This window comes from Streptococcus sp. P25B114 (assembly GCF_053010325.1).
This window is the reverse complement of record NZ_JBRKNW010000006.1, coordinates 57,672-113,159: the sequence shown is the minus strand read 5'-3', so window position 1 is coordinate 113,159 and position 55,488 is coordinate 57,672. Positions and strand designations below refer to the sequence as shown.

Genomic DNA, 55,488 nt, shown 5'->3' with positions numbered 1-55,488 from the left:
AGGCGCGACTCAGATTCAGATTGTGATTGAAGAAGCGGGGCTCAAGGCCATTCAAATTACGGACAACGGCGAGGGCATTGCGCATGATGAGGTGCGCTTGGCCCTTCGCCGTCATGCGACTAGCAAGATAAAAAATCAAGCGGACCTTTTTCGTATTCGGACCTTGGGTTTTCGTGGTGAGGCCCTGCCCTCTATCGCCTCTGTCAGCCAGATGGTGATTGAAACGGCCACTGCGGATCATCCTCACGGCATCTTGCTGGAGGCTAAGGGCGGGGTAGTTGAAAAAGAAGAACCTATCAGCCGTCCAGTCGGGACTCAGATGACGGTTTCGGATTTATTTTACAATACCCCTGCTCGGCTCAAATATGTCCGCAGCCAGCAGGCCGAATTGTCTCACATTATCGACGTTGTCAACCGTCTCAGTCTAGCCCATCCAGAAATCAGCTTTACTCTGATAAATGAAGGTCGGGAATTGCTTGCCACTGCTGGAACAGGCAATCTCCGTCAGGCCATTTCTGGTGTCTACGGTATTGCATCGGCTAAGAAAATGGTTGAAATTGTTGCCGAGGACTTGGATTTTCAGGTGTCAGGCTATGTTTCCTTGCCCGAATTGACCCGGGCCAACCGCAACTACATCAGCATTTTCATCAACGGCCGCTACATCAAGAATTTCCTGCTTAACCGAGCGATTTTGGAAGGATATGGCAGTAAGCTCATGGTCGGACGTTTTCCACTGGTGGTGATTGCCATTGAGATTGACCCTTATCTGGCTGATGTCAATGTCCATCCGACCAAGCAGGAAGTCCGTATTTCCAAGGAAAAGGAGCTGATGCAGCTCATTCGTGAAGCCATTGCTCAAGCCCTCAAGGAGCAAGATTTGATTCCAGATGCTTTGGAAAATCTGGCCAAATCCAGCACGCGGACCAAGGTCAAGGCTGAGCAGACGACGTTACCGCTACGCGAGACCAATCTCTACTACGACACGGTCAAGCAAGATTTCTTCCTCAAGCCAGAGGTTGTGGCGGAGGAGATTGCGCCATTGGAAATGGCAGAGCAGTCGAGTCAGCCTGAGCCTAAGGCTGCAGCTATCAAATTTGCCCAGCGTTTGTCAGCAGACGAGCAGGATGTCGAGCATCCAGCCCTCAGTCAGAAAGAATTAGCCAAGTTGGCCAATCAGCTGGACCAAGAACAGACGTCGACCTTCCCAGAATTAGAATATTTTGGTCAGATGCACGGAACCTATCTCTTCGCTCAAGGTAAGGGCGGTCTCTATATCATCGACCAGCACGCTGCTCAGGAGCGGGTCAAGTACGAATATTACCGGGAGAAAATTGGCGAGGTGGACAATTCTGCCCAGCAACTTTTAGTGCCTTACATTTTTGAATTTCCGCAAAATGATGCCCTGACCCTGTCCAGTAAGTTGGACAGCCTGCGCCAGGTCGGCATCAATCTAGAAGAGTACGGTAGCAACCAATTCATCCTGCGGGAACATCCGATATGGATGCAGGAAGAGGAAATTGAGTCTGGGGTCTATGAGATGTGTGACATGTTGCTCTTGACCGACCAAGTTTCCATCAAGCAGTATCGGGCTGAGTTGGCTATTATGATGTCCTGCAAGCGGTCGATTAAGGCTAACCATGCCTTGGATGACTATTCGGCGCGTGACCTCATTCGCCAGCTGTCCCACACGAAAAATCCTTATAACTGTCCGCACGGTCGCCCAGTTTTAGTCAACTTCAGCAAGTCGGACATGGAAAAAATGTTCCGTCGCATTCAAGAAAATCACACCTCTTTACGAGAATTAGGAAAGTATTAGAAAATCATGTACGACTATATCAAAGGAAAACTTACGAAAATCACTGCTAAATACATCGTCATTGAAGTGACGGGTATTGGCTACATTCTTCATGTGGCCAATCCTTACGCTTTTTCTGGCCATGTCAACCAAGAAGTGACGGTGTACACGCATCAAGTCATTCGAGAAGATGCCCACTTGCTTTACGGATTTATGACAGAAGCTGAAAAGTCTGTCTTTCTCAGCCTGATTTCTGTGTCTGGTATCGGTCCGACAACAGCTCTAGCCATCATTGCCGTGGATGATAATGACGGGCTGGTTCGGGCCATTGAGCAGAAAAATATTACCTACCTGACCAAGTTTCCGAAAATCGGTAAAAAAACAGCCCAGCAAATGGTGCTGGACTTGGAAGGCAGGTTTGTTATGAGCGAAGAAACAGGTCCCGTCGAAACGTCGGCTCCGACCAGTGAAAATCATGCCTTGGAAGAAGCAATGGAGGCAATGGAGGCACTCGGCTACCGACCGGCTGAACTCAAGAAAATCAAGAAATTCTTCGACGGCACGACCGATACCGCTGAGAATTACATCAAGTCCGCCCTCAAGATGTTGATGAAGTGAGGATAGTGATGAGATTAAATTTGATACATGCTGGGACTAGCCATAGACCAAACTATCCTTTGTCAGGAAAAGAATTTTCTATTGATTATCACTATATGCCTCATGAAGAAGTTGTCATCATAGGACGCATAGACCCTAATTACCACTTTTTTGAAGCTCGAGCATCTTTGAAAGACACGGAAAAAATATCGACCATCTATAAGGCCTTGATGGCGGATCAACAGGACTATGTTCGCCTTGGGACACTCCATCATCTCGGCGATACCTATTCTGGTCGTCTAACTGCTTCTCTAATACCGAATTATGTCGGTTATTGGGATACATACACGGGTCTGCAAATTAAGCAGAAAGATGAACATTCTGGCGGGCATTTTGCTTATTTTTTACAAAGACACTATCGTGAACAAGTGAGAAAGGCGGAGCTACGCGATAGGAGTGGTTCGTATGTACCAATCCTGGAAAATTATCAAGCCTATCTAAAAACAGTTGATTATATGGCTTATGAGGGTAAGGTAGAACCTCTGAGGCAAATATTGGAGCAAGAGGCTTATGTGCTTCTGTCTCAAAATGAAGAGCTCGTTCAAGCTTATAAAGCTTGTCTAGATTTGATAGGATCGCTCTATAATGCTTATCAGACTGCCATTCGTTAATGCTAGAAAGGGAAAAAATGAACCGTTGTTCTTGGGTCAATCTCAACAATCCCCTCTATATAGCCTATCATGATCAAGAATGGGGGCGCCCTTTGCATGAGGAGCAGGCTCTCTTTGAATTGCTCTGTTTGGAGACCTATCAAGCAGGTCTGTCTTGGGAAATTGTGCTCAACAAGCGACAGGCTTTCAAGTCTGTCTTTCATGATTATGACTATCATGCGGTTGCTAGCATGACTGACCAGCAGCTGGATGCCCTGCTCGACAATCCAGCTATTATTCGGCACAAGGCTAAGCTCTACGCGACCCGTGCCAATGCCCAAGCCTTTCTCAAGTTACAGGAAGAATGCGGCAGTTTTGACCATTATATCTGGTCTTGGCTAGCAGGTCGCCCACAGGTCAATTCGGTTGGTGACTACCGTCAAGTTCCTGCTAAAACCTCCCTTTCCGAGGCTATTTCCAAGGACTTGAAAAAACGAGGTTTTAAATTTGTCGGTCCTGTCTGCGTCTATTCTTTCCTACAAGCAGCTGGGCTCATTAACGACCATGAAAATACGTGTGACTGGAAAAATATCTAAAACCACCACCCAATTACGAACTAATAGATAGGCAGGTAACTGCATGCTATCAAAAGTAGAAGGAGGATTATGAAAGCAGAACTCATCGCCGTAGGCACTGAAATTTTGACCGGTCAGATTGTCAATACCAACGCGCAATTTCTATCTGAAAAATGTGCTGAATTGGGTATTGACGTCTATTTTCATACAGCAGTAGGCGATAATGAAAAGCGTCTTTTGTCGGTGTTGGAGATTGCCAGTAAGCGAAGTGATATGGTCATTCTCTGTGGCGGTTTGGGACCGACGGAGGACGATTTGACCAAGCAGACCCTGGCTCAGTTTTTAGGACGCGACTTGGTCTTTGACAAGAGGGCCGTGGACAAGCTGAACCGCTTTTTTGCCAGTCGTCCCGGTCGTATTCGCACACCCAATAATGAGCGTCAGGCTCAATTGGTGGCTGGTTCTATTCCCTTGCACAATCCCACAGGGCTGGCTGTAGGGAGTATGATTGAACAAGACGGCGTTACCTATATTGTCTTGCCAGGACCGCCTAGCGAACTCAAAGCCATGTTTGCCCAGAGTTTGCTGCCGCTGTTGACCCAATCCGAGCAACAACTCTATTCGCGGGTCTTGAGGTTCTTTGGTATCGGCGAGAGTCAGTTGGTTACTATCTTGGCAGACTTGATTGACCAACAGACGGACCCGACTCTAGCCCCTTATGCTAAAACAGGGGAAGTCACCCTGCGCCTGTCTACCAAGGCGACCAGTCAGGTAGAGGCAGATGCCAAACTAGCCCAGCTAGAAAAGACGATTCTGGAGCGAGATAATTTAGCAAAATACCTATATGCCTATGGTGAGGACAATAGTCTGGCTAAAACGGTTGCGGATTTGTTGGTTGACAAGCAGCAAACCTTGTCCATTTTGGAGCAGGGAACGGGAGGTCAGTTGCAAGCGGAATTGAGCGCAACCATGACAGACCAGATGTATTTTAGCGGGGGTCAGGTCAGAGGTCAGGGTCCAATCAGCTCGGACAGCTTGGTGACAGAAGCCAGTCAGTTGCGGAAGGAATTGGCGACAGATTTGACTCTGGCTGTTTCGGTGGCTGTCAAACCCCAATCGACTGTTGACAACGTCCTTGCCAAGGTCAGTCTGGTCTTGGTCAGCACCTCTAGGATTGTCCAAAAAGAAGTGGATTTAGGGGGCTATTCATGGCTCTATCTGCGTCAGTTAGCTTGCCTGCAGGCCTTAGACTTTGTACGAAATACTTTGTGAAATAGCAGAACTTTGCTATAATGGTTTGATTAGAAAAAGAGGAGAAAGAAATTGGCTAAGAAACCATCGAAAAAATTAGAAGAAATTACTAAAAAATATGGAGATGAGCGCAAAAAGGCTTTAGATGACGCTCTCAAGTCTATCGAAAAAGACTTTGGTAAGGGGGCAGTGATGCGCCTGGGTGAGCGTGCCGAGCAAAAGGTTCAGGTCATGAGCTCTGGTAGCTTGTCGATTGATATCGCTCTGGGCGCTGGTGGCTATCCGAAGGGGCGTATCGTCGAGATTTACGGTCCAGAATCATCTGGTAAGACGACGGTTGCCCTTCATGCGGTTGCCCAATGTCAAAAAGAAGGCGGTATTGCAGCCTTTATCGATGCCGAGCATGCTTTGGATCCTGCTTATGCAGCGGCTCTAGGTGTTAACATTGATGAATTGCTCTTGTCGCAGCCGGATTCTGGTGAGCAGGGCTTGGAAATCGCTGGTAAATTGATTGACTCTGGTGCTGTTGATTTGGTCGTTGTCGACTCAGTTGCGGCTCTTGTACCGCGTGCGGAGATTGACGGTGACATCGGTGATAGCCACGTTGGTCTGCAGGCGCGTATGATGTCTCAGGCCATGCGCAAATTGGGTGCATCAATCAACAAAACCAAGACCATTGCTATTTTCATCAACCAACTCCGTGAAAAAGTGGGTGTCATGTTTGGTAACCCAGAAACCACGCCGGGTGGTCGTGCCTTGAAGTTCTATGCCTCTGTTCGTTTGGACGTTCGTGGCAATACCCAAATCAAGGGTACGGGTGAGCAGAAAGACCAGAACGTTGGTAAGGAAACCAAGGTCAAGGTCGTGAAAAACAAGGTCGCTCCGCCATTTAAAGAAGTTGTCGTGGAAATCATGTACGGAGAAGGGATTTCGCAGACGGGCGAGTTGATTCAAATCGGTAGCGACTTGGGTATCATCAAAAAAGCAGGTGCTTGGTATTCTTACAACGATGAGAAAATCGGTCAAGGTTCGGAAAATGCTAAGAAGTTCTTGGCTGAAAATCCAGAAATTTTTGCAGAAATCGACCGCAAAATCCGTATTCACTACGGTTTGATTGAAGATGATAACGCACCAGCTGAAACGGCTGATGCAAAGGCGGAAGCTACTGAAGAAGTTCCTGCTACTGAAACAGAAACCAATGTAGAATTGGAAGAAGTAGTACTTGACCTCGATGGCGGCATCGAATTAGAAGAATAATTCCGAAAAAGTCTAGTCTAGCTAGGCTTTTTTCTCATAAAAACCGAATTTTCCCCCTTAAATTTAAAGTTTTTTTGCAAAATAGGTCTGCAGACTGAGGGATTTTGTGGTATAATGGTTTATAATGTGTTTACGAAGATGTAGCAAAGGAGTGACTACATGATTAAAATTTATACTGTATCTAGTTGTACCTCTTGTAAAAAAGCAAAAAATTGGTTAAATGCTCACCAACTTTCATACAACGAGCATAACCTTGCAAAAGAAGCCATTACTAAGGAAGAAATTATGAACATTTTGACCAAGACAGAGAATGGTATTGCAAGTATTGTTTCTTCAAAAAACCGTTATGCTAAGAGCTTGGACTTCGATATTGAGGATTTAAGCGTTAATGAGGTTATTGATTTAATTACCTCAAATCCTCGGATTTTGAAAAGCCCGATTCTGATTGACGAGAAACGTCTTCAGGTAGGCTATAAGGAAGATGACATTCGTGCCTTCCTGCCACGCTCAGTGCGTAATGTAGAAAATGCTCAAGCTCGGATGAGAGCAGCCCTATAAAGTAGATGAAAGAACTCTAGCTCTAGGGTTCTTTTATGCTATATCATTGAGTTTAGGGGCTATATGTGGTATAATAGACTATAAGATAAGGAAAGAAGGTGTAAGTATGGGATTCACAGAAGAAACTGTCCGTTTTCGTCTGGACGATACAGATAAGCAAGAAATCAGCAAAACGCTGACCAGTGTTTATCGGTCGCTTGACGAGAAAGGCTACAATCCAATCAATCAGATTATCGGCTATGTCTTGAGTGGGGACCCTGCTTATATCCCTCGCTACAATGATGCCCGTAATCAGATTCGTAAACATGAGCGCGACGAAATCATTGAAGAATTGGTACGCTACTACTTGAAAGGGAATGGGATTGACCTCTAATGAGAATTATGGGATTAGATGTCGGTTCAAAAACCGTCGGTGTAGCCATTTCGGATCCCTTGGGCTTTACGGCCCAGGGTTTAGAAATTATTCCTATAAATGAAGAAAAAGGTGAGTTCGGTTTTGAAAGGCTGAGCGAACTTGTTTCCCAGTATAAGGTGGACAAGTTTGTTGTTGGCCTACCCAAGAACATGAACAATACTAGCGGTCCGCGTGTTGAGGCCAGTCAAGCCTACGGTGATTTATTGGTGGAACAGTACGGACTGCCTGTTGATTACCAGGATGAGCGCTTGACCACTGTAGCGGCTGAACGTATGTTGATTGAGCAGGCAGACATTAGCCGCGGCAAGCGCAAAAAAGTGATTGATAAATTGGCAGCCCAGCTGATTTTGCAAAATTATTTAGATAGAACATTTTAAAATATAAAGGAGATAAACATGGCACATCATCACGACCATGAACATGACCACAACCACGACGAGCGTGAATTGATTACTTTGGTAGACGACCAAGGTAATGAAACCTTGTTTGAAATTTTATTGACAATTGACGGTCAAGAAGAATTTGGTAAAAACTACGTTCTCTTAATTCCTGCAAGTGCAGAAGAAGATGAGAACGGTGAGGTGGAAATCCAAGCTTACTCGTATATCGAAAACGAGAACGGCACAGAAGGCGATTTGCAACCAATCCCGGAAGATGCAACAGCAGAATGGGATATGATTGAAGAAGTCTTCAACAGCTTTATGGATGAATAAAAAGGTCCGGGGGACCTTTTTATCTTTTGCTTGAAAACAGGAGGGCAAAACTAGGTCCGGGGGACCTTTTTATCATGAGTTTGAAAACCAAAGAACGAATCAAGGTCCAGTGGACCTTTTTATCTTTTGCTTGAAAACAGGAGGGTAAAACTAGGTCCGGGTGGACCTTTTTATCATGAGTTTGAAAACCAAAGAACGAATCAAGGTCCAGTGGACCTTTTTATCTTTTGCTTGAAAACAGGAGGGTAAAACTAGGTCCGGGTGGACCTTTTTATCATGGTACCGAGGCCTTTGGATCATGATAAAAAAGAAAGTGAATAAAGGTCCGGTGAATATTTTATCCCTCTTTCTTTTTCTTTTGGAAGCTAGTAAAAATAACACTAAAATCAATGAACAACTTGAAGGTAGAGGATTGTATGAAAGATGAGTTAGAAAGATATTTGTTAAAAGATCCTGATATCATTAGGATTTTGGGGATTGTAAAGGATTTAGACTTAGCGGACTCGTGGATTTGTGCAGGAACAATTCGTAATTTTATCTGGAATCATTACCGTTTTGATAAAAATACGGATGTTGATCTTATCTTTTACGATGAGCAAGTGTCGTATCAAGCAACAAAAGAATTAGAAGCAAATTTGCGTCAAAGATATCCGGAATATCAGTGGGAAGTTAAGAATCAAGTATTTATGCATATTCATAGCCCGGATACCTCTCCTTATCAATCGTCAAAAGATGCAATAGAAAAATTTCCTGAAAGGTGTACCGCAATTGGTGTTCGTCAGACAGAGAAAGGGGATATAGAACTATTTGCACCTTATGGATTGACTGATATTTATAATTATTTGGTGCGACCAACTCCTCATTTTATTGGCAATTCTAAACGTATGGATGTATATGAGAAGAGAGTAAAAAAGAAAAACTGGAAAGAACAATGGCCTGTAATAACCATAGAATACGATTGATAAACTATCTTCATTAAAAATAGACAAAAATGTCCTGTAGAAAGTTAGCTCTTTTCGATAAACTTAAACCATCAAACAAAGGAGATGGGATGATGAAATTTGAAAAGGTCTATGATGGTGTAAAAGGGATTGTCAACAAGGCTCGAAAAGAGTTTTATATCAAACTGTGGGACAGAGATGACTGGGAGCAGGAAGGCATGATAACCTTGTTTGAATTATTGGAGGATCAACCATGGTTGATTGGGGAAAGAGCCCAGTTGTATTGTTATTTCAAGGTTAAATTCAGAAATCGGATTAAGGACTATGTTCGCAGACAGGAAAGTAAAAAGCGCAAGTTTGACCGAATGTCTCATGAAGACATACATGAACTATCACAAGTAATACAATCGCCAGGTTTAGTCAATGACGAGCTATTGTTGTTGAGAGGTGCCTTGAGAGATTATCGGAAAAATTTGTCTATGGACCAATTGGAAAATTATGAAAAACTAATTAGTGGTCAGAGTTTCAATGGTCGTAAGAATATGCTTAGGGGGTTACAAGAACATTTAAAGGACTTTCGATGATTGTTTTCTACTAATGCTATAAGAATAATGGCGATAGAATACACGAACCGCCTCCCAAAACAGAAGTTTTGGGATTTTTAAAATTTTAAGTAAAAACTCTTGCAATGACGGATAGAATTTGGTAGACTATTCTAGTGCCGTAAAAATTACGGCTGTAGCTTTGATGCAAGAGGTTGCGACACGCTCGGTTGCATTGCCACGCAACTCGTGTTGGTTTTCTTGTGGAGCTAGCCTATTATCTTAAATAGACGCAAAGGAGAAAAAGATGGCAAACAAAAAAATCCGCATCCGCTTGAAAGCGTACGAACACCGTACACTTGATACAGCAGCTGCAAAAATCGTTGAAACTGCAACACGTACAGGTGCTCAAGTAGCAGGTCCAGTTCCACTTCCAACAGAACGTAGCCTCTACACAATCATCCGTGCGACTCACAAGTATAAAGACTCTCGTGAGCAGTTCGAAATGCGTACACACAAACGTTTGGTAGATATCATTAACCCAACTCAAAAAACAGTTGATGCTTTGATGAAATTGGATCTTCCAAGTGGTGTAAACGTAGAAATCAAACTTTAATCAGCTAGATACGACTGAGTAAAGCGAGTGTTCTAATTGAACACAGGCTAAACTCTGTGTGAAAAAAGACAAATCTTCCTGGAAACTACCGTTTCTTCGTCGGATTTCTTATTTTCATCTTGAGTTTGACGCCGTTAGTATCTTGAATTGAGCATGAAAAACGCTCGTTAAAAACTTTTTAACTATAAAATAAGAAAAGGAATATTTTTCTCATGACAAAAGGAATCTTAGGGAAAAAAGTGGGAATGACTCAAATCTTCACTGAATCTGGTGAATTTATCCCTGTTACTGTCATCGAAGCAACTCCAAACGTTGTACTTCAAGTGAAAACAGTTGAAACTGACGGTTATGCGGCAGTTCAAGTTGGTTTTGATGACAAACGTGAAGTATTGAGCAACAAACCTGCCAAAGGCCATGTAGCTAAAGCTAACACAGCTCCTAAGCGCTTCATTCGTGAATTCAAAAACATTGAAGGCTTGGAAGTTGGACAAGAAATTACAGTTGAAACTTTCGCAGCTGGTGATGTTGTTGATGTAACTGGTACATCTAAAGGTAAAGGTTTCCAAGGTGTTATCAAACGCCATGGTCAATCACGTGGTCCTATGGCTCACGGTTCTCGTTACCACCGTCGTCCAGGTTCTATGGGTCCTATTGCACCTAGCCGTGTATTCAAAGGTAAAAACCTTGCAGGTCGCATGGGCGGCAACCGTGTAACAATTCAAAACCTTGAGGTTGTACAAGTTGTTCCAGAAAAGAACGTTATCCTTATCAAAGGTAACGTACCAGGTGCTAAGAAATCTCTTATCACTATCAAGTCAGCAGTTAAAGCTGGTAAATAATAAGGAAAGGGGAAATCAGTCGAAATGGCAAACGTAACATTATTTGACCAAACTGGTAAACAAGCTGGTGAAGTAGTTCTTAACGATGCGATTTTTGGTATCGAGCCAAACCAAGCAGTTGTATTTGATGTGATCATCAGCCAACGTGCTAGCCTTCGTCAAGGTACTCACGCAGTTAAAAACCGTTCAGCAGTCTCAGGTGGCGGACGCAAACCATGGCGTCAAAAAGGAACTGGACGTGCTCGTCAAGGTTCTATCCGTTCACCACAATGGCGTGGCGGTGGCGTAGTCTTCGGACCAACTCCACGTTCATACGCGTACAAACTTCCACAAAAAGTTCGTCGCTTGGCACTTAAATCTGTTTACTCAGAAAAAGTTGCTGAAAACAAATTTGTAGCTGTTAACTCACTTGAATTCACAGCTCCAAAAACTGCTGAATTTGCAAAAGTACTTGCAGCATTGAGCATTGATTCTAAAGTCCTTGTTATTCTTGAAGAAGGCAATGAATTCGCAGCTCTTTCTGCTCGTAACATCCCAGGAGTTAAAGTTGCAACCGCAACAACTGCAAGCGTACTTGACATCGCAAATGCAGACAAACTTCTTGTAACTCAAGCAGCTATCTCTAAAATTGAGGAGGTTCTTGCATAATGAATTTGTATGATGTTATCAAAAAACCTGTCATCACAGAAAGCTCAATGGGCCAACTCGAAGCAGGCAAGTATGTATTTGAAGTTGACACTCGTGCACACAAACTCTTGATCAAACAAGCTGTTGAAGCTGCATTTGAAGGTGTTGAAGTTGCAAATGTTAACACAATCAACGTGAAACCTAAAACAAAACGCGTAGGTCGTTATGTGGGTCGCACAAACAAAGTGAAAAAAGCAATCATCACTTTGACTGCTGATTCAAAAGCGATCGAATTGTTCGCTACAGCTGACGCTGAATAATCAAAGGAGGAATTAACGTGGGTATTAAAGTTTATAAACCAACGACAAATGGCCGTCGTAACATGACTTCTTTGGACTTCGCTGAAATCACAACAAGTACTCCAGAAAAAAGCTTGCTTGTTGCATTGAAAAACAAAGCTGGTCGTAACAACAATGGTCGCATCACTGTTCGTCACCAAGGTGGCGGTCACAAACGTTTCTACCGTTTGGTAGACTTCAAACGTAACAAAGATGGCGTTGAAGCAGTTGTTAAAACAATTGAATACGATCCAAACCGTTCAGCAAACATCGCTCTTGTACACTACACAGACGGTGTGAAAGCATATATCATCGCTCCTAAAGGTCTTGAAGTTGGTCAACGCATCGTTTCAGGTCCAGAAGCGGATATCAAAGTTGGTAATGCACTTCCACTTGCAAACATCCCAGTCGGTACTGTTGTTCACAACATCGAGTTGAAACCAGGTCGCGGTGGTGAGTTGGTTCGTGCTGCTGGTGCATCTGCACAGGTTCTTGGTCAAGAAGGTAAATACGTTCTTGTTCGCCTTCAATCAGGTGAAGTTCGTATGATCCTTGGTACTTGCCGTGCTACTGTTGGTACTGTAGGTAACGAACAACATGGCCTAGTAAACCTTGGTAAAGCAGGTCGTAGCCGTTGGAAAGGTATCCGTCCAACAGTTCGCGGTTCTGTAATGAACCCTAACGATCACCCACACGGTGGTGGTGAAGGTAAAGCACCAGTTGGTCGTAAAGCACCATCTACTCCATGGGGTAAACCAGCTCTTGGTTTGAAAACTCGTAACAAGAAAGCTAAATCAGACAAACTTATTGTTCGTCGTCGCAACCAAAAGTAATTTATACATAGTTGCTTAGCATGCTATATCATCCGCCAACTCGGTAGCCCGCATTGCGGGCAAGCCGCTGTGGTACATATTTTAAAGGAGAAAACACTAAAATGGGACGTAGTCTTAAAAAAGGACCTTTCGTCGATGAGCATTTGATGAAAAAAGTTGAAGCTCAAGCAAATGACGAAAAGAAAAAAGTAATTAAAACTTGGTCACGTCGTTCAACGATTTTCCCAAGTTTCATCGGTTATACAATCGCAGTTTACGATGGACGTAAACACGTACCTGTATACATTCAAGAAGACATGGTAGGTCACAAACTTGGTGAATTCGCACCAACTCGTACTTACAAAGGTCATGCTGCTGACGACAAGAAAACTCGTCGTAAATAATTTAGGAGGAAAACACAATGGCAGAAATTACTTCAGCTAAAGCAACTGCTCGCACAGTACGTGTTTCACCTCGTAAATCACGTCTTGTCTTGGATAACATCCGTGGCAAAAGCGTAGCAGACGCAATCGCAATCTTGAAATTCACACCAAACAAAGCTGCAAGCATTATCGAGGGAGTTTTAAACTCAGCAATCGCTAACGCTGAAAACAACTTTGGTTTGGAAAAAGCTAACTTGGTAGTCAGCGAAGCATTCGCAAACGAAGGACCAACGTTGAAACGTTTCCGTCCACGTGCGAAAGGTTCTGCTTCACCAATCAACAAACGCACAGCTCACATCACTGTAGTTGTGGCAGAGAAATAAGGAGGTAAAAACGTGGGTCAAAAAGTACATCCAATTGGTATGCGTGTTGGCATCATCCGTGATTGGGATGCTAAATGGTATGCTGAAAAAGAATACGCGGATTACCTTCATGAAGATCTTGCAATCCGCAACTTTATCAAAAAAGAATTGGCTGATGCGTCAACATCAACAATCGAAATCGAACGTGCTGTAAACAAAGTAATCGTTTCTATCCACACTGCTAAACCAGGTATGGTTATCGGTAAAGCTGGTAGCAACGTTGATGCACTTCGTGCTCAATTGAACAAATTGACTGGTAAGCAAGTACACATCAACATCATCGAAATCAAACAACCTGATTTGGATGCACACCTTGTTGGTGAGTCAATCGCTCGTCAATTGGAGCAACGTGTGGCATTCCGTCGTGCTCAAAAACAAGCTATCCAACGTGCAATGCGCGCTGGTGCAAAAGGTATCAAAACACAAGTTTCTGGTCGTTTGAACGGTGCTGATATTGCCCGTGCAGAAGGCTACTCAGAAGGAACTGTTCCTCTTCATACACTTCGTGCGGATATCGACTACGCTTGGGAAGAAGCTTTGACAACTTACGGTAAACTTGGTGTTAAAGTATGGATCTACCGTGGTGAAGTTCTTCCAGCTCGTAAAAACACTAAAGGAGGTAAATAACAAATGTTAGTACCTAAACGTGTAAAACACCGTCGTGAATTCCGTGGAAAAATGCGCGGTGAAGCTAAAGGTGGAAAACAAGTAGACTTTGGTCAATACGGTCTTCAAGCAACTACTAGCTCATGGATTACAAACCGCCAAATCGAAGCTGCCCGTATCGCTATGACGCGTTACATGAAACGTGGTGGTAAAGTTTGGATTAAAATCTTCCCACACAAATCATACACTGCTAAAGCTATCGGTGTACGTATGGGTTCTGGTAAAGGTGCTCCTGAAGGCTGGGTAGCTCCAGTTAAACGCGGTAAGGTTATGTTTGAAGTAGCTGGCGTTTCTGAAGAAATTGCACGTGAAGCATTCCGCCTTGCTGGTCACAAATTGCCAGTTAAAGTTAAATTCGTAAAACGTGAAGCAGAATAAGGAGAAGACATGAAACTTCAAGAAATTAAAGATTTTGTAAAAGAACTTCGTGGCCTTTCTCAAGAAGAACTTGCTAAGAAAGAAAACGAATTGAAGAAAGAACTCTTCGAACTTCGTTTCCAAGCTGCTGCTGGTCAACTTGAGCAAACTGCTCGTTTGAACGAAGTGAAGAAACAAATTGCACGTATCAAAACTGTGCAATCTGAAACTAAATAATAGATTGGGAAAGGAGAATTTCAATGGAACGCAATAATCGTAAAGTTCTTGTTGGACGCGTAGTATCTGACAAAATGGACAAAACAATCACAGTTGTAGTTGAAACTAAACGTAACCACCCAGTCTATGGTAAACGTATTAACTACTCTAAAAAGTACAAAGCTCATGATGAAAACAATGTTGCTAAAGAAGGCGATATCGTTCGTATCATGGAAACTCGCCCACTTTCAGCTACAAAACGTTTCCGTCTTGTAGAAGTTGTGGAAGAGGCAGTTATCATTTAATCAACCTGAAAGGAGAAAATTGACATGATTCAAACAGAAACTCGTTTGAAAGTTGCTGACAACAGTGGCGCACGTGAAATCTTGACAATCAAAGTTCTTGGTGGTTCAGGACGTAAATTCGCGAACATCGGCGACATCATCGTTGCTTCAGTAAAACAAGCTACTCCTGGTGGTGCGGTTAAAAAAGGTGACGTTGTTAAAGCCGTTATCGTTCGTACTAAGACAGGTGCTCGTCGTGCTGATGGTTCATACATCAAATTCGATGAGAATGCAGCAGTTATCATCCGTGAAGACAAAAACCCTCGCGGAACTCGTATCTTTGGCCCAGTGGCACGTGAATTGCGTGATGGCGGTTTCATGAAAATCGTTTCATTGGCACCAGAAGTACTTTAATCAAATAGTTTTAGGAAATTTGTTACAGACTAGGCAGTTTGTTGCAGATAGTACTTGGGTACATCAAAACAAACTAACGAAGTCTGTGACGGATTTAGTAAACTAGAAAACAAACTAAGTCCCCTGGTTAAATCACTAACCAGGGTGCCCATTAGGGCGTAAGAAATCATAGGAGAAATCAAATGTTTGTAAAAAAAGGCGATAAAGTTCGCGTAATCGCTGGTAAAGACAAAGGCGTTGAAGCAGTTGTCGTAACAGCACTTCCAAAAGTAAACAAAGTTATTGTTGAAGGTGTTAACATCGTTAAGAAACACCAAAAACCAAACAGCGAAAACCCTCAAGGCGCTATCGTTGAAAAAGAAGCTCCAATCCATGTGTCAAACGTTCAAGTTCTTGACAAAAATGGTGTTGCAGGACGCGTTGGTTACAAGTTTGTAGACGGCAAAAAAGTTCGCTACAACAAAAAATCAGGCGAAGTGCTTGATTAATCACGAAGGAAAGGAGAAGTATAATGGCAAATCGTTTAAAAGAAAAATATCTTAATGAAGTAGTTCCTGCTTTGACTGAACAATTCAACTATTCTTCAGTTATGGCTGTGCCAAAAGTTGATAAGATCGTTTTGAACATGGGTGTTGGTGACGCTGTTTCTAACGCTAAAAACCTTGAGAAAGCTGCTCAAGAATTGGCTTTGATCTCAGGTCAAAAACCACTTATCACTAAAGCTAAGAAATCAATCGCCGGCTTCCGTCTTCGTGAGGGTGTTGCGATCGGTGCGAAAGTAACTCTTCGTGGCGAACGTATGTATGAATTCTTGGACAAATTGGTTACAGTTTCACTTCCGCGTGTACGTGACTTCCACGGTGTACCAACTAAGTCATTTGACGGACGTGGTAACTACACACTTGGTGTGAAAGAGCAATTGATCTTCCCAGAAATCAACTTCGACGATGTTGATAAAACTCGCGGTATGGATATCGTTATCGTTACAACTGCTAACACTGACGAAGAATCACGTGCATTGCTTACTGGCCTTGGTATGCCGTTTGCAAAATAAGAGGGAGAGAATAAATGGCTAAAAAATCAATGATCGCTAAGAACAAACGCCCAGCTAAGTTCTCTACACAAGCTTACACACGCTGTGAAAAATGTGGACGTCCACACTCAGTTTACCGCAAATTCAAATTGTGCCGTGTATGCTTCCGCGACTTGGCTTACCTTGGACAAATTCCTGGCGTAACAAAAGCTTCTTGGTAAGATAAGATGTGAGAGCGTTTAGCAACCAAGGCAAAGATAGGAGATTTGACGACGAAGTTTACTTCTAGGAAAATCTATCTTCTTTGCTAAGGTTGTAGCTCGAACTCAATTAAAACAACCCCGATACAAAGTTTGCTTGCCGATTTGAACACGGGCGAAAGCCTGTGTGAAAAAGACAAACTTTCCTAGAAACCAAAGTTTCTACGTCAAGTTTTCTATTTTCACTTTGGCTTTTTAGCGCCCTTTGTATCATGAATTAACTAGCAAGTGATTCAATCAAACTGCTAGTAAGAGGAGAAACAACAAATGGTTATGACTGACCCAATTGCAGATTTTTTGACACGTATTCGTAACGCTAACCAAGCTAAACACGAAGTGCTTGAAGTTCCTGCATCAAACATTAAAAAAGGCATTGCTACAATCCTTAAAAACGAAGGTTTTGTAAAAAACGTTGAATTCATCGAAGATGACAAACAAGGCATCATCCGTGTATTCTTGAAATACGGACCAAACGGTGAAAAAGTTATCACTAACTTGAAACGCGTTTCAAAACCAGGTCTTCGTGTTTACTCAAAACGTGAAGATATTCCAAAAGTTCTTAACGGACTTGGTATCGCAATCATCTCAACATCAGAAGGTCTTTTGACTGACAAACAAGCTCGTCAAAAGAACGTTGGTGGAGAGGTTGTCGCCTACGTTTGGTAATCTTTTAGCTTCCAATTTCGTCATGTGCCTGTGTTAGAGCGTCTTGACATACTCAAGTATGGTCTGCGTCGCTCTGCCTTGCCACATTTAGAAATTGAAACCTAAAAGGATGATACAAAAACGCGGGAGAACCAGTTTTTCGTGCGTGTTCAAATCAGACTTACTGATTATTTAGTATCATGTAACCATGCTCAATCGAACACGGGCTATTGACCGTGTTTAAATGAGCCCCCGTGAAAACTAGTCGCTTGACGGCTTGATAATTTAACAGGAGAATTAAAAAATATGTCACGTATTGGTAATAAAGTAATTACATTGCCTGCTGGTGTTGAGCTTGCTCAAAACAACGGCGTGGTAACTGTAAAAGGACCTAAAGGGGAATTGACTCGTGAATTCCCAACTGCTATTGAAATCCGTGTGGAAGGTACAGAAGTTACTCTTCACCGTCCAAACGATTCAAAAGAAATGAAGACTATTCACGGTACTAGCCGTGCTAACCTCAACAACATGGTTGTTGGTGTTTCTGAAGGCTTCAAAAAAGAACTTGAAATGCGTGGTGTCGGTTACCGTGCTCAATTGGCTGGTAACAAATTGACACTTGCTGTTGGTAAATCACATCCAGATGAAGTGGTTGCACCAGAAGGTATTACATTTGAAGTTCCAACACCAACACAAATCGTCGTGTCTGGTATCAACAAAGAAGTTGTTGGTCAAACAGCAGCTTACATCCGTAGCCTTCGCGCTCCTGAGCCATACAAAGGTAAAGGTATCCGCTATGTTGGTGAATTCGTTCGCCGTAAAGAAGGTAAAACAGGTAAATAATAGCTTGCTGAGGTGGCTTAGCCACCTGGCTGACTATTTCTCAAATTGTTTCGCAAGAAACAGAATCATACATTAAGAGGTGAATATTGTGATTTCAAAACCAGATAAAAACAAAATCCGCCAAAAACGCCACCGTCGCGTTCGCGGTAAAATCTCTGGAACTGCTGCTCGCCCACGTTTGAACATTTTCCGTTCTAATACAGGCATCTACGCTCAAGTGATTGATGACGTAGCGGGTGTAACGCTCGCAAGCGCTTCTACTCTTGATAAAGAAGTTTCAAAAGGTACTAAGACAGAACAAGCTGTTGTTGTAGGTAAACTCGTTGCTGAACGCGCGGTAGCTAAAGGTATTTCTGAAGTGGTCTTTGACCGCGGTGGATATCTCTATCACGGACGTGTGAAAGCTTTGGCTGAATCAGCTCGTGAAAACGGATTGAAATTCTAATAGGGAGGACACTAAGAAATGGCATTCAAAGATAACGCAGTTGAAATTGAAGAACGCGTAGTAGCCATCAACCGTGTTACAAAAGTTGTTAAGGGTGGACGTCGTCTTCGCTTCGCAGCTCTTGTGGTTGTTGGTGACCGTAACGGTCGCGTAGGTTTCGGTACTGGTAAAGCTCAAGAAGTACCAGAAGCTATCCGCAAAGCAGTTGAATCTGCTAAGAAAAACATGATCGAGGTACCAATGGTTGGTACAACTATTCCTCACGAAGTTCGTTCAGAATTCGGTGGAGCTCGTGTTATGTTGAAACCAGCTTCAGAAGGTTCTGGGGTTGCTGCCGGTGGTGCAACTCGTGCCGTAATCGAATTGGCTGGTATCGCTGATGTGACATCTAAGTCACTCGGTTCAAACACACCAATCAACATCGTTCGTGCAACTGTTGAAGGTTTGAAACAATTGAAACGTGCTGAAGAAGTGGCTGCACTTCGTGGCATCTCAGTTTCTGATTTAGCATAAGAAAGGAGATACTCATGGCTCAAATTAAAATTACTTTGACTAAGTCTCCAATCGGTCGCAAACCAGAGCAACGTAAAACAGTTGTTGCACTTGGACTTGGTAAATTGAACTCTTCAGTTGTTAAGGAAGATAACCCAGCTATTCTTGGAATGGTGAACGCTATCTCTCACTTGGTAACTGTTGAAGAAGTTAAGTAACTTATACTAAAGTTAACAATAAACAGACTAGGTCGCATGGAGAAATCTTTGCGACTTCTAGTCAATTTTGATAGAAGCGAGTTTGTGGGCGGCTTACTCTAACTCCCCACAGGCGCTAGCATATAAAAGAGGAGAAATATATAATGAAACTTCATGAATTGCAACCTGCAACAGGTTCACGTAAAGTCCGCAACCGTGTAGGTCGTGGTACATCATCAGGTAACGGTAAAACATCTGGCCGTGGTCAAAAAGGTCAAAAAGCTCGTAGCGGTGGCGGTGTTCGTCCTGGTTTTGAGGGTGGACAAACTCCATTGTTCCGTCGTCTTCCAAAACGTGGATTTACAAACATCAACGCTAAAGAATACGCAATCGTTAACCTTGATCAATTGAACGCTTTTGAAGATGGTGCTGAAGTAACACCAGTTGTACTTATCGAAGCTGGTATCGTTAAAGCTGAAAAATCAGGTGTTAAAATCCTTGGTAACGGCGAATTGACGAAGAAATTGACAGTGAAAGCTGCTAAATTCTCTAAATCAGCTGAAGAAGCAATCACTTCTAAAGGTGGCTCAGTAGAAGTCATCTAAGAGGTGACCGCCTATGTTTTTTAAACTTTTAACAGATGCTCTAAAAGTAAAAGCTGTTCGTAAGAAAATCTTATTTACAATTTTTATCCTTTTGGTGTTCAGGATTGGTACACATATCACCGTTCCTGGTGTCAATGCCAAAAGCTTAGAAGCATTGTCAAACGTTCCCTTCCTAAACATGATGAGTTTGGTTTCGGGTAACGCTTTGAAAAATTTCTCTGTTTTTGCACTGGGTGTCAGCCCTTATATCACGGCTTCGATTATTGTTCAACTGCTTCAGATGGACATTTTGCCGAAGTTTGTAGAGTGGGGCAAGCAGGGCGAGGTTGGTCGTCGGAAATTAAACCAGGCGACTCGCTATATTTCCTTGGTTTTGGCCTTTGTCCAATCCATGGGGATTATCGCCAGCTTTAATGCCCTATCAGGAGCACGACTGACCAATATGCCAATGACTTGGCAGACCTATCTTTTGCTGGGTTCTATCTTGGCAACCGGTTCTGTCATTGTGACTTGGTTGGGAGAACAAATTTCTGATAAGGGCTATGGTAACGGAACATCAATGATTATCTTTGCGGGAATCATTTCATCCTTGCCAGATACTTTTAGAGAAATTTATATCGACCGTTTTGTCAATATTGAGGCTAGTCGGATTACAGAATCCATCATTTATGTTGGACTTTTGATTGTACTCATCTTGTTTGTAGTCTACTTTACAACCTACATTCAACAAGCTGAATACAAGATTCCGATTCAATATACAAAACGTGCTCAAGGTGCGCCATCTAGCTCATATCTTCCCTTAAAATTGAATCCTGCAGGCGTTATCCCCGTTATCTTTGCCGGGTCTATCACTGCACTACCAAGTTCTTTGATTCAATTTTTTGCTAGTCAAAACAGAAGTGCGGGTTGGTTACTAGGTATTCAAGAGTATTTTGATTATTCCACTGTTAAAGGGATGCTGGTATATGCTGGATTGATTATCATTTTTACCTTTTTCTATACATTTGTACAGGTAAATCCTGAGAAAACGGCAGAGAGTCTTCAAAAAAGTGCGGCATATATCCACGGTGTTCGTCCAGGTAATGGAACGGAGAAGTATTTCTCTGTCCTGTTGAAACGTCTGGCGACAGTTGGTGCCTTGTTCTTGAGTTTTGTAGCCTTGTTACCAATTCTTGCTCAAAATATTTTTGGTCTTTCTTCCAATATTGCCTTCCTGGGTACTAGTTTGATTATCTTGATTATGACAAGTATCGAGGGTATCAAGCAATTGGAGGGATACCTTCTCAAGAGAAAATATGTAGGCTTTATGAACGTAACAGAATAGAATATAGGTTGACCTAGTCAACCTTCTATTTTGTTTTTAGATAAGTTTGTCAATTGTGGCAAATTTATGTGAAAACAAAATAAGGAGTTTGTCATGAATCTTTTAATTATGGGTTTGCCAGGTGCTGGTAAAGGGACTCAAGCGGCTAAGATTGTTGAAAAATTTAATGTTGCTCACATTTCTACAGGCGATATGTTCCGTGCTGCTATGGCTAATCAAACGGAAATGGGGTTACTTGCTAAATCGTATATCGACAAAGGCGACTTGGTTCCGGACGAAGTAACCAATGGTATCGTCAAAGAGCGTTTGGTGCAAGACGACATCAAGGAAAAAGGTTTCTTGCTAGATGGTTACCCACGTACGATTGAACAAGCGCATGCCTTGGATGCCAACCTAGCAGATCTAGGAATTGAACTTCAGGGTGTTATCAACATTGAAATCGATCCATCTAAATTGGTTGAGCGTCTTAGCGGTCGAATCATCCATAAAGAAACCGGTGAAACCTTCCATAAAATCTTTAACCCACCTGTTGGAGATTATAAAGAAGAAGATTTCTATCAGCGTGAAGATGATAAGCCTGAATCTGTTCAACGCCGTTTGGAGGTCAATATTGCCCAAGGTCAACCAATTATTGACCACTATCGTGCCAAAGGTTTGGTCCATGATATTGAGGGAGACCAAGACATCGAACTTGTTTTCCAAGCAATTGACACAGTCTTGTCAAATTTAAAATAATCTAATGGATTTGGCTTGCATTTTTCTTGTGAAAGTGATAAAATAGCCTAGTCTGACTTATAATTGTTACCTCTGTGTTCAGAGGGCATCAAATCGATATTTAGAGAGGGGATACTTTTGCATGGCAAAAGAAGATGTGATTGAAATTGAAGGCAAAGTAGTTGATACAATGCCAAATGCTATGTTTACTGTTGAGTTGGAAAATGGACACCAAGTCCTTGCAACTGTTTCTGGTAAAATCCGTAAGAACTACATTCGTATTTTGGTCGGAGACCGCGTAACTGTTGAGCTTAGTCCGTATGACTTGACTCGTGGACGTATCACATACCGCTTTAAATAGTCGAAATACTTGGAGGGATAAAACATGAAAGTAAGACCATCGGTCAAACCAATTTGCGAATACTGCAAAGTTATTCGTCGTAATGGTCGTGTTATGGTGATTTGCCCAGCAAACCCTAAACACAAGCAACGTCAAGGTTAAAATATAGAAAGGAGAAAACATGGCTCGTATTGCTGGAGTTGACATTCCAAATGACAAACGTGTAGTTATTTCATTGACATACGTATATGGTATCGGTCTTGCAACATCTAAAAAAATTCTTGCAGCTGCAGGCATTTCAGAAGATGTACGCGTGAAAGATTTGACATCAGATCAAGAAGATGCTATTCGTCGTGAAGTTGATGCAATCAAAGTTGAAGGTGACCTCCGTCGTGAAGTTAACTTGAACATTAAACGTTTGATGGAAATCGGTTCATACCGTGGTATCCGTCACCGTCGTGGACTTCCTGTCCGTGGACAAAACACTAAAAACAATGCCCGCACTCGTAAAGGTAAAGCTGTTGCGATCGCAGGTAAGAAAAAATAATATAGGAGGTAGAAAAATTGGCTAAACCAACACGTAAACGTCGTGTGAAAAAGAATATCGAATCTGGTATTGCACATATTCACGCTACATTTAATAACACTATTGTTATGATTACTGATGTGCATGGTAACGCTATTGCTTGGTCATCAGCTGGTGCTCTTGGTTTCAAAGGTTCTCGTAAATCTACACCATTCGCAGCTCAAATGGCTTCAGAAGCAGCTGCTAAATCTGCACAAGAACACGGTCTTAAAACAGTTGAAGTTACCGTTAAAGGCCCAGGTTCAGGTCGTGAGTCTGCTATCCGCGCTCTTGCTGCCGCTGGTCTTGAAGTAACAGCAATTCGTGATGTGACTCCTGTACCACACAATGGTGCTCGTCCTCCAAAACGTCGCCGTGTATAATCATACCAACCATACACAGCTTTTCGTTTAAGAGGGAGTAAGAAATGATTGAGTTTGAAAAACCAACAATAACAAAAATTGATGAAAATAAAGATTACGGCAGATTTGTAGTCGAACCGCTTGAACGTGGTTACGGAACAACTCTTGGTAACTCTCTTCGTCGTGTACTTCTTGCTTCACTTCCGGGTGCTGCAGTAACATCAATTAAGATTGATGGTGTACTCCACGAATTCGACACAGTTCCAGGTGTCCGTGAAGATGTTATGCAAATCATTCTTAACATCAAAGGCATTGCTGTAAAATCTTATGTCGAAGACGAAAAGAAAATTGAACTTGATGTAGTAGGTCCAGCTGCGGTAACAGCAGGTGATATTCTTACAGATAGTGATATTGAAATTGTAAATCCTGATCATTATCTCTTCACAATTGCTGAAGGTGCAACATTTAAAGCGATTTTAACTGTAAATGCAGGTCGCGGTTATGTACCAGCTGAAGGCAATAAGAAAGATGATGCACCAGTAGGTACACTTGCGGTAGATTCAATCTATACGCCAGTTACAAAAGTCAATTATCAAGTTGAGCCAGCTCGTGTTGGTAGCAACGATGGATTTGACAAATTGACACTTGAAATCAGTACAAACGGTACAATTATTCCTGAAGATGCACTTGGGCTTTCTGCTCGTATCTTGATGGAGCACTTGGGTCTCTTTACAGATTTGACTGAAGTTGCAAAATCAGCTGAAGTGATGAAAGAATCTGAAACAGCATCTGATGACCGTATGCTTGATCGTACGATCGAAGAATTGGATCTTTCTGTTCGCTCATACAACTGTCTTAAACGTGCAGGCATCAATACTGTGTTTGACTTGACAGAGAAAACTGAGCCAGAAATGATGAAAGTGCGCAATCTGGGCCGTAAGAGTCTTGAGGAAGTGAAGATTAAACTTGCTGAACTCGGTCTTGGATTGAAAAATGATAAATAAATATAGGAGGAAATCATGGCATACCGTAAACTAGGACGCACTAGCTCACAACGTAAAGCAATGTTGCGCGATTTGACAACTGACCTTTTGATCAACGAATCAATCGTTACAACTGAAGCTCGTGCTAAAGAAATCCGTAAAACAGTTGAAAAAATGATCACACTTGGTAAACGTGGTGACTTGCACGCACGTCGTCAAGCTGCTGCATTTGTTCGTAACGAAATTGCATCTGAAAACTACGATGAAGCAACTGATAAGTACACAGCTACTACAGCTCTTCAAAAATTGTTCTCAGAAATCGCACCTCGTTATGCTGAGCGCAATGGTGGATACACTCGTATCCTTAAAACTGAACCACGTCGTGGTGATGCTGCCCCAATGGCAATTATCGAACTTGTATAAGATCATCAATTTTGTTGAGTGTTATGATGATGGAAGAGAAATCTTCTTAGTCTAGCTCTGGTCTACCGCTGGGCCTGCCCCAGCGGTAACACTCATCATATTGATTTGACGCTTGTTTACGAAATTACTCTAAGCTAGAATAATTTCGTAAGCAGGCGTTTTTTAGCTCTTGTTAACTATGAATGTCGGAGAATTCTTGTGATTCAATAAGTCTGTAGTGTTAGACGCAACTGCCCAATAACGAAGTATAGTGGGCGGTTGCACTTGTCCTAAATCACTGAGCTGGATAGTCATAGTGCAGTACCTTATCCAAGAGTGTTTCTAGTGTCTCTTGGTGGATTGCTTGAAAGAATGTGAGTTCCACTTTTCCGAGATGAATTTTCATTAGAATATCGTTTCTGCCTTTCTTCTCAAAGCGACGATGGGGTGTGACGTAAAAAATCCTCCAGTTCTGTTTTCTCTAACAGTATACTGGATAATAGGGAAGCTGAAAAGATACTCCATTATTGGGCGGTTACGTTAGACTCATCTGTTTGCCCAATACGGTGACCAGTTTAAGTGATGAGGGGGAATCAAAGCTATCAGATGGCCTGGATAATGAATTTTAGGTCTATTAGTTAAGTGACACTGAGAGTGGGGTTAGTTGATGATAGGATGTTGATGAAGAATATCTATCTCTGAGTATGAACTTATTTCTCATTTTCAGGAAGCTTGAAGTTGAGAAAAATATTGAATTTTAGTGAATTTGTGATATAATAATAAATGGAGCAAGGTTCGTGCGTGAAGCGGGTCAGGGGAGGAATCCAGCAGCCCTAAGCGATGTCGAGTCTGTGCTCTTTTTGCGTACAGTCTAAAAACCCTTTGAAATCGAGCTTTCAGAGGGTTTTATCTGTCTGATTTTTAGAAATAGGGGCAATTAGATTATTCGCATCATATTCGGTCTCTCGGGCTATTGGTGAGTACAAAAAATACGGCTGGATTTCCAAACCGCATTCTCTAGATTAGTCGACATAGAGTTTTGATTTATCGCTGAGCCAGCTGTAAAGGAGACCGATAAGGAGACCACCGCCGACGTAGTTTCCAAGTCCTGAGAAGAGGAAATTCCTTAGGACACTGAGGATAGTCATGCCCTCGACTGGACCACCATTTGAGAAAAGGGCCAAGGAGAAGGTAGAGAAGTTGGCAATAACGTGCTCAAAGCCTAGGAAGGCAAAGATAAAGATGATAAAGATGAGGGAAATAACACGGCCCGCATCGTCTTTCATGCGCATAGAGATAAAGACAGCGATGTTTACTACGATGTTGGCAAAGATACCCTCGACAAACTGTGTCAGAGGTGTTTTTGCCAGTTTTGCGACAACAGCTTCAATCAGGTAACTATCATGTTCCAAATGTCCAACCTGGTAAGGAGTTGTGAAGGAGAGCATATAGGCTACAATGACTGCCCCAACAAAGTTGAAAAAGATACAAGTAGCTAGAATCTTGAGGGCTGTTTTGGTAGGGATCACTTTACGGTGGATAGCAGAGGTCATGTACATCATATTAGAAGTGCCTAGTTCAGCGTTCATATAAAGAATCATGACCAAGCACCAGCCGAACATGAGTCCGTAGCTGAATTTACCGAGGCCATCTACAATATGATTGAGCTTATCAGCTGTATAAACTGAGATAGCCAAACCAATTGCTAGGTAAACACTGGCCATAGCTGAGCGAATTGCATAGGCGAAGAAGTTGTTTTCAATCAAGTCTGCTTTTTTCTTGATACTTTTGTCAATATTGTAAATGAGCGTGTCATTTTGGGAAGCCATATAAATCTCCTTTGGCGCTTGAAAAATAGTGTAAGTAATCATATGTTTTCAGAAAGTAAACGTTTCACTTTCCAGTTAATGCTTTACTTTGTATATTATACTTGATAAAATGAAGAATATCAATAATATTTATAAATCGGAAGGAGAATTGAAATTTATGGATGCAACATGGACAGTGAAATATATCACTGAATTTCTGGCGACTGCCTTGCTTATTATTATCGGTAATGGTACAGTTGCTAACGTCGACCTCAAAGGTACCAAAGGGAACAACTCAGGTTGGATTTTGATCGCTATCGGCTACGGATTGGCTGTTATGATGCCAGCCCTTATGTTTGGTAATGTTTCTGGTAACCATATCAACCCAGCCTTCACACTTGGTTTGGCTGTTTCAGGTCTATTCCCTTGGGCACATGTGGCTCAATACATTATCGCTCAGGTATTGGGTGCAATGTTTGGTCAATTGGTCGTTGTCACCGTTTACAAACCATATTTCTTGAAAACAGAGAATTCAAACCATGTCTTGGGTTCTTTCTCTACTATCAATGCTTTGGACAATGGCAAAGCGGAAAGCCGTAAAGCAGCAACCATCAATGGTTTCTTGAATGAGTTTGTTGGGTCATTCGTCTTGTTCTTCGGTGCGCTTGCTTTGACAAAGAACTTCTTCGGTGCAGAGTTGGTTGGTAAGTTGATTGAGCAAGGCTATGATAAGACTGCTGCTGAAACAATGGTTGCGCCATATACTGCCGGTTCCATTGCAGTAGCCCATGTCGGTATCGGTTTCCTTGTTATGGCACTTGTTGCAGCGGTCGGTGGTCCAACTGGTCCTGGTCTCAACCCAGCGCGTGACCTTGGTCCTCGTATCGTTCACCACTTCTTGCCAAAATCAATTCTTGGTCAAGCCAAGGCTGATTCAAAATGGTGGTATGCATGGGTCGGCGTTGTTGCTCCAATCCTTGCGTCAATCGCTGCAGTTGCCCTGTTTAAATATTTATATTTGTAATATGAAAAAGTCTGCTCGTCAGGCTTTTCTTTTTTTTTCTTGTTGCGGTGAACTTGCAAGCTGTCTGCTCTGCTATTTTCCTAAAAACTATGCTAGAATATAGACAGAACAATCGGAAAAGAGGGCAGATTATGTCAGAAGTTATTGCATTTGGGTACGGGCATGCACGGGCGGAAATCCAGCTCAAGCGCCTCAATCGGCACGGTGTGATTGCCGGGGCGACGGGGACAGGTAAGACGGTGACGCTCAAGGTTTTGGCGGAGAAACTGAGTGAGGCGGGCATTCCTGTCTTTCTATCGGACATCAAGGGTGACCTCAATAGTTTGGTCCAGGCCAATACCAAGGAAATTGACCCAAGTCGTTTGAAGCAGACTCAGTATGCAGATTATTCGCCGAGGAGTTATACCGTTGAGCTGTGGGATGTTTTCGGTGAAAATGGGATTCCAGTACGGATGACTATTTCTGAGATGGGGCCGGTGCTTTTGACCCGTTTGCTGGGGCTCAATGATACGCAGGAATCCATTCTCAATATAGTCTTTAGTGTGGCGGATGAACGTGGTCTGCTGTTGCTGGACCTTATGGACTTGCGGGCCATGCTCAATTTTGTGGCTGAAAATGCTCAAGAGCTTAGTCAATATTACGGCAATATTCCAGCTCGTTCGGTCGGTGCCATCTTGCGGAGTTTGGTGGTCTTGGAACAGCAGAGCGGGAAACTGTTCTTCGGTGAGCCCAGCTTGGAGATTGCGGATTTGATGCGGACAACTGCTGATGGACAAGGGGTTATCAATGTCTTGCAGGCGACAGAACTTTTCAATCAGCCGACGCTTTATTCGACCGTTCTGCTCAGTCTTTTGTCGGAACTCTACGAAATTTTACCGGAAGTAGGCGACCTAGATAAGCCCAAGATGGTCTTCTTCTTTGACGAGGCCCATGTGCTCTTCAAGGATGCACCGAAGGTCTTGCTGGAGAAGATTGAGTTGATTGTTCGCCTGATTCGTTCAAAAGGTGTTGGTGTCTTTTTCGTTACGCAAAATCCGACCGATATTCCTGATAGCATCGCTAGCCAGCTGGGTAACCGTATCCAGCATGGGCTCCGCGCTTTCACACCTAAGGAACTGAAAACGGTGGCGACAGTGGCGGATACCTTCCGTCAAGAAAGAGCTGAGGACTTAGCCAAGGTCATTCAAGAATTGCAGGTCGGAGAGGCAGTTGTCTCGACCTTGCAGGCGGATGGAACACCAAGCTTTGCAGACCGGGTGATGATTTATCCGCCGAAGAGTCAGTTGGGAACAGCTGATGCGACTCTGGTCTTGTCTGCCATCAATAATTCTTCTCTGATGGACAAATATGCGGACGCGGTTGACCGAGAATCTGCCCATGAGCAAATTCTAGCGCTGACCCAAGAAAAAGAGGCGCAGTTGATCAAGCAAGCAGAGCAGGCGGAGGCGAAAAAAGCAGCAGAAAAAGCCGCCAAAGAAACAGCAAAATTGGAAGAAAAGGCTGCCAAGGAAAGAGCAAAAGCAGAGGCCAAGGCCAGCAAACCAGCTGCCAAACGTTCCGATTCGATGATGGACCGCTTTACCAAAAATCTCATGAGCCAAGTCGGCCGGGAAGTCGGGCGCGTGGTGACCAGAGGTATTATGGGCATGCTGAAAGGGAAGTAAGTCTGCTAAAACTGAGAACACACCGTCTCAGTTTTTCTTTGCTATTTCACTTGCTATTTGGCTGGAAATAGATTAAAATGATTTTATCACTAGTTAGTAAGGAGTTGGTTCTATGCCTCGTCAGATTCAGGAAATTCTCGACAACTACAAGCCTCAGCCTCTAGGTGAGAAAAGGTCTTTTGCGGTTTTTCTGCCTCTAGTCTGGTCAGATGATCAGTGGCAGGTTTTGTATGAAGTCCGATCGGAGTCTATTTCTCAACCTGGGGAGGTCTCTTTTCCTGGAGGAGGTATCGAAGAGGGGGAATCGGCTGAGACGGCGGTGGTCCGTGAGGTAGTAGAAGAACTGAATCTTGCAGAGGAATCTATAGAAATCTTAGGGGAAATTGACTATCTGGTCTTTGGCAAATCAACTATCCGCTGTTTTGTCGGTCGCTTAAACATAGACTGGAAAGAGATTGTACCCAATGAAGAGGTGGCCCGCTTGTTCACCGTGCCTCTGGCAACACTCCTTGAGCAGGACCCAATCTACTATCCCCTCTATCTTCGTCTGGATCCGGAGCAAGATTTTCCCTTCGAGCGAATTCGTGGTGGTCGGGACTATCCTTTCAAGCACCACAAACGGTCTATCCCCTTTTATGATAACCTGCCAGAAACAGTTTGGGGAATCACGGCTCAATTTACCCATTGCTTTACAGAAATCATCAGGACAAGCCAGATTGATTTAGAAATGGGAGAGTCAAGGTAAAGTTGACTAGAGCAGAGTGAAGTATAGCTCTGTTGCTCTGGATTCTCTAGGCTATCTGGAAAATGTTACCAAAAAATGCTAATGGAAACTGGACTTTGTGCCAGTTTCTTTTGGTTGCTGCAGCTGATTGTTCGTACTTGGTCTTAGATTGATCATTATCTTGTGAAAAATTTTTCTTTGAATGGGAAAAATGTTAAAAATATGGTACAATTGAAAGGTAAAAATTTTTTAAGGAGTCTAACAAATGGCTAAATTGACTGTTAAAGACGTTGAATTGAAGGGCAAAAAAGTCCTTGTCCGTGTGGACTTTAACGTTCCTTTGAAAGATGGCGTTATCACTAACGATAACCGTATTACAGCAGCTCTTCCAACTATCAAGTATATTCTTGAGCAAGGTGGACGTGCAATTCTTTTCTCTCACCTTGGTCGTGTGAAAGAAGAAGCTGACAAAGAAGGTAAATCATTGGCTCCTGTAGCAGCAGACTTAGCAGCTAAATTGGGTCAAGACGTTGCTTTCATCGCTGGTGCTACCCGTGGTGCTGAATTGGAAGCAGCAATCAACGCTTTGGAAGATGGACAAGTTCTCCTTGTTGAAAACACTCGTTTTGAAGATGTTGATGGTAAGAAAGAATCTAAAAACGACGAAGAACTTGGTAAATACTGGGCTTCACTTGGTGATGGTATCTTCGTTAACGATGCATTTGGTACTGCACACCGTGCACACGCATCAAACGTTGGTATCTCAGCAAACGTAGAAAAAGCAGTAGCTGGTTTCCTTTTGGAAAACGAAATTGCATACATCCAAGAAGCTGTTGAAACTCCAGAGCGTCCATTCGTAGCAATCCTTGGTGGTTCAAAAGTATCTGATAAGATCGGTGTTATCGAAAACCTTCTTGAAAAAGCTGATAAAGTTCTTATCGGTGGTGGTATGACTTACACATTCTACAAAGCTCAAGGTATCGAAATCGGTAACTCACTTGTAGAAGAAGACAAATTGGATGTCGCAAAAGAATTGCTTGAAAAATCAAATGGTAAATTGATCTTGCCAGTTGACTCAAAAGAAGCAAACGCATTTGCTGGTTATACTGAAGTTCGTGATACAGAAGGCGAAGCAGTTTCAGAAGGCTTCCTTGGTCTTGATATCGGTCCTAAGTCAATCGCTAAGTTTGACGAAGCCTTGACTGGTGCCAAAACAGTTGTTTGGAACGGACCTATGGGTGTATTTGAAAACCCAGACTTCCAAGCGGGTACAATCGGTGTAATGGATGCTATCGTGAAACAACCAGGCGTGAAATCAATCATCGGTGGTGGTGACTCAGCAGCAGCAGCTATCAACCTTGGCCGTGCAGACAAGTTCTCATGGATCTCTACTGGTGGTGGTGCATCAATGGAATTGCTTGAAGGTAAAGTATTGCCAGGACTTGCAGCATTGACTGAGAAATAAGCTAATCAATCAAACGACGGGTGACCGTCGTTTTTTGTTAGCTTATCTAGTCTTTGAAAAGTATTGAGTTCAGCCAATATCATCCATTTGTCACAATCTTTGCAGGCATTTGATAAACATTTTTGCTAAATCATGTTAGAATAGTAGTATGTTTAAGAGATATCGATTTGACCCCAAGAAGTTTAAGTTAGGGATGCGGACCCTTAAGTCGGGACTCGCAGTTTTCTTTGTTATATTACTGTTTCACCTCTTAAAATGGGATGGGTTCCAGATAGCAGCTCTGTCTGCGGTCTTTAGTCTGCGGGAGGATTTTGGCAAGAGTGTGCATTTTGGCTCTTCTCGTGTCCTCAGCAATTCTATCGGTGGTTTTTATGCCTTGCTCTTTTTCATCCTCAGTGATTTCTTTTCACAGAGTTTTTGGGTAACCTTGATTGCCATACCGATTTTTACCATGTTGACCATTATGACCAATGTGGCATTCAATAATACTGCCGGGGTTGTCAGTGGTGTTGCTACTCTACTAATCATTGCTTTGTCGGTACCTGCAGGGGATTCGACTATTGTCTATGCTTTGACAAGGGTTTTTGAGACATTTGTAGGAGTTTTTGTAGCAATTCTGGTTAATTATGACCTGGAAAAGCTGAAAAAGCGCTTTTTGAGATAAAATATGTCACAAAATGTGACATCACATATTGACGCCCAGAAAAATTTCCCCTATAATAGTGTGCAGAAAGGAGTTCATTATGAGAGAAAAAGAGTTCCGTCGTTCCTTAGCCATTTTTCCGATTGGTAGTGTGATGAAGTTGACTGACCTGACGGCCCGACAGATTCGCTATTATGAGGACCAGGGCTTGATTAAGCCTGAGCGTAATGAAGGAAACCGTCGCTTGTATTCTCTAAATGATATGGACTTGCTCTTGGAAATCAAGGATTTCTTGGATGAGGGTTTGAATATTGCTGCGATTAAGAAGGAATATGCTGATCGTCAGGTAAAAGAAAAAGTCAAACAGGAAACCAAGACCTTGACGGACGAGGATGTTCGCCGTATCTTGCATGATGAATTCAGTCGACAAGGACGATTTTCAAGTCCGAGTTCCATTTTTCGGTCATCTTAAAGAGCACAAATATAGAGGAGAAAGCAATGTCAATTACAGTAGCGGATATTAAACGCGATATTAAAGAGAAAAACGTTACCTTCCTACGTCTCATGTTTACAGATATTATGGGGATCATGAAGAACGTGGAAATTCCTGCAACAGATGAGCAGGTGGATAAGGTTTTGTCAAACAAGGTTATGTTTGATGGATCTTCTATCGAAGGTTTTGTTCGTATCAATGAATCAGATATGTATCTCTACCCTGACTTGAATACCTGGACTATTTTCCCTTGGGGAGATGAAAATGGTCGTGTAGCTGGTTTGATCTGTGATATTTATACAACTGATGGCAAGCCTTTTGCGGGTGACCCACGTGGAAATTTGAAGAAATCTCTTCGCCATATGGAAGAAGCAGGTTTCTCATCATTCAACCTTGGTCCAGAACCAGAGTTCTTCCTCTTTAAGATGGATGAACACGGAAACCCAACACTTGAAGTGAATGATAAGGGTGGTTATTTTGACCTTGCTCCAACAGACCTTGCTGATAATACACGTCGTGAAATCGTAAACGTTCTGACAGAAATGGGCTTTGAAGTGGAAGCGAGTCACCACGAAGTGGCAGTAGGTCAGCACGAAATCGACTTCAAATATGAGGATGTCTTAAAAGCTTGTGATAATATCCAAATCTTTAAGTTGGTTGTTAAGACCATTGCCCGTAAGCACGGGATGTATGCGACCTTTATGGCCAAACCTAAGTTTGGTATCGCAGGATCTGGTATGCACTGTAACATGTCCTTGTTTGATAAGGATGGAAACAATGCTTTCTATGATCCAGAAGATCCGAATGGTATGCAATTGTCTGAAACAGCCTACTATTTCCTTGGTGGTTTGATCAAGCATGCCTATAACTATACTGCCATTACCAACCCAACGGTTAACTCTTACAAGCGTTTGGTTCCAGGTTTCGAGGCGCCAGTTTACATTGCTTGGGCTGGTAAGAACCGCTCGCCATTGGTGCGCGTACCTGCATCTCGTGGAATGGGAACTCGCTTGGAATTGCGTTCTGTAGACCCAACTGCTAACCCTTACTTGGCTATGGCCGTTCTGTTGGAAGTTGGTTTAGAAGGAATCAAAAATAAGATTGAAGCCCCAGCTCCTGTAGAGTCAAATATTTATGCCATGTCTGATGAAGAGCGTCGTGAAGCAGGCATCACTGATCTTCCTTCAACTCTGCACAATGCCCTCAAGGCTCTCCGCAAGGACGAAGTGGTGCGTGCAGCCCTAGGTGAGCACATCTACACCAACTTCATTGAAGCTAAGAAAATCGAGTGGGCAAGCTACGCGACCTACGTTTCTAAGTGGGAAATTGATAACTACTTGGATTTATATTAAGAGGAAAGAAGCCTTCGGGTTTCTTTTTCTATCGATGGAGGTGGAAAATGATTGATGAGTTTGTAAATCAGGTGTTTGACCAGCAATTTGTAGAGGAATTTGGTCCGGAGTCTTTAGAGAAACTGTCGCCGACTGAGCTTGTATTGACCAAAGAACAGGACGGTCAGTTGGTCGGTGTCCTGCAGGCGGTGAAGACATTGGAAACTATTCATGTCAAAGCTTTGGTAGTGGCTAAAGAAGCGCAAGGTTTGGGGCTGGGTAGTCAATTGTTGTCAGAATTGGAGGAGCTGGCCAGAGAACTGGAAGTGACCAGCATTACCCTATCCACCAAATCCTACCAAGCTAAGGATTTCTACTTGAAAAATGGCTATGAACAATACGCGAGTTTAGAGGACGTTCCCCTCAAAGGTGTCACCAAATATCACTTCATAAGGAGAATAGGAATAGGAAAAGGTTGAGGTTGGGCATAAAGTCCAACCTCAACCTCATTGATTAGTAAAAACATATTGACGTAGGAGTTGATTGTTCATAAGGTTCGGGGAACCTTTTGAAGTTGGAAATAAGGGTTGCGTAGAAAGCCTCATTTCCTTCGCGTTTGACGCTCCGAACCAGTCCTAACGAATGATACGAACTCCGTTCGTTCAATTTCCAACCTCCAACAGTCACTGCTCTGACTGTTGGAGCTGTGCGGGGGCGGGAGTGAAACAGTCTGGGGATAGACTGTTTCAGCTCAACAACTGGAAATAAGGACTTGTTGACGAACTCTCTTTTCATTAGTCGAGTTCTTTCCCGCTCCCAATTTTTTCAAATAAAAAAATCGAAGAGGAATCCTGCTTCGATTTAGTTTGTTTAGTGATCGGGGGTCAGAATCATTGGAATGATGATTGGCTCCCGTTCTGTTTTTTCATAAAGGAATGGTCGCAGGGCGTTGACAATAGCGCCGTTGACCGTTTGGATATTGGCATCCTTGTTGCGCATGGCGATACGGATGGCGTTGAAGAGAACGCGCTGGCTCTCACGAATCAGGTCGCCTGATTCACGCATGTAGATGAAACCTCGGCTGAGGACATCTGGTCCAGCCAAAATCATCTTGGTCTTGAAGTCTACGGTTGCGACTGCAAGGACCACACCGTCTTCAGATAAATCACGACGATCTTTGAGGACAGCGGCTCCGATTTCACCGATACGGTTTCCGTCAACGTAGATATCTTGGGCGTTGAATTGACCGGCCATGCGGGCTCTGTCCTTGGTCAGAGCCAGGACATCTCCGTTTTCCATGATGAAGATGTTATCCTTAGGAACTCCAGTATCAACAGCTAGACTGGCATGGATTTTTTGCATGCGGTATTCACCATGCACAGGCATGAAGAATTTTGGCTTAATCAAGCGGAGCATGAGTTTTTGTTCCTGCTGGCCACCGTGTCCGGAGGTATGGATGTTGTTAATCTTACCGTGGATGACATCGACACCAGCCTCAATCAAGATATTGATGAGCTTGTTGACACCTGTGGTATTTCCCGGAATCGGCGAAGATGAGAAGATAACCGTATCGCCTGGCTGGAGTTGGACCTGACGGTGGGTACCGTGGGCAATCCGCGAGAGGGCCGCCATTGGCTCTCCTTGACTACCTGTACAGAGAATCATTATCTCGTTGGCAGGGTATTCCTTGATTTCATTTGGCTCGATAAAGGTATCTTTCGGCACCTTGATGTAGCCCAGCTCAATACCGTTGACAATAGCTTTTTCCATGGAGCGGCCAAAGACAGCAATCTTACGACCGGTCTTGACAGCAGCATCTGCAGCCTGCTGGAGGCGGAAGATGTTGGAGGCAAAGGATGCGAAGATAATACGCCCGTGGATGCCTTCAATCAGCTTCATGATGGACTGACCGACCACTTTTTCAGAGTTGGTAAAGGTCGGAACTTCAGCGTTAGTCGAGTCAGAGAGGAGGCAGAGAACGCCTTCTTCTCCCAGGGCTGCCATACGGTGCAAATCAGCTGGCTCACCAACTGGGGTAAAGTCAAACTTGAAGTCACCGGTACAGACGATTTTTCCTTGCGGTGTATCGACCACAACACCCAGGGGTTCTGGAATGGAGTGGGTGGTGCGGAAGAAGCTGACCTTGAGGTGTTTAAAAGTCAATTCTGTATTGTGGTTAATTTCAAACAGTTTGGCATCACGAAGGAGACCGTGCTCTTCTAATTTGCCACGAATAAGGGCTAGGGCTAGGGGACCTGCGTAGATAGGGACATTGGCTTGTTTGAGTAGGAAAGGAATCCCCCCGATGTGGTCCTCGTGCCCGTGGGTAATGACCAAGCCTTTGACGCGGTCGATATTTTCAACAATATAGGAGTAGTCTGGGATAACGTAGTCGATACCCAATAGGTCATCTTCGGGGAACTTGATACCGGCATCAACGATGAGGATGTCGTCCTGGTACTCGATACCGTAGGTGTTCTTCCCGATTTCTCCCAAACCACCGATGGCGAAGACGCCAACTTCATGAGGTTTTAGATTGACTGATGACATAGATTAGAACTCCGTAAGTTTGAAATCTGCGTGCTCTTTCTCGTATTCGAGATGCTTGTCAGATAGGAGGTCGACAAATTCGACGTTGTAGGCTGGGAACTTGTTTTCAACCAATTCCTTGACCTTGATACGACCTTGCAATTCGTCAGCAGCATCTACTTGAACATAGAGAACTTGGGTCTGCTCACGGCGTGGGCTGACTTTGGTTTCTTGGTAAAATACTTTAAAAATCATGTGTAGTGTAGTTTCCTTTCTCCTTTTGACTGTGTCTATGAAAAAGATACAAATAGGGGTGCTATTTGTTGGGTCTATTCAATTTTTTTGAGTTATTAGGTTTCACAGCCGGTATATTACTCTTCATTATACCATAAAATAAAGCCTTGGTAAATTGAATTGACGGAGAATTGAAAATGATATGGTTTTCAATTTGTTGGGCAAATTTAAATTCCGAGTTAGCCACCTATAAGAAATTCTCTCGGTGACTTATAGCCCAAACATTTTTTGGGATAGTCATTGATCCAATTTTCGATAAAAGCGACTTCTTTCGAGGTCGTTTTTGTGGTTCCTTTCGGCAACCACCGTCGGATAAGCCTATTGTGATTCTCGTTCGTGCCTCTCTCCCAAGAAGAATAAGGGTGAGCGTAGTAGATATGTTCCTCCGGAAACACTTCTGACAAGCGACTAAACTCGGTTCCATTATCTGTAGTAATGGATTTGATTTGGAACTCCTTCAAGACGAGTTTCAAGGCCTGATTCACAGCCTTAGCCGATTTATTTGGAATCAATCGAATGATTTGGTGGCGACTTCTCCTGTCCGTCAAGACCAAAAGGCATTGTTTATGACCAGGTCATTGACCTGACAGAGCTGAAGGAGGCTGGGTGAGACAACCTAGCCTTTTCAATTTGAATTTCTCTCTCAAATAGCTTACAATAGAGAGATAGCAGTTCAAAGGAAGAAAATCATGAAAATTTTAGCATTAGATAGTTCCAATCAGGCTCTTTCGGTGGCGCTGGTGGAAGATGGCCGCCTGCTGGCGGAGACGCTCTTGGCCATCAAGAAAAATCACAGTATCAGCCTCATGCCGACAGTGGATTTTTTAGTGGCTCAGGTCGGTTGGACACCCAAAGACCTGGAGCGAATTGTCGTGGCTCAGGGGCCTGGTTCTTACACGGGCTTGCGGGTAGCGGTGGCGACGGCCAAGACTCTGGCTTACACTCTGCAGATTGATTTGGTCGGGGTTTCTAGCCTGCAGTCGCTGGTGCCAGCTGGCCTCTCTGGTCGGGTGGTTCCGCTCATTGATGCGCGCCGCAATTCGGTCTATGCTGGGGTTTATGAAAATGGCAGAGCTACTCAAGCTGACCAATACTGGGTATTTGAGGAATTATTGGCTAGCCTGTCTGGTCAGGAAAACCTGACTTTTATCGGGGAAGTAACAAACTTTGTCGAGCAGATAAAACAAGCTTTTCCAGAGGCGGCTATTCAAACCAGCCTGCCGTCCGCCTATCAGCTGGCGGTGATTGGTCAGGACTTGTCTGTGGTGGAAGTGACCAGTTTTGAGCCAGCCTACCTCAAACGTGTCGAGGCTGAGGAAAATTGGCTCAAGGACCATGCTGCTGGTGATGAAAACTATATCAAACGTGTATGATTGAAATTAGGAAATACGAGGGGCAGGCGGACTTAGTTCCGGCTGTATATGCCGTTTTGACGGATGTGTATGAGCGGTCGCCTTGGACGGAAAGTCAAGTGGCTGCGGATATGGCTGGGGCGGATACGACCTATTATCTGGCCTATGAAGGTCAGGAGTTGGTCGGATTTTTGGCTGTTCAGACGGTGCTGGATGAGATGGAAATCTTGCAGATTGCTGTCAAGGCTGATTTTCAGAGGCTGGGAATCGCCAGTCAACTGATGGCTGCTGTGATGGACTGGGATGGTGACATCTTCCTCGAAGTGAGGGAGTCTAATAGTGCAGCTCAAGCCCTCTATACACGCCAGCATTTTACCAAAATAGGAAAACGAAAAGACTACTACCGCCATCCTGTCGAGGACGCGGTGCTAATGAAGAGAGAGTGGAATGGAAGATAGATTGATTTTGGCGATTGAGACCTCCTGTGATGAGACGTCAGTGGCGGTTTTACGAGGTGAAGCGGAGCTTTTGTCCAATGTGATTGCCAGTCAGGTTGCCAGCCACCAGCGTTTTGGGGGTGTGGTGCCCGAGGTGGCTAGCCGCCACCATGTGGAGGTTATCACGGCTTGCATCGAGGAGGCTTTGCTTGCGGCTCAGGTAACGGCTGAGGACTTGTCAGCGGTTGCGGTAACCTACGGTCCAGGCTTGGTCGGGGCACTCTTGGTCGGGATTTCGGCGGCCAAGGCTTTTGCCTGGGCACATGGTTTGCCTTTAATTCCTGTCAACCACATGGCAGGGCATTTGATGGCGGCGCGTGCGGTCAAGGAATTGGAGTTTCCGCTCTTGGCTCTCTTGGTCAGCGGTGGGCACACGGAGTTGGTCTATGTGTCAGAAGCGGGCGACTACAAGATTGTCGGTGAGACGCGCGATGATGCGGTCGGTGAGGCTTATGACAAGGTCGGTCGCGTTATGGGCTTGCCTTATCCGGCTGGTCGGGTCATTGATGAATTGGCTCATCAAGGTGAGGACATTTACAATTTCCCGCGGGCTATGATCAAGGAAGATAATCTGGAGTTTTCATTTTCGGGTCTCAAGTCGGCCTTTATCAACCTCTACCATAATGCCCAGCAAAAAGGGGAGACCTTGTCCAATGCGGACCTGTCAGCCTCTTTCCAAGCTTGTGTTATGGACATTCTCATGGCTAAAACCAAGAAGGCCTTGGAGCAATACCCTGTCAAGACCTTGGTTGTGGCGGGCGGTGTAGCAGCCAATCAAGGCTTGCGTGAGCGTCTGGCGGCTGAAATCACCGATGTGGATGTGATTATCCCACCTCTTCGTCTTTGTGGTGACAATGCCGGGATGATTGCTCTTGCGGCTGTGTCCGAGTACAACAAGGGTAACTTTGCGAGTTGGGAGCTCAATGCCAAGCCGAGTTTGGCGTTTGATAATTTGTAAGAGTTTTGTGAGAGGTTGGACGTTTGCCCAGCCTCTCGTTATCAATAGGAGAAGATATGAAGGATATGAATTTTCGGTCGGGCATGGAAGCAGCTCTGCCGACGGTTTTGGGTTATGCTAGCATCGGTTTTGCTTGCGGGGTGGTCTCGGTCAATTCAGGGATTACAGCCGTTGAGATGGGGCTGATGAGTCTCTTGGTTTACGCGGGGAGTGCCCAGTTTGTCATGTGTGCTATGATTTTAGCTGGGGCCCCGCTTTTGTCCATTGCGGTGACGGTATTTTTTGTTAATATCCGCCATTTTTTGATGAGTTTGCACACGACAACGATTTTTCAAGGCAATAGCCTGGGTTCTAATATTTTGATAGGTTCCCTCTTGACGGATGAATCTTATGCGGTGCTTTTGCGAAAGCATGTTGAGGAAAAGCAGATTGCGCCCAGCTGGATGTATGGCAATAATCTAGCCAGCTATGCCTCTTGGTTTATCTTTACAGTTTTGGGAAATGTGCTGGGCGGTTTGATTGCTAATCCTGAGGCTTTGGGCTTGGATTTTGCTTTGATCGCCATGTTTGTTGGGATTTTTTCTGGCCAATTGGAGGCTATGGCTCGGCAACTTCCTATGAAGAAGATTGGTTTGATTTTGCTTTCGGTTTTGGTGGTTTATGTTGGCTTGGCAAGCCTAGTCTCGTCTTATTTGGCGGTCTTGTTGGCGACGCTTGTTGGATGTACAGTGGGGGTGATGGTTGATGGTCAATAAAACTATATTTTTGATTATTCTAGCTGCGGCTGCGGTGACTTGGTTTCCGCGGATTCTCCCGTTTGTCTTGACTCAAAAAAAAGGTTTGCCTGATAGACTGGTCAAGTTTCTCAGCTTTTTGCCGCTGACCATTATCTTTGCCTTGACCTTATCTAGTATTATGGACGAGGAGGTTGGACGGTTGCCGAGCTTCTTGCCGGTAGAAAGCCTAGCTTTACTTCCAACTTTTTTGGTGGTTCTCAAGACGAAAAACATCTTGCTTGCGGTCCTGGTTGGTGTTCTGACGACAGCGCTGCTAAGATTGGTATCTATATAGAAAAAAAAGGAAGGGCTGGGACTCTTCCTTGGCTTAGCGATTTTCTTGCCTCCACTTAGACGGCGATTGGTGATAGTGACGTTTGAAAGCAGTGGAATAATTGGTTTGAAGATAGGTCTGTTGGTTTAATTTCTTAATGCTCATGAATCTCTTGCATTTTTATAAAATAAGTTATATAATAAGGACGTTGAAAACTAACTTGCAAATCTACAAGTTATATTTTTCACAAAAAGGATTAAAAGGCTTGCCTTTTAAAAATACAACTCGATTTTCATAAGGAGGAAATCATAAATGGTAGTTAAAGTTGGTATTAACGGTTTCGGTCGTATCGGTCGTCTTGCATTCCGTCGTATCCAAAATGTTGAAGGTGTTGAAGTTACTCGTATCAACGACCTTACAGATCCAGCAATGCTTGCACACTTGTTGAAATACGACACAACTCAAGGTCGTTTCGACGGTACTGTTGAAGTTAAAGATGGTGGTTTCGAAGTTAACGGTAAATTCGTTAAAGTTTCTGCAGAACGCGAACCAGCTAACATTGACTGGGCTACTGACGGTGTAGAAATCGTTCTTGAAGCAACTGGTTTCTTTGCATCTAAGTCTGCTGCTGAGCAACACATCCATGAAAATGGTGCTAAGAAAGTTGTTATCACTGCACCTGGCGGTAACGACGTTAAAACAATCGTTTTCAACACTAACCACGATATCCTTGATGGTACTGAAACAGTTATCTCTGGTGCTTCATGTACTACAAACTGTTTGGCTCCAATGGCTAAAGCTCTTCAAGACAACTTCGGTGTTGTTGAAGGTTTGATGACAACTATCCACGCTTACACTGGTGACCAAATGATCCTTGACGGACCACACCGTGGTGGTGACCTTCGTCGTGCGCGCGCTGGTGCTGCAAACATCGTTCCTAACTCAACTGGTGCTGCTAAAGCTATCGGCTTGGTAATCCCAGAATTGAACGGTAAATTGGACGGTGCTGCACAACGCGTACCTACTCCAACAGGTTCTGTAACTGAATTGGTTGCTGTTCTTGAGAAAAACGTAACTGTTGACGAAATCAACGCTGCAATGAAAGCTGCTGCTAACGAGTCTTACGGTTACACTGAAGACCAAATCGTATCTTCAGATATCGTAGGTATCTCATACGGTTCATTGTTCGACGCAACTCAAACTAAAGTTCTTGACGTTGACGGCAAACAATTGGTGAAAGTTGTTTCATGGTACGACAACGAAATGTCTTACACTTCACAACTTGTTCGTACTCTTGAGTACTTCGCAAAAATCGCTAAATAATCCTTAGTGAAAATGAAAAGAGGCTTCGGCCTCTTCAGATTGCAGACAAATATCGTTTCGGTATTTGTCTTTTTTACTGTTTTTAGAGAAAAGTGTCTGTTTTGGTGCTTAAACCACCTCATCTGGACAAAATAAAAAGGCTCTCCCGCCATCCTTTTGACAAGTTTTTTGAGATTTAAGCACGCCAAAGAGTTCTATCTAAAACAAGAAGACTTGACTAGGATTAAGTTCAACGTATCTTCTCAAGGGTTATGTCAACACCGTCTTTTTAAATACAGTTAAAAGGTCTAATAAATAGGCCTTTTTATAATTAAAAAAACAGATTCGCGGATTATTCAGAAAATTCTTGTAAAATAATGTGATGAAAGTGCTTTACTTTTTAGTAGTAAATAATATATAATAACACCAAGAAAACGTTTGCATATTTTGGCTAGAAAATAAGAGAGGAGATATATGACGACGTTGGCAGATGTGGCGAAAAGGGCCAATGTTTCAAAGATGACAGTTTCCAGGGTTCTGAATCATCCAGAACTCGTTACGGAAGAGTTAAAACAGATGGTCTTGTTAGCAATGAAAGAGTTAGATTATCAACCGAATGTTGTGGCAAAAGCCCTTGCACAACAACGAACTCTGACAGTCCAGGTCATTATCTTAGAGGAAATGGAGACTGTCGAGCCTTATTATGCTGAGTTGATAGCAGGAATTTCACTCGGACTGAGCGAAAAAAACTATACAATGCAAATTGTGACGGATCGGAATCAAGTGACAGAACAATGTGACGGCTACATTGTCACGGGCGCGCGTATAGAAGATTATGGCTGGTTGCGGAGTTTGTTGAAACCCGTAGTCTTATTTGGCGAAAATATGGTGGGACTTCCGTTTGTAGATACACACAATAAGGAAGCAACCTACCAAGCAAGTCGCTTTGCCTTTGAGAAAAGCTATGAACAGGTCGTATTTGTTGGGATAGATTTGCCAGATGCCTTTGCACAATCTAGGGAAGCTGGGTATGTAGAGGCAATGGAGGAATTGGGACATCCCCCTAAAATTTATCGTCTAGAAAACAGGTCTAGGGTATCAGAAGACTTTGTAAGACAATTGGACTTGTTATCACCCAATACTTGCTTTATATGTGCTTCTGATCGCATAGCGCTTGGTATTGAGCGGGGGTTATTATTTTCATCAAAGAGAGTCCCAGAAGATTATGGGATTATTGGATTTGATGGAATCTTTATTGACCGCGTTTCTCGTCCTCAATTAACCACTATGCGGCAACCGTTCCGAAAAATGGGGAGAATTACTGTTAATCAGTTAATGACTCTGGTGGAGGGCTGTGAATTAAAGGAACAAAAGCGATTTTGCCAAGCTAGCTTGGTAGTGAGAGAAAGTACTAGAGCATAAAATGAATGATGCTACATAACTAATAGAGGGGTTGTTAAATCCAGTGTTGATGGGTACGATGACTGGGTAAATAAAGAGTACAATCCCTTTTTTGATTAAGAAAGCTGTTACCGATAACAATTAAGAAAACGTTTGCAAAAGAAAATATTTTTTATATACTATTATCATATTATACATACCAAAGGAGTACGGCATGAATAGAAAACGTTTGCGTTTAGTAAAAAAATCACCAATGTTTGAAAAAAAAGTTATTTTCGGAATTCGTAAGTTTACGATAGGAGTTGCGTCCGTCGGTATAGCGACAGCCTTTTTAATGTCTGGACCTGGTCAAACAGTTCATGCTGAGGAAGTGGCTACTCCTGTGGAAGCTATTATAACCGATGTTTCTGAGCAGCCTGTCGAAACAGTTGAGCCAGCCCCAGTTGCAGAGACTACGCCTACAGCCTTGGATACAGCACCAAGTTCAGAAGAAACGGTGACTGAGTCTACATCAAATTCAACTGGAGTATCAGAAACAGTTGAGACTCCAGCAGTAACGGAGGTTGTTGAAACAGTAGATAATGCATCAGCAGAACCGCTGGCAACTACTGAAACAGCTGTGGCAGAAAGAGCTGCAGCAGAAACAGCTACATTATCCACCCCGGCAGAAGCACCAATTGAAGAAGGCAGTATTCGTCTGCACTTTGAAAATGTAGATGAAACAGCGCCAGAGAGCCAAGGACTGTGGACTTGGGGAGGAGTGGCAGAGCCGTCCGATGGTAATCAATGGCCAACGGATACAGCGAATTTTTCAAGCAGTCAGGTAGATGACTACGGCCATTATGTTGATATTAAAAAATCTGAGACACCAGGCACAATCGGTTATTTGGTCCTTAAAGATGGGGAAAAAATAACAGAATCGGACCAAAAAGTGGAGCTTCTTGTTCCGGAACAAAATGAGGCTTGGATTGCTAGCGATTATACTGTTTCTAGCTATGAGCCACTCAAGGATGATAATGTTCTCCGCATCAACTATACACGTGATGACAGCAATTACGATGGTTGGGGTGTATGGACATGGGGAGATACGACTGAAGCGAGTGATGGTTGGCCAACGGGCGCCCTTGACTTTAAACTTGGCAAATACGGTGCTTATGTTGACATTCCTCTTTCAAATGGTTTAGATTCTAAGCTTGGATTTCTACTAATCAATCAGAATAATCCAGATCTTGCTGGCAATAAATCGATTGATTTAGCTTTTGCAGATCGTAAACGGCATAGCCAAATATTCCTTCGAAATGGTGACGACAAAGTTTATACCAATCCATATTTTATCGAAGAGAAAGTAGAATTAGATACAAGTAAAGCTACTCCGGGTACAAAAAATGTAACTGTTGAGGCAAGTGTGAAAGCACCATTCAACTACAATGAAAGCGGCTTGGTATCTGTAACTGTCACCAACCCTGAAAATGCTGAGATTGTCAAAATGGAAGTCGATACAAGTGCCATCGGCGGAGGTCTTGTGCCAATCTCTACTGAGCTTAATCGTGTAACGATTAAGGCAACTTCTGACACAGCGCCAGGGACATATAGTCTTCCTGTAAAAGTCTATGATAAAGACAATGGTTACTACGAAACAAAATTGGATGTGACCATTACGGAGCGCATTAAGGCAGAAGGTGAAAAAGACTGGGATGAGCAAGTCATCTACTTTATGATGACCGACCGTTTCTACAATGGTGACGTTAGCAATGATCAGGTGGTTGACGGAGATGTGACCAATCCTCGCGGTCTTTACCAAGGCGGTGACTTCAAAGGAGTTACAGCTAAGTTGGACTACTTGAAAGAATTGGGTGTGGATTCTATCTGGTTGACTCCGATTGTAGAAAATATTCCACAGAATGTTGGTAGCGCAACAGATGGAGAGTACTATGCTTACCATGGTTATTGGGCATCCAATTTTGAGAAACTTAATCCACATTTGGGAAGTTTAGCTGATTTCCATGAATTGATTGATGCCGCAGCCGAAAAAGGCATCAATATTATTGTTGACGTAGTGCTTAACCATGCTGGCTATGGTACAGAAGAAACCTTTGCAGGTATGGTAAGGACTAAGGAAGAAGACAAGCAAGGGGATGACCAGCTCGGTTCGCTTGCAGGATTGCCTGACTTCAAGACAGAAGAAGCAGCTGTTCGCAATCAGTTGGTTGCTTGGCAGGCATCTTGGTTGGAACGCTCAACAACTGCCAAGGGCAACTCTATCTATGGCTTCCGTGTCGATACAGTCAAACACGTTGATGATACAACCTGGCAACATTTCAAAAATGAATTGGTGGATAGAGACCCTGACTTCCACTTGATTGGGGAAACTTGGGGAGCTAACTATAAAGATACCAAGGGTGACTTGGGAATCGGTACTATGGACAGCTTATTGGACTTTGGCTTCAAGGATATCGCCAAGTATTTAGTCAATGGTCAACTGAAAGCAGCTGGAAAAGAGCTAGAAGAGCGTAGCAAGGTTCTTACTAGCGCAGCTTCTCTGGGTCAATTCTTGGGTAGTCATGACGAAGATGGTTTCCTTTACAGTCTCGGTGGCGCAGAAAAAGAAGGAAATCTGGATAAACTGAAATTGGCTGCTAGTCTCTTGATTACTGCTAAAGGTCAGCCAGTCATCTACTACGGTGAAGAATTAGGCCAATCTGGGCAAAACAACTGGCCAGTTTATGACAACCGGTACGATTTCGATTGGAGTAAGGTAGAGACAAGTGACATAGAGGACCATTACCAAAAATTGTTGGCTTTCCGTAATGCCAATTCAACATTGCTCTCACGTGGTGATACAAGCACCCTTGCTGGAAATGATAGCCAAGGTTGGCTTATCAGCAAACGCAGTTACCAAGATCAAGCTGCCTATCTTGTCTTCTCAACCAATACCGAGAGCAAGGAAATGGCGCTTGAAGTATCTGGTCAGGATGTAGTTGTCACAGATGCCTACACAGGAAAATCTTATCAAGCTATCGAGAAAGATGGTAAATGGGTCGTTCAAGTAGAACTTCCAACTATCGGTCAAGGTGGTACCATGCTCCTTCAGACAGAAGCAGGAGACATCGTCAATGCAAGTGTTCAAGGAGCAACTGAAGAACCAATTGAAGCAGGTTACTTCCGTGTTCACTTTAAAACTCTACCATCTGATAATCTATCTAGCCTAGGGTTATGGACATGGGATGATGTCGAAAAACCATCGTCAGATCTTGGTGCTTGGCCAACAGGTGCAACCAATTTCAGTACTGCTAAGCAGGATGACTATGGCTATTATCTGGACATCAAGATGAAAGATGAAACAGCTAGCAAGATTAGTCTATTGATTAATAACACTTCTGGTGATAACATCACAGGTGACAAGACCATTGAACGGATTAGCACCAAGATGAATGAAGCCTGGTTTGATGAGAATTATCAACTCAGCCTCTATCAACCGCTCAAAGAAGGCTACATCCGTATCAATTACTTCCGTACCGATGGTAATTATGATCAGAAAGGTCTCTGGATTTGGGGTGATGTGACTGACCTTACCTTGGGTGACTGGCCAAATGGTATTGATTTTGAAAACCAAGGCAAGTACGGTGCCTATATTGATGTTAAATTAACAGATTTACCAAGTTCCATTGGCTTCTTGCTATTGGATGAAAGCAAGTCAGGAGACGATGTGAAGATTCAGCAGAAAGATTATAGCTTTAAAGATTTGAAAAATCAGACACAAATCTTCCTCAAGGATGATGATGCGACTATTTACACCAACCCTTATTTTGTCAATAATGTCCGTGTAACAGGCGTTTCTCATGTTAGCCTAACAGCCTTAGAAGCAGCCTTCACAACATTGGAAGGTGCGGATAAGGATAGCATCTTGGAGAAATTGTCTGTAACAGATAAGAATGGTCAGACAGTTGCTGTGACGGACCTTGTCTTGGACCTTACCAGCAACAAGGTGCGAGTCCTCGGGGATTTCAACCAAGAAAATGCGGGCTATACCCTCAAATATGGCAATGATAGCTTCACAACAACTATGAGCTGGCAGTTGAAGGATGAGCTTTATGCTTATGATGGAGAACTTGGTGCGCGTGTGAGTCAGGCTGGTAGTGTCGTTGATATGACTCTCTGGTCTCCAAGTGCAGACAGTGTGGCAGTCGTTCTTTATGATAAGGATGACCAATCTAAGGTGGTCGGGAAATTGGCCATGACCAAGGGCGATAAGGGACAATGGAACCTCGAATTGAACAGTCAATCAGGTCTTGGTATCGCGGACTATCGTGGTTACTACTACCATTATGAAATCACTCGTGGGGATCAAGCTGTTCTTGTTTTAGATCCATATGCTAAGTCTTTAGCGGAGTGGAATAGTGATTTGGCAGATACAGATCCATCTTATCGGATTGCAAAAGCTGCGATTGTGGATCCATCAGAAGTTGGTCCAAGTGGTTTGGACTATGCCACAATTCCTAACTTCAATCAGCGTGAAGATGCCATTATCTATGAAGCCCATGTTCGTGACTTCACATCAGATCCTGCTATTTCCGATGAATTGACTGCTCAGTTTGGTACCTTTGCTGCCTTTGCAGAACGTCTCAGCTACCTCAAAGACCTAGGTGTGACCCATATTCAGCTGCTCCCAGTTATGAGCTACTATTTTGTCAATGAATTGAAAAATGCAGAGCGGATGAGTGAGTACGCGTCAAGCAACAGCAACTACAACTGGGGTTATGATCCACAGAGCTACTTTGCTTTTACTGGTATGTATTCTACAGATCCGACCGATCCAATGAAACGCATCGAGGAATTTAAAAACCTGGTCAATGAAATTCACAAACAAGGCATGGGTGTGATTTTGGATGTGGTCTATAACCACACTTCTAAGACTTTCTTATTTGAAGATTTAGAGCCAAACTATTATCACTTCATGGAGGCTGATGGTACGGCTAAATCAAGCTTTGGTGGTGGTCGTCTGGGAACAACTCATTATATGAGTCGCCGTGTCCTCGTTGATTCCATCAAGTATCTTGTGGATGAGTTTAAGGTAGATGGTTTCCGTTTCGATATGATGGGTGACCATGATGCCGAAGCGATTGAGCTGGCCTTTACCGAGGCACAAAAACTCAATCCAAACATCATTATGCTTGGTGAAGGTTGGAGAACCTTTACAGGTGATGCCAATCAACCTGTTCAGCCAGCGGACCAAGATTGGATGAGTTCAACAGATACGGTTGCGGTATTCTCAGATGACATTCGCAATACACTTAAATCTGGTTATCCAAACGAAGGCCAGCCAGCCTTTATCACAGGCGGTGCTAAGAGTGTAGAATCTGTCTTCAATAACATCAAGGCACAACCAGGCAACTTCTTGGCAGATGATCCAGGTGATGTGATCCAATATATTGCTGCGCATGATAACTTGACCCTCTTTGATATTATCGCTCAGTCCATCAAGAAGGATCCGTCAGTTGCTGCAAACTATACTGAAATTCACCAACGTCAACGCTTGGGTAATTTGCTAGTCTTGACTGCTCAAGGGACACCGTTTATCCATTCTGGTCAGGAGTATGGACGGACCAAACAGTTCCGCCATCCTGATTACAAGGAGCCAGTTTCAGAGGACAAGGTACCGAACAAGGCGCATTTATTGACCAATGCAGATGGAACGCCATTTGACTATCCATACTACATCCATGATTCTTACGATTCATCGGATGCGGTCAACAAGTTTGACTGGACCAAAGCGACAGATGAGGCGCTCTATCCAGAGAATACCCGTACTCAGGCCTTTACAAAAGGATTGATTGCCTTGCGCAAATCCACAGATGCCTTCCGTTTGGGAACAAAAGAAGAAGTTGAACAGAAGGTTAGCTTGATTTCAATTCCAGGTCAAAATGGCATTGCTACAAACGATGTGGTTATTGCCTATCAAACCATTGCAAGCAACGGTGATCGATATGCAGTATTTGTCAATGCCGACAGCAAGGAGCGCAGTTTTGTTCTTTCTGATAGTTACAAAGACTTACTGCAGGGTCAAGTACTGGTTGATGGTGAGCGTGCAGGTGTAGAAGCATTGTCTGATTTAGTGGGTGTCGAATTGACTAATAGCGCAGTTGTTCTTGCACCTTTAACTGCAACAGTGATTCGTTTGCCATATATCATTACAGAAGTTCCAGATACAGCCCCTACTGCTGAAGAAAAACCAAGTCTAGACTTTACTACAAAAGAACGTACAGAAGAAACAGTCCTTCCGATTGCAGAGGAAGTTCGCTATGATGCAACTCTCGCAAAAGGTCAATCTTATGTGCTTCAAGAAGGTAAGGCAGGTAAGAGAGTCTTGGTTTATCAAGATGTCTTGGTTGACGGCAAGGTAGTAGCAACAAATCTGTTATCTGAAACAGTAGTAGATGGTGAGGCACGGATTGTTGTTAAGGGTAGTATGGAGGCTAAGGAAACAGTAGAAAAACCAAGTCTTTCTACTCCAATAGCTCAAGTGTCTGAACAAACCACAAGTGCATCAAACAAAGAAAGCCTACCAGCTACAGGTGACCGACAAAGTGATTTGGCACTTCTAGGCCTCGGACTTGCTGGACTTGGTTTGACAGTTGCTGCACAAGGAAGAAACAAAAAATTAGAAGAATAGTATTCTTCGGTCGTAACAATAGTTTTTACAGTTTTTGGTAAAAACTAAAAATGTAGCAAAATTATTGAGATAGACCACATTATAAAACGCATAGAATCAACGGTTCAAGTGACATACTGATTTTATGCGTTTTTTAATGAAGAATTTACTTGGATTTTAGATCTCAAAAATTGTAATTTCTTTCATACATTTATTGATTCCCCTCCTCTCAAAAAATTTCGTTATATAGAAACAAGAATATTGTGACAGACATAGAAAACGCTTTATGGTATAATGAAAACATGACTTTATAAAAGGAGAAAAACATGTCAAATCTTTCAGTCAATGCGATTCGTTTCCTTGGTATTGATGCCATTGAGAAATCGAAATCAGGTCACCCTGGCATCGTTATGGGTGCAGCCCCAATGGCTTACAGCCTCTTTACTAAAGAACTTCGTGTCAATCCAGCGCAACCAAACTGGATTAACCGCGACCGTTTCATCTTATCAGCTGGCCATGGCTCCATGCTTCTTTATGGCCTCCTTCATTTGTCAGGATTTGAAGATGTCACAATAGATGAAATCAAGAGTTTCCGTCAATGGGGGTCAAAAACACCTGGTCACCCAGAATTTGGTCATACAACAGGTGTCGATGCGACAACTGGTCCGCTTGGACAAGGTATTTCAACTGCAACAGGTTTTGCGCAGGCAGAGCGTTACTTGGCGGCTAAGTACAATCGCGACGGTTTCCCAATTTTTGACCACTATACCTATGTTATCTGTGGAGACGGCGACCTCATGGAAGGTGTTTCAGCTGAGGCAGCGTCATACGCAGGTCTTCAGAAGCTTGAAAAACTCATCGTTCTTTACGATTCAAACGATATTAACTTGGACGGTGAGACCAAGGATGCCTTTACGGAAAATGTCCGTGCTCGCTACGATGCCTACGGTTGGCATACAGACCTTGTGACCGATGGTACAGATGTGGATACGATTTTTGCGGCCATTGAAAAAGCAAAAACAGCAGGCAAGCCATCTCTGATTGAAATCAAGACAGTGATTGGTTATGGTTCACCAAACAAGGCTGGTAGCAATGCGGCTCATGGTGCTCCACTTGGACCAGATGAAGCAGAAGCAACTCGCAAGGCCTTGGATTGGAACTATGCTCCATTTGAGATTCCAGAAGAAGTCTACGCTGACTTCAAAGAAAATGTGGCTGATCGTGGTGCAGCAGCTTACGACGCTTGGGTTAAATTGGTTGAAGACTACAAGGCTGCTTATCCAGAATTGGCAGATGAAGTGACAGCTATCTTGGAAGGCCGTGAATTGGCAGAGCTCAAGCCAGAAGACTTCCCAGTTTATGAAAATGGATTTTCACAAGCCACTCGTAACTCATCACAAGACGCTATCAACGCAGCAGCGACTGTATTACCAAATTTCTTTGGTGGTTCAGCTGACTTGGCACACTCAAATATGACTGTCATTAAGGGGGAAGGACTTCAAGACTCTGTTAATCCGCTCAATCGCAACATCCAATTCGGTGTGCGTGAATTTGCTATGGGTACTATCTTGAATGGTATGGCAGCTCATGGCGGACTTCGTGTCTTTGGTGGTACATTCTTTGTATTCTCAGACTACGTCAAGGCGGCGGTACGCTTGTCAGCTCTGCAAGGATTGCCAGTGACCTACGTCTTTACCCACGACTCAATCGCAGTTGGTGAAGATGGACCAACCCACGAACCAATCGAGCATTTGGCTGGTCTTCGTGCAATGCCAAACCTCAACGTTTTCCGTCCAGCAGATGCGCGTGAAACACAAGCAGCTTGGTACTTGTCATTGACAAGCAAGTCTACTCCGTCTGCCCTTGTTCTCACTCGTCAAAACTTGACAGTGGAAGAAGGAACAGACTTTGATAAGGTTGCCAAAGGTGCCTACGTTGTCTACGATACAGAAGGCTTTGACACTATTTTGATTGCATCAGGTTCTGAAGTTAACTTGGCTGTAAAAGCTGCCAAAGAACTAGATGCAGCAGGCACTAAGGTGCGTGTGGTTTCTGTGCCATCAACTGAACTCTTCGATGCACAAGATGCTGCCTACAAGGAAGAAATCCTTCCAAATGCCATCCGTCGTCGCTTGGCAATTGAAATGGGTGCAACTCAAGGTTGGTACAAGTATGTCGGTCTTGACGGTAAAGTTCTTGGTATCGACACATTCGGTGCTTCAGCTCCAGCCCAAACAGTTATTGACAACTATGGCTTCACCGTTGAAAACGTCGTGAAATTGGTTAATGAGTTGTAAGATAGATTAACTAGGAACAGCCCTTCGCCGAGGGGCTGTTTTGTGTTATACTATAAACAAAAGGAGCTGTTATGAAATCTTTGAAATTTGATTTTTTGGCCTTTGTCATCGGTGGGATGTTGTTTGGGGTTGGCCTAAGTTTGCTTTGGGATGGTCTGCTTGCTTGGCCTAATTTTCTAGGTGCCATCTACTTATTTTTCTGTTGGCTGGCCTTTTCGTTTATCACGGATGATTTGTATGAAAAGATACCTAAAAATGCCTTGGCAGAAAAAATCGCCTTCCCGTCCCTCTTTCTCTTTGCCCCTCTGGTATTTCTCTTAAAGCTGAGAAAGTGAATCTTGTAAATATCTCGGTATGTCTGTGCGAGGTTGCCAGTTGTGCCTGTTTTGCTATTTGAATAGAAAAATACCTTACGGCATAGGGTTGGTACGGACCTTGGTCGCCCTATGTCCAAGCTGCTCTTAGTCAGAGGTTTGCCTTTTTCTGAAAATATGACTTATTTTCTTGTTTTTTCTTTTTTTATATGATATACTTAACAAGTTAATTAAAAGGTTAAGGAAATAAAATGAATCCGATTGCGTTAGAAATTGAAAAATGTTTGCATGAGATTGTCCTGAGTTCGGAAAATCAACTGGAGATTCTAGTTGGTAATTGCCAGAGCTCGGTCAAGTTGACCAATACCCAGGAGCATATCCTCATGTTGATTGAAAAGAATGCTTATACCAATACTGAGATTGCCAAGCAGCTCAATATCAGTCAGGCTGCAGTGACCAAGGCCACCAAGTCTTTGGTTGCGCAAGGTCTCTTGGAGGCAGTGCGGGATAGCAAGGATGGCCGTGTTGTTCGCTTTAGTCTGACGGACCTGGCTCGTCCCATTGCGGCGGAGCATGCCCACCATCATACCCACACATTAGAGGCTTACGAGGACTTGCTAAAGGGTTACACGGCTGATGAGCAAGAATTGATTGTTCGCTTTATGCAGGATTTAGTGGAGAAGATTAAAAAATAATGAGATACATCACAGTGGAGGATTTGTCCTTCTATTATGACAAGGAGCCGGTCCTAGAGCACATCCATTATCACTTGGATAGTGGGGAGTTTGTGACCTTGACGGGTGAAAATGGGGCTGCCAAGTCTACCTTGATCAAGGCGACCCTGGGGATTTTGAAACCAAAAATTGGTCAGGTGACTATTTCTGAAAAAAGCACCAAGGGGAAAAAGTTACGTATGGCTTATCTGCCGCAGCAGATTGCTAGTTTTAATGCTGGTTTTCCAAGTACTGTTTTGGAATTTGTTCGTTCGGGGCGTTACCCAAGGCAGGGTTGGTTTAGACGGTTGACGGCTCACGATGAGGAACATGTGAAGAAGAGTTTGGATTCGGTTGGTATGTGGGAGCATCGAGATAAAAAACTGGGGTCACTGAGCGGTGGACAAAAGCAACGGGCTGTCATTGCTCGGATGTTTGCATCTGATCCGGATATTTTCATCCTAGATGAGCCAACTACTGGAATGGATAGTGGCACTAAAGATGCTTTTTATAAGTTAATGCACCATTCTGCTAAGAAGCATGGAAAGGCTGTTTTGATGATTACTCATGATCCTGATGAGTTGAGTCGGTATGCAGATCGTAATATTCACTTGGTTCGTGACCAGGCTTCACCTTGGCGTTGTTTCAATGTTCATGATGCGGAACTAGACACGGAGGTTGGCCATGTTTGATCTGTCTATTTTCCAGTATGATTTCATGCAGCGGGCTTTTTTGGCAATTATTGCTATGAGTTTGTTTTCGCCAATCCTGGGTGTTTTTCTCATTCTCAGAAGACAGAGTTTGATGTCAGATACCCTTAGTCACGTTTCCTTAGCAGGTGTGGCGTTTGGTTTGGTTTTGGGGATTTCTCCGACTGTGTCCACCTTACTTGTTGTGATTGTGGCAGCAGTCTTTCTTGAATACTTGCGTACGATTTACAAGAACTTTATGGAAATCGGTACGGCAATCTTGATGTCTACAGGTCTGGCTATTTCCCTTATTGTTATGAATAAGTCTGGCGGTAAGTCGAGTTTGAGTTTAGATCAATACCTATTTGGATCGATTGTCACTATTAGCCAGGAACAGGTCTGGGCTTTGTTTGGCATTGCAGTTGCGGTTATCTTGTTGACCCTTCTCTTCCTACGTCCTATGTATATCTTGACTTTTGATGAGGATACGGCTTTTGTGGACGGTTTACCAGTACGTGCCATGTCGATTGCATTTAATGTGGTGACAGGTGTCGCCATTGCCCTGATGATTCCTGCGGCTGGTGCCCTCTTGGTATCGACCATCATGGTCTTACCTGCAGCCATTGCGCTTCGTTTAGGAAAAAATTTCAAGTCGGTGATTGTGTTCGGGATGTTGATTGGCTTCTTTGGAATGGTCACTGGTTTGCTGACATCTTATTATGCTGAAACACCTGCAAGTGCCAGCATTACCTTGATTTTTATTAGTATTTTCTTATTGGTGAATCTAGTAGCCAAGTTTAAAAAATAGGAGGAATTATGAAAAAATTAGCTCTTTTAGGTTTGGGTTTATCGTTCTTCGCCTTGTCGGCCTGCGGTAATAGCACAGCTTCTCAGGATGATGAGTTGAATATCGTGACCACTTTTTATCCAGTATATGAGTTTACCAAGCAGGTTGTGGGTGAGGAAGGAACAGTTGATCTTTTGATTGAAGCGGGTACAGAAGTTCATGACTTTGAGCCGTCTGCTAAAGATATCGCTTTGATTCAAGAAGCGGATACCTTTGTCTATGAAAATGAAAATATGGAAACTTGGGTGCCAGATGTTTTAGACAGTATTGATACTGAAGCGGTTGGTGTTATCAAGGCGACGGAGGAAATGTTGCTCTTGCCTGGTAGCGAGGAAGAAGAACATGACCATGCTGAAGGGGAAGAACATAACCATGCATATGACCCACATGTTTGGTTGTCACCAGAGCGTTCCATTACCTTGGTAGAAACCATTCGGGATGGTTTGATTGCCCAGTATCCTGAGAAAAAAGCTGTTTTTGAAGAAAATGCAGCAGCCTATATTGAAAAGCTAGAAGCTCTGCATTCTCAATATACAGAAACCTTGTCAGCTGCTAAGCAAAAATATTTTGTCACCCAGCATACTGCCTTTGCTTATTTGGCTTTGGATTATGGTTTGCACCAAGTGTCGATCACAGGTGTCTCTGCAGACCAAGAGCCTACGGCAACTCGTTTGGCGGAATTGACCGAGTATATCAAGACCTACGGTATCAAGTATATCTATTTTGAAGAGAATGCGTCTTCAGCAGTAGCGGAAACCTTGGCAAAAGAAACTGGCGTGGAACTGGATGTTTTGGATACGCTTGAGAGTGTGACGACAGAAGCTATGGATAGTGGTGAGGATTATATTTCCATCATGGAAGCAAACTTGGCGGCTTTGGAAAAAACAACCAGCCAAGCTGGTGTAGAGATCTTGCCAGAAGAGGGTGCGGAAACGGCTCAGACGGTTTACAATGGTTATTTTGAAG

66 protein-coding genes, 1 other RNA gene and 2 pseudogenes (2 of these 69 running past the window's edge) are annotated in these 55,488 nt (G+C 43.4%); 64 read left to right on the top strand and 5 right to left on the bottom strand.

From position 1 onward, the window contains the following. The 42 genes from mutL to ffs form a co-directional block, all read left to right on the top strand. Positions 1-1,816: the 3' portion of a DNA mismatch repair endonuclease MutL gene (gene mutL, locus ACVC7T_RS04635; protein WP_447262556.1), read on the top strand. It extends 134 nt beyond the left edge of the window; only the last 1,816 of its 1,950 coding nucleotides appear in the window; the start codon falls outside the window, past its left edge; it ends in the stop codon at positions 1,814-1,816. Between the two features lie 6 nt (positions 1,817-1,822). Beyond that, positions 1,823-2,413 (top strand): Holliday junction branch migration protein RuvA, encoded by a 591-nt coding sequence (gene ruvA, locus ACVC7T_RS04630; protein WP_105122400.1) that lies wholly within the window; start codon positions 1,823-1,825, stop codon positions 2,411-2,413. An 8-nt stretch (positions 2,414-2,421) separates the two neighbouring features. Further along, positions 2,422-3,063 (top strand): hypothetical protein, encoded by a 642-nt coding sequence (locus ACVC7T_RS04625; protein WP_394736163.1) that lies wholly within the window; start codon positions 2,422-2,424, stop codon positions 3,061-3,063. A 17-nt stretch (positions 3,064-3,080) separates the two neighbouring features. Next, the gene (locus ACVC7T_RS04620) at positions 3,081-3,638 is read left to right on the top strand and encodes a DNA-3-methyladenine glycosylase I (protein ID WP_394736164.1); all 558 of its coding nucleotides are present in this window, start codon (positions 3,081-3,083) and stop codon (positions 3,636-3,638) included. 69 nt (positions 3,639-3,707) lie between these two features. After that, on the top strand, positions 3,708-4,889 hold the full coding sequence (locus ACVC7T_RS04615; RefSeq protein ID WP_447262555.1) for a competence/damage-inducible protein A: 1,182 nt from the start codon (positions 3,708-3,710) through the stop codon (positions 4,887-4,889). Positions 4,890-4,940: 51 nt separating this feature from the next. Next, entirely contained in the window at positions 4,941-6,125 is a 1,185-nt protein-coding gene (gene recA, locus ACVC7T_RS04610) for a recombinase RecA (RefSeq protein ID WP_105138616.1), read from the top strand. A gap of 159 nt (positions 6,126-6,284) precedes the next feature. After that, on the top strand, positions 6,285-6,683 hold the full coding sequence (gene spx / locus ACVC7T_RS04605) for a transcriptional regulator Spx (RefSeq protein ID WP_105111770.1): 399 nt from the start codon (positions 6,285-6,287) through the stop codon (positions 6,681-6,683). Positions 6,684-6,789: 106 nt separating this feature from the next. Continuing rightward, a complete protein-coding gene (locus tag ACVC7T_RS04600; protein ID WP_105111771.1) occupies positions 6,790-7,056 on the top strand; it encodes an IreB family regulatory phosphoprotein in 267 nt (88 codons plus the stop codon). After that, positions 7,056-7,475 (top strand): Holliday junction resolvase RuvX, encoded by a 420-nt coding sequence (ruvX, locus tag ACVC7T_RS04595; protein WP_105138617.1) that lies wholly within the window; start codon positions 7,056-7,058, stop codon positions 7,473-7,475. Before ACVC7T_RS04600 ends, ruvX begins: the two co-directional genes overlap by 1 nt. Positions 7,476-7,493: 18 nt before the next feature. After that, positions 7,494-7,811, top strand: coding sequence for a DUF1292 domain-containing protein (locus ACVC7T_RS04590; protein ID WP_105138618.1), 318 nt, complete (start codon positions 7,494-7,496; stop codon positions 7,809-7,811). A gap of 389 nt (positions 7,812-8,200) precedes the next feature. Next, positions 8,201-8,773 (top strand): nucleotidyltransferase family protein, encoded by a 573-nt coding sequence (locus tag ACVC7T_RS04585; RefSeq protein WP_105138619.1) that lies wholly within the window; start codon positions 8,201-8,203, stop codon positions 8,771-8,773. 89 nt (positions 8,774-8,862) lie between these two features. Continuing rightward, positions 8,863-9,336 carry a sigma-70 family RNA polymerase sigma factor gene (locus ACVC7T_RS04580; protein ID WP_245170007.1) on the top strand — a complete coding sequence of 158 codons (474 nt, stop codon included), beginning with the start codon at positions 8,863-8,865 and terminating at the stop codon, positions 9,334-9,336. A gap of 265 nt (positions 9,337-9,601) precedes the next feature. Beyond that, on the top strand, positions 9,602-9,910 hold the full coding sequence (gene rpsJ / locus ACVC7T_RS04575; protein WP_024391481.1) for a 30S ribosomal protein S10: 309 nt from the start codon (positions 9,602-9,604) through the stop codon (positions 9,908-9,910). A 212-nt stretch (positions 9,911-10,122) separates the two neighbouring features. Continuing rightward, positions 10,123-10,749 (top strand): 50S ribosomal protein L3, encoded by a 627-nt coding sequence (rplC, locus tag ACVC7T_RS04570; RefSeq protein WP_004195488.1) that lies wholly within the window; start codon positions 10,123-10,125, stop codon positions 10,747-10,749. Positions 10,750-10,773: 24 nt separating this feature from the next. Next, positions 10,774-11,397, top strand: a complete 624-nt coding sequence (rplD, locus tag ACVC7T_RS04565; RefSeq protein ID WP_004195490.1) for a 50S ribosomal protein L4 — start codon at positions 10,774-10,776, stop codon at positions 11,395-11,397. After that, entirely contained in the window at positions 11,397-11,696 is a 300-nt protein-coding gene (locus ACVC7T_RS04560; protein ID WP_447262554.1) for a 50S ribosomal protein L23, read from the top strand. Before rplD ends, ACVC7T_RS04560 begins: the two co-directional genes overlap by 1 nt. 17 nt (positions 11,697-11,713) lie before the next feature. After that, positions 11,714-12,547 (top strand): 50S ribosomal protein L2, encoded by an 834-nt coding sequence (gene rplB, locus ACVC7T_RS04555; RefSeq protein WP_024391479.1) that lies wholly within the window; start codon positions 11,714-11,716, stop codon positions 12,545-12,547. A 101-nt stretch (positions 12,548-12,648) separates the two neighbouring features. Next, a complete protein-coding gene (gene rpsS, locus ACVC7T_RS04550) occupies positions 12,649-12,930 on the top strand; it encodes a 30S ribosomal protein S19 (RefSeq protein ID WP_000533766.1) in 282 nt (93 codons plus the stop codon). 17 nt (positions 12,931-12,947) lie between these two features. Further along, the gene (gene rplV / locus ACVC7T_RS04545; RefSeq protein WP_023369052.1) at positions 12,948-13,292 is read left to right on the top strand and encodes a 50S ribosomal protein L22; all 345 of its coding nucleotides are present in this window, start codon (positions 12,948-12,950) and stop codon (positions 13,290-13,292) included. Positions 13,293-13,304: 12 nt separating this feature from the next. After that, positions 13,305-13,958 (top strand): 30S ribosomal protein S3, encoded by a 654-nt coding sequence (gene rpsC / locus ACVC7T_RS04540; protein ID WP_002936661.1) that lies wholly within the window; start codon positions 13,305-13,307, stop codon positions 13,956-13,958. Between the two features lie 3 nt (positions 13,959-13,961). Further along, positions 13,962-14,375, top strand: coding sequence for a 50S ribosomal protein L16 (rplP, locus tag ACVC7T_RS04535; RefSeq protein ID WP_002936660.1), 414 nt, complete (start codon positions 13,962-13,964; stop codon positions 14,373-14,375). Positions 14,376-14,384: 9 nt separating this feature from the next. Further along, positions 14,385-14,591, top strand: a complete 207-nt coding sequence (rpmC, locus tag ACVC7T_RS04530) for a 50S ribosomal protein L29 (protein WP_002936659.1) — start codon at positions 14,385-14,387, stop codon at positions 14,589-14,591. Between the two features lie 23 nt (positions 14,592-14,614). Next, complete coding sequence (gene rpsQ / locus ACVC7T_RS04525) at positions 14,615-14,875, top strand: 30S ribosomal protein S17 (RefSeq protein WP_000440801.1); 261 nt, start codon at positions 14,615-14,617, stop codon at positions 14,873-14,875. 24 nt (positions 14,876-14,899) lie between these two features. Beyond that, positions 14,900-15,268, top strand: coding sequence for a 50S ribosomal protein L14 (gene rplN / locus ACVC7T_RS04520; RefSeq protein ID WP_002936658.1), 369 nt, complete (start codon positions 14,900-14,902; stop codon positions 15,266-15,268). Positions 15,269-15,450: 182 nt separating this feature from the next. Then, complete coding sequence (rplX, locus tag ACVC7T_RS04515) at positions 15,451-15,756, top strand: 50S ribosomal protein L24 (protein ID WP_002936656.1); 306 nt, start codon at positions 15,451-15,453, stop codon at positions 15,754-15,756. A gap of 23 nt (positions 15,757-15,779) precedes the next feature. Further along, complete coding sequence (gene rplE, locus ACVC7T_RS04510; RefSeq protein WP_002936653.1) at positions 15,780-16,322, top strand: 50S ribosomal protein L5; 543 nt, start codon at positions 15,780-15,782, stop codon at positions 16,320-16,322. A 14-nt stretch (positions 16,323-16,336) separates the two neighbouring features. After that, positions 16,337-16,522: a type Z 30S ribosomal protein S14 gene (locus tag ACVC7T_RS04505; protein WP_002936651.1), complete on the top strand. Its 186-nt coding sequence runs from the start codon at positions 16,337-16,339 to the stop codon at positions 16,520-16,522. 306 nt (positions 16,523-16,828) lie between these two features. After that, complete coding sequence (gene rpsH / locus ACVC7T_RS04500; protein WP_024532337.1) at positions 16,829-17,227, top strand: 30S ribosomal protein S8; 399 nt, start codon at positions 16,829-16,831, stop codon at positions 17,225-17,227. Between the two features lie 285 nt (positions 17,228-17,512). Then, positions 17,513-18,049, top strand: a complete 537-nt coding sequence (gene rplF, locus ACVC7T_RS04495) for a 50S ribosomal protein L6 (protein ID WP_002936644.1) — start codon at positions 17,513-17,515, stop codon at positions 18,047-18,049. Positions 18,050-18,137: 88 nt separating this feature from the next. After that, on the top strand, positions 18,138-18,494 hold the full coding sequence (rplR, locus tag ACVC7T_RS04490; RefSeq protein ID WP_002936641.1) for a 50S ribosomal protein L18: 357 nt from the start codon (positions 18,138-18,140) through the stop codon (positions 18,492-18,494). A gap of 18 nt (positions 18,495-18,512) precedes the next feature. After that, the gene (rpsE, locus tag ACVC7T_RS04485) at positions 18,513-19,007 is read left to right on the top strand and encodes a 30S ribosomal protein S5 (protein WP_105111775.1); all 495 of its coding nucleotides are present in this window, start codon (positions 18,513-18,515) and stop codon (positions 19,005-19,007) included. Between the two features lie 14 nt (positions 19,008-19,021). Next, positions 19,022-19,204 (top strand): 50S ribosomal protein L30, encoded by a 183-nt coding sequence (rpmD, locus tag ACVC7T_RS04480; RefSeq protein ID WP_002936638.1) that lies wholly within the window; start codon positions 19,022-19,024, stop codon positions 19,202-19,204. 143 nt (positions 19,205-19,347) lie between these two features. Next, positions 19,348-19,788: a 50S ribosomal protein L15 gene (rplO, locus tag ACVC7T_RS04475; RefSeq protein WP_105107796.1), complete on the top strand. Its 441-nt coding sequence runs from the start codon at positions 19,348-19,350 to the stop codon at positions 19,786-19,788. Between the two features lie 13 nt (positions 19,789-19,801). Then, positions 19,802-21,112, top strand: coding sequence for a preprotein translocase subunit SecY (secY, locus tag ACVC7T_RS04470; protein WP_105122396.1), 1,311 nt, complete (start codon positions 19,802-19,804; stop codon positions 21,110-21,112). Positions 21,113-21,205: 93 nt separating this feature from the next. Continuing rightward, positions 21,206-21,847: an adenylate kinase gene (locus ACVC7T_RS04465; RefSeq protein ID WP_105122395.1), complete on the top strand. Its 642-nt coding sequence runs from the start codon at positions 21,206-21,208 to the stop codon at positions 21,845-21,847. Between the two features lie 121 nt (positions 21,848-21,968). Further along, entirely contained in the window at positions 21,969-22,187 is a 219-nt protein-coding gene (gene infA, locus ACVC7T_RS04460) for a translation initiation factor IF-1 (RefSeq protein ID WP_002936627.1), read from the top strand. 24 nt (positions 22,188-22,211) lie between these two features. Beyond that, positions 22,212-22,328, top strand: coding sequence for a 50S ribosomal protein L36 (gene rpmJ, locus ACVC7T_RS04455; RefSeq protein WP_001808836.1), 117 nt, complete (start codon positions 22,212-22,214; stop codon positions 22,326-22,328). A 19-nt stretch (positions 22,329-22,347) separates the two neighbouring features. Then, on the top strand, positions 22,348-22,713 hold the full coding sequence (gene rpsM, locus ACVC7T_RS04450; protein ID WP_002936622.1) for a 30S ribosomal protein S13: 366 nt from the start codon (positions 22,348-22,350) through the stop codon (positions 22,711-22,713). Positions 22,714-22,730: 17 nt separating this feature from the next. Next, positions 22,731-23,114, top strand: a complete 384-nt coding sequence (rpsK, locus tag ACVC7T_RS04445) for a 30S ribosomal protein S11 (protein ID WP_004195509.1) — start codon at positions 22,731-22,733, stop codon at positions 23,112-23,114. A gap of 44 nt (positions 23,115-23,158) precedes the next feature. Further along, entirely contained in the window at positions 23,159-24,097 is a 939-nt protein-coding gene (locus ACVC7T_RS04440) for a DNA-directed RNA polymerase subunit alpha (protein WP_105111778.1), read from the top strand. Between the two features lie 15 nt (positions 24,098-24,112). After that, entirely contained in the window at positions 24,113-24,499 is a 387-nt protein-coding gene (gene rplQ, locus ACVC7T_RS04435; protein WP_024532345.1) for a 50S ribosomal protein L17, read from the top strand. Between the two features lie 757 nt (positions 24,500-25,256). Then, an RNA gene (gene ffs / locus ACVC7T_RS04430) (signal recognition particle sRNA small type) lies at positions 25,257-25,346 on the top strand. Positions 25,347-25,500: 154 nt separating this feature from the next. Here ffs and ACVC7T_RS04425 read toward each other — a convergent pair. Further along, positions 25,501-26,307 carry a formate/nitrite transporter family protein gene (locus tag ACVC7T_RS04425; RefSeq protein ID WP_105111132.1) on the bottom strand — a complete coding sequence of 269 codons (807 nt, stop codon included), beginning with the start codon at positions 26,305-26,307 and terminating at the stop codon, positions 25,501-25,503. 157 nt (positions 26,308-26,464) lie between these two features. Here ACVC7T_RS04425 and gla point away from each other — a divergent pair, with 157 nt between their 5' ends. The 8 genes from gla (at position 26,465) to ACVC7T_RS04385 (ending at position 34,109) form a co-directional block, all read left to right on the top strand. Further along, positions 26,465-27,310, top strand: coding sequence for an aquaglyceroporin Gla (gla, locus tag ACVC7T_RS04420; RefSeq protein ID WP_105111131.1), 846 nt, complete (start codon positions 26,465-26,467; stop codon positions 27,308-27,310). Positions 27,311-27,441: 131 nt separating this feature from the next. Then, positions 27,442-28,974 carry a helicase HerA-like domain-containing protein gene (locus ACVC7T_RS04415; RefSeq protein WP_105160180.1) on the top strand — a complete coding sequence of 511 codons (1,533 nt, stop codon included), beginning with the start codon at positions 27,442-27,444 and terminating at the stop codon, positions 28,972-28,974. A gap of 112 nt (positions 28,975-29,086) precedes the next feature. Continuing rightward, positions 29,087-29,719: an NUDIX hydrolase gene (locus tag ACVC7T_RS04410; protein ID WP_105122151.1), complete on the top strand. Its 633-nt coding sequence runs from the start codon at positions 29,087-29,089 to the stop codon at positions 29,717-29,719. Between the two features lie 244 nt (positions 29,720-29,963). Beyond that, positions 29,964-31,163: a phosphoglycerate kinase gene (locus ACVC7T_RS04405; protein ID WP_029186866.1), complete on the top strand. Its 1,200-nt coding sequence runs from the start codon at positions 29,964-29,966 to the stop codon at positions 31,161-31,163. Positions 31,164-31,311: 148 nt separating this feature from the next. After that, a complete protein-coding gene (locus ACVC7T_RS04400) occupies positions 31,312-31,827 on the top strand; it encodes an FUSC family protein (protein ID WP_105160182.1) in 516 nt (171 codons plus the stop codon). A 79-nt stretch (positions 31,828-31,906) separates the two neighbouring features. Further along, positions 31,907-32,278 (top strand): MerR family transcriptional regulator, encoded by a 372-nt coding sequence (locus ACVC7T_RS04395; protein ID WP_105160183.1) that lies wholly within the window; start codon positions 31,907-31,909, stop codon positions 32,276-32,278. A gap of 26 nt (positions 32,279-32,304) precedes the next feature. Beyond that, complete coding sequence (gene glnA / locus ACVC7T_RS04390) at positions 32,305-33,651, top strand: type I glutamate--ammonia ligase (RefSeq protein ID WP_105111125.1); 1,347 nt, start codon at positions 32,305-32,307, stop codon at positions 33,649-33,651. A 47-nt stretch (positions 33,652-33,698) separates the two neighbouring features. Next, positions 33,699-34,109, top strand: a complete 411-nt coding sequence (locus ACVC7T_RS04385; protein ID WP_447262553.1) for a GNAT family N-acetyltransferase — start codon at positions 33,699-33,701, stop codon at positions 34,107-34,109. 391 nt (positions 34,110-34,500) lie between these two features. On the opposite strand, the gene rnjA is transcribed toward ACVC7T_RS04385, so the two are convergent. From rnjA to ACVC7T_RS04370, 3 genes and pseudogenes are all read right to left on the bottom strand, one after another. Continuing rightward, positions 34,501-36,180, bottom strand: a complete 1,680-nt coding sequence (gene rnjA / locus ACVC7T_RS04380) for a ribonuclease J1 (RefSeq protein ID WP_105111123.1) — start codon at positions 36,178-36,180, stop codon at positions 34,501-34,503. Positions 36,181-36,183: 3 nt separating this feature from the next. After that, positions 36,184-36,414: a DNA-dependent RNA polymerase subunit epsilon gene (locus tag ACVC7T_RS04375; RefSeq protein WP_105111122.1), complete on the bottom strand. Its 231-nt coding sequence runs from the start codon at positions 36,412-36,414 to the stop codon at positions 36,184-36,186. A 218-nt stretch (positions 36,415-36,632) separates the two neighbouring features. Beyond that, positions 36,633-37,013, bottom strand: a pseudogene (locus ACVC7T_RS04370) (IS30 family transposase); the annotation flags it as partial. A 129-nt stretch (positions 37,014-37,142) separates the two neighbouring features. Between ACVC7T_RS04370 and tsaB the strand changes: the two are divergent. From tsaB to gap, 6 genes are all read left to right on the top strand, one after another. Next, complete coding sequence (tsaB, locus tag ACVC7T_RS04365; RefSeq protein WP_394735632.1) at positions 37,143-37,826, top strand: tRNA (adenosine(37)-N6)-threonylcarbamoyltransferase complex dimerization subunit type 1 TsaB; 684 nt, start codon at positions 37,143-37,145, stop codon at positions 37,824-37,826. Continuing rightward, positions 37,823-38,263 carry a ribosomal protein S18-alanine N-acetyltransferase gene (gene rimI, locus ACVC7T_RS04360; protein WP_172096375.1) on the top strand — a complete coding sequence of 147 codons (441 nt, stop codon included), beginning with the start codon at positions 37,823-37,825 and terminating at the stop codon, positions 38,261-38,263. The genes tsaB and rimI overlap by 4 nt, the downstream gene beginning before the upstream one ends. After that, a complete protein-coding gene (gene tsaD / locus ACVC7T_RS04355; protein WP_105111116.1) occupies positions 38,253-39,260 on the top strand; it encodes a tRNA (adenosine(37)-N6)-threonylcarbamoyltransferase complex transferase subunit TsaD in 1,008 nt (335 codons plus the stop codon). Before rimI ends, tsaD begins: the two co-directional genes overlap by 11 nt. Positions 39,261-39,316: 56 nt before the next feature. Next, positions 39,317-40,015 carry an AzlC family ABC transporter permease gene (locus tag ACVC7T_RS04350; RefSeq protein WP_447262552.1) on the top strand — a complete coding sequence of 233 codons (699 nt, stop codon included), beginning with the start codon at positions 39,317-39,319 and terminating at the stop codon, positions 40,013-40,015. Beyond that, on the top strand, positions 40,005-40,331 hold the full coding sequence (locus ACVC7T_RS04345; protein ID WP_105111114.1) for an AzlD domain-containing protein: 327 nt from the start codon (positions 40,005-40,007) through the stop codon (positions 40,329-40,331). Before ACVC7T_RS04350 ends, ACVC7T_RS04345 begins: the two co-directional genes overlap by 11 nt. 291 nt (positions 40,332-40,622) lie before the next feature. After that, positions 40,623-41,633 (top strand): type I glyceraldehyde-3-phosphate dehydrogenase, encoded by a 1,011-nt coding sequence (gene gap, locus ACVC7T_RS04340; RefSeq protein ID WP_105123035.1) that lies wholly within the window; start codon positions 40,623-40,625, stop codon positions 41,631-41,633. On the opposite strand, the pseudogene ACVC7T_RS04335 reads toward gap, so the two are convergent. Then, a pseudogene (locus ACVC7T_RS04335) lies at positions 41,579-41,824 on the bottom strand (hypothetical protein); the annotation flags it as partial. The gene gap and the pseudogene ACVC7T_RS04335 overlap by 55 nt on opposite strands. A gap of 262 nt (positions 41,825-42,086) precedes the next feature. Between ACVC7T_RS04335 and ACVC7T_RS04330 the strand changes: the two are divergent. From ACVC7T_RS04330 to ACVC7T_RS04295, 8 genes are all read left to right on the top strand, one after another. After that, positions 42,087-43,034: a LacI family DNA-binding transcriptional regulator gene (locus tag ACVC7T_RS04330; protein ID WP_105111112.1), complete on the top strand. Its 948-nt coding sequence runs from the start codon at positions 42,087-42,089 to the stop codon at positions 43,032-43,034. A 193-nt stretch (positions 43,035-43,227) separates the two neighbouring features. Further along, positions 43,228-49,683 (top strand): pullulanase, encoded by a 6,456-nt coding sequence (locus ACVC7T_RS04325; RefSeq protein WP_447262551.1) that lies wholly within the window; start codon positions 43,228-43,230, stop codon positions 49,681-49,683. 305 nt (positions 49,684-49,988) lie between these two features. Beyond that, the gene (gene tkt / locus ACVC7T_RS04320; RefSeq protein ID WP_447262550.1) at positions 49,989-51,959 is read left to right on the top strand and encodes a transketolase; all 1,971 of its coding nucleotides are present in this window, start codon (positions 49,989-49,991) and stop codon (positions 51,957-51,959) included. Positions 51,960-52,030: 71 nt separating this feature from the next. Continuing rightward, positions 52,031-52,294 (top strand): hypothetical protein, encoded by a 264-nt coding sequence (locus ACVC7T_RS04315; protein WP_447262549.1) that lies wholly within the window; start codon positions 52,031-52,033, stop codon positions 52,292-52,294. Positions 52,295-52,524: 230 nt separating this feature from the next. After that, the gene (locus ACVC7T_RS04310; RefSeq protein ID WP_447262548.1) at positions 52,525-52,968 is read left to right on the top strand and encodes a zinc-dependent MarR family transcriptional regulator; all 444 of its coding nucleotides are present in this window, start codon (positions 52,525-52,527) and stop codon (positions 52,966-52,968) included. Continuing rightward, on the top strand, positions 52,968-53,678 hold the full coding sequence (locus ACVC7T_RS04305; protein WP_105161010.1) for a metal ABC transporter ATP-binding protein: 711 nt from the start codon (positions 52,968-52,970) through the stop codon (positions 53,676-53,678). The genes ACVC7T_RS04310 and ACVC7T_RS04305 overlap by 1 nt, the downstream gene beginning before the upstream one ends. Next, a complete protein-coding gene (locus ACVC7T_RS04300) occupies positions 53,671-54,483 on the top strand; it encodes a metal ABC transporter permease (RefSeq protein ID WP_105161009.1) in 813 nt (270 codons plus the stop codon). The genes ACVC7T_RS04305 and ACVC7T_RS04300 overlap by 8 nt, the downstream gene beginning before the upstream one ends. A gap of 8 nt (positions 54,484-54,491) precedes the next feature. Continuing rightward, positions 54,492-55,488: the 5' portion of a metal ABC transporter solute-binding protein, Zn/Mn family gene (locus ACVC7T_RS04295; protein ID WP_447262547.1), read on the top strand. 512 nt of this gene lie beyond the right edge of the window; the window shows 997 of its 1,509 coding nt (coding positions 1-997); the start codon lies at positions 54,492-54,494; the stop codon falls past the right edge of the window.

Bases quoted from the DNA above. Each gene is read 5' to 3' on its own strand.
- ruvA (WP_105122400.1), top strand. From the start codon at position 1,823: ATGTACGACTATATCAAAGGAAAACTTACGAAAATCACTGCTAAATAC.
- ACVC7T_RS04625 (WP_394736163.1), top strand. From the start codon at position 2,422: ATGAGATTAAATTTGATACATGCTGGGACTAGCCATAGACCAAACTAT.
- ACVC7T_RS04620 (WP_394736164.1), top strand. From the start codon at position 3,081: ATGAACCGTTGTTCTTGGGTCAATCTCAACAATCCCCTCTATATAGCC.
- ACVC7T_RS04615 (WP_447262555.1), top strand. From the start codon at position 3,708: ATGAAAGCAGAACTCATCGCCGTAGGCACTGAAATTTTGACCGGTCAG.
- spx (WP_105111770.1), top strand. From the start codon at position 6,285: ATGATTAAAATTTATACTGTATCTAGTTGTACCTCTTGTAAAAAAGCA.
- ACVC7T_RS04600 (WP_105111771.1), top strand. From the start codon at position 6,790: ATGGGATTCACAGAAGAAACTGTCCGTTTTCGTCTGGACGATACAGAT.
- ruvX (WP_105138617.1), top strand. From the start codon at position 7,056: ATGAGAATTATGGGATTAGATGTCGGTTCAAAAACCGTCGGTGTAGCC.
- ACVC7T_RS04590 (WP_105138618.1), top strand. From the start codon at position 7,494: ATGGCACATCATCACGACCATGAACATGACCACAACCACGACGAGCGT.
- ACVC7T_RS04585 (WP_105138619.1), top strand. From the start codon at position 8,201: ATGAACAACTTGAAGGTAGAGGATTGTATGAAAGATGAGTTAGAAAGA.
- ACVC7T_RS04580 (WP_245170007.1), top strand. From the start codon at position 8,863: ATGATGAAATTTGAAAAGGTCTATGATGGTGTAAAAGGGATTGTCAAC.
- rpsJ (WP_024391481.1), top strand. From the start codon at position 9,602: ATGGCAAACAAAAAAATCCGCATCCGCTTGAAAGCGTACGAACACCGT.
- rplC (WP_004195488.1), top strand. From the start codon at position 10,123: ATGACAAAAGGAATCTTAGGGAAAAAAGTGGGAATGACTCAAATCTTC.
- rplD (WP_004195490.1), top strand. From the start codon at position 10,774: ATGGCAAACGTAACATTATTTGACCAAACTGGTAAACAAGCTGGTGAA.
- ACVC7T_RS04560 (WP_447262554.1), top strand. From the start codon at position 11,397: ATGAATTTGTATGATGTTATCAAAAAACCTGTCATCACAGAAAGCTCA.
- rpsS (WP_000533766.1), top strand. From the start codon at position 12,649: ATGGGACGTAGTCTTAAAAAAGGACCTTTCGTCGATGAGCATTTGATG.
- rplV (WP_023369052.1), top strand. From the start codon at position 12,948: ATGGCAGAAATTACTTCAGCTAAAGCAACTGCTCGCACAGTACGTGTT.
- rplP (WP_002936660.1), top strand. From the start codon at position 13,962: ATGTTAGTACCTAAACGTGTAAAACACCGTCGTGAATTCCGTGGAAAA.
- rpmC (WP_002936659.1), top strand. From the start codon at position 14,385: ATGAAACTTCAAGAAATTAAAGATTTTGTAAAAGAACTTCGTGGCCTT.
- rpsQ (WP_000440801.1), top strand. From the start codon at position 14,615: ATGGAACGCAATAATCGTAAAGTTCTTGTTGGACGCGTAGTATCTGAC.
- rplN (WP_002936658.1), top strand. From the start codon at position 14,900: ATGATTCAAACAGAAACTCGTTTGAAAGTTGCTGACAACAGTGGCGCA.
- rplX (WP_002936656.1), top strand. From the start codon at position 15,451: ATGTTTGTAAAAAAAGGCGATAAAGTTCGCGTAATCGCTGGTAAAGAC.
- rplE (WP_002936653.1), top strand. From the start codon at position 15,780: ATGGCAAATCGTTTAAAAGAAAAATATCTTAATGAAGTAGTTCCTGCT.
- ACVC7T_RS04505 (WP_002936651.1), top strand. From the start codon at position 16,337: ATGGCTAAAAAATCAATGATCGCTAAGAACAAACGCCCAGCTAAGTTC.
- rpsH (WP_024532337.1), top strand. From the start codon at position 16,829: ATGGTTATGACTGACCCAATTGCAGATTTTTTGACACGTATTCGTAAC.
- rplF (WP_002936644.1), top strand. From the start codon at position 17,513: ATGTCACGTATTGGTAATAAAGTAATTACATTGCCTGCTGGTGTTGAG.
- rpsE (WP_105111775.1), top strand. From the start codon at position 18,513: ATGGCATTCAAAGATAACGCAGTTGAAATTGAAGAACGCGTAGTAGCC.
- rpmD (WP_002936638.1), top strand. From the start codon at position 19,022: ATGGCTCAAATTAAAATTACTTTGACTAAGTCTCCAATCGGTCGCAAA.
- rplO (WP_105107796.1), top strand. From the start codon at position 19,348: ATGAAACTTCATGAATTGCAACCTGCAACAGGTTCACGTAAAGTCCGC.
- secY (WP_105122396.1), top strand. From the start codon at position 19,802: ATGTTTTTTAAACTTTTAACAGATGCTCTAAAAGTAAAAGCTGTTCGT.
- ACVC7T_RS04465 (WP_105122395.1), top strand. From the start codon at position 21,206: ATGAATCTTTTAATTATGGGTTTGCCAGGTGCTGGTAAAGGGACTCAA.
- infA (WP_002936627.1), top strand. From the start codon at position 21,969: ATGGCAAAAGAAGATGTGATTGAAATTGAAGGCAAAGTAGTTGATACA.
- rpmJ (WP_001808836.1), top strand. From the start codon at position 22,212: ATGAAAGTAAGACCATCGGTCAAACCAATTTGCGAATACTGCAAAGTT.
- rpsM (WP_002936622.1), top strand. From the start codon at position 22,348: ATGGCTCGTATTGCTGGAGTTGACATTCCAAATGACAAACGTGTAGTT.
- ACVC7T_RS04440 (WP_105111778.1), top strand. From the start codon at position 23,159: ATGATTGAGTTTGAAAAACCAACAATAACAAAAATTGATGAAAATAAA.
- rplQ (WP_024532345.1), top strand. From the start codon at position 24,113: ATGGCATACCGTAAACTAGGACGCACTAGCTCACAACGTAAAGCAATG.
- ACVC7T_RS04425 (WP_105111132.1), bottom strand. From the start codon at position 26,307: ATGGCTTCCCAAAATGACACGCTCATTTACAATATTGACAAAAGTATC.
- gla (WP_105111131.1), top strand. From the start codon at position 26,465: ATGGATGCAACATGGACAGTGAAATATATCACTGAATTTCTGGCGACT.
- ACVC7T_RS04415 (WP_105160180.1), top strand. From the start codon at position 27,442: ATGTCAGAAGTTATTGCATTTGGGTACGGGCATGCACGGGCGGAAATC.
- ACVC7T_RS04410 (WP_105122151.1), top strand. From the start codon at position 29,087: ATGCCTCGTCAGATTCAGGAAATTCTCGACAACTACAAGCCTCAGCCT.
- ACVC7T_RS04405 (WP_029186866.1), top strand. From the start codon at position 29,964: ATGGCTAAATTGACTGTTAAAGACGTTGAATTGAAGGGCAAAAAAGTC.
- ACVC7T_RS04400 (WP_105160182.1), top strand. From the start codon at position 31,312: ATGTTTAAGAGATATCGATTTGACCCCAAGAAGTTTAAGTTAGGGATG.
- ACVC7T_RS04395 (WP_105160183.1), top strand. From the start codon at position 31,907: ATGAGAGAAAAAGAGTTCCGTCGTTCCTTAGCCATTTTTCCGATTGGT.
- glnA (WP_105111125.1), top strand. From the start codon at position 32,305: ATGTCAATTACAGTAGCGGATATTAAACGCGATATTAAAGAGAAAAAC.
- ACVC7T_RS04385 (WP_447262553.1), top strand. From the start codon at position 33,699: ATGATTGATGAGTTTGTAAATCAGGTGTTTGACCAGCAATTTGTAGAG.
- rnjA (WP_105111123.1), bottom strand. From the start codon at position 36,180: ATGTCATCAGTCAATCTAAAACCTCATGAAGTTGGCGTCTTCGCCATC.
- ACVC7T_RS04375 (WP_105111122.1), bottom strand. From the start codon at position 36,414: ATGATTTTTAAAGTATTTTACCAAGAAACCAAAGTCAGCCCACGCCGT.
- tsaB (WP_394735632.1), top strand. From the start codon at position 37,143: ATGAAAATTTTAGCATTAGATAGTTCCAATCAGGCTCTTTCGGTGGCG.
- rimI (WP_172096375.1), top strand. From the start codon at position 37,823: ATGATTGAAATTAGGAAATACGAGGGGCAGGCGGACTTAGTTCCGGCT.
- tsaD (WP_105111116.1), top strand. From the start codon at position 38,253: ATGGAAGATAGATTGATTTTGGCGATTGAGACCTCCTGTGATGAGACG.
- ACVC7T_RS04350 (WP_447262552.1), top strand. From the start codon at position 39,317: ATGAAGGATATGAATTTTCGGTCGGGCATGGAAGCAGCTCTGCCGACG.
- ACVC7T_RS04345 (WP_105111114.1), top strand. From the start codon at position 40,005: ATGGTCAATAAAACTATATTTTTGATTATTCTAGCTGCGGCTGCGGTG.
- gap (WP_105123035.1), top strand. From the start codon at position 40,623: ATGGTAGTTAAAGTTGGTATTAACGGTTTCGGTCGTATCGGTCGTCTT.
- ACVC7T_RS04330 (WP_105111112.1), top strand. From the start codon at position 42,087: ATGACGACGTTGGCAGATGTGGCGAAAAGGGCCAATGTTTCAAAGATG.
- ACVC7T_RS04325 (WP_447262551.1), top strand. From the start codon at position 43,228: ATGAATAGAAAACGTTTGCGTTTAGTAAAAAAATCACCAATGTTTGAA.
- tkt (WP_447262550.1), top strand. From the start codon at position 49,989: ATGTCAAATCTTTCAGTCAATGCGATTCGTTTCCTTGGTATTGATGCC.
- ACVC7T_RS04315 (WP_447262549.1), top strand. From the start codon at position 52,031: ATGAAATCTTTGAAATTTGATTTTTTGGCCTTTGTCATCGGTGGGATG.
- ACVC7T_RS04310 (WP_447262548.1), top strand. From the start codon at position 52,525: ATGAATCCGATTGCGTTAGAAATTGAAAAATGTTTGCATGAGATTGTC.
- ACVC7T_RS04305 (WP_105161010.1), top strand. From the start codon at position 52,968: ATGAGATACATCACAGTGGAGGATTTGTCCTTCTATTATGACAAGGAG.
- ACVC7T_RS04300 (WP_105161009.1), top strand. From the start codon at position 53,671: ATGTTTGATCTGTCTATTTTCCAGTATGATTTCATGCAGCGGGCTTTT.